This is a genomic window from Roseiarcus sp. (assembly GCF_049514155.1).
In the GTDB taxonomy this organism is placed as follows: domain Bacteria; phylum Pseudomonadota; class Alphaproteobacteria; order Rhizobiales; family Beijerinckiaceae; genus Roseiarcus.
Window position 1 is genome coordinate 1 of the sequence record NZ_JBEKVH010000024.1, and the last position, 57,671, is coordinate 57,671.

Sequence of the window (57,671 nt, forward strand, 5' to 3'; positions counted from 1 at the left end):
TTGCGCTTCGAACCCCACTGGAACGGATGGTCGTACATGCTCTCGGCCGCCAGCGAGTAGTGGCCGTAGCGCTCGACCTCGTCGCGCAGCGAGCGGATCATCTGGCTGTGGCAGAGGTAGCAACCCTCGCGCACGTAGATGTTGCGGCCGGCGAGCTCAAGCGGCGTGTAAGGCCGCATGCCGTCGACCTTCTCGATCGTGCTCTGCAGATAGAACAGAGGCACGATCTGGACGATGCCGCCGATCGCGACGACGATCAGGATCGCAATCGCCAGCAGGATCGGATTCTTCTCCAAGATTTGGTGCTTGGCGAAGAGGCCCGCGGTTTTGGGATTGTGGGTCCCGCTGCTCATCGTTCAGCTCCTCATTCGGCGGGCTGGAGGGAAGGTTGAGCGTCGGCCTGAGCGGCCTCGCCCGAGCGGATCGTCATCCAGACGTTGTAGATCATCAGCAGGTAGCCGGCGATGAACAGCACGCCGCCGAGCGCGCGGATGATGTAGAACGGATGCATCGCCGCCACGGTCTCGATGAACGAGTACTCGAGGTAGCCCTGCGGCGTGTACGAGCGCCACATCAGGCCTTGCAGGATGCCGGACACCCACATCGAGGTGATGTAGAGCACGATGCCGAGCGTTGAGATCCAGAAGTGCCAATTGACCAGGCGCAGCGAGTACAAGTCGCGCTTGCGCCACAACCACGGAACCATGCAGTACAGCGCGCCGAACGACACGTAGGCGACCCAGCCGAGCGCGCCGGAGTGGACGTGGCCGACCGTCCAATCGGTGTAGTGCGACAGCGAGTTGACCGTCTTGATCGACATCGCCGGGCCTTCGAAGGTCGACATGCCGTAGAAGGCGACCGACACGACCAGCATGCGCAGGACGGGATCGGTGCGCAGCTTGTCCCACGCGCCGGACAGCGTCAGCAGGCCGTTGATCATGCCGCCCCACGAGGGCATCCACAGCATGATCGAGAAGGTCATGCCGAGCGTCTGCGCCCAATCCGGAAGAGCCGTATAGTGCAGATGGTGCGGACCGGCCCAGATATAGAGGAAGATCAGCGCCCAGAAGTGGATGATCGACAGCCGATAGGAATAAATCGGCCGTTCGGCCCGCTTCGGCACGAAGTAGTACATGATGCCGAGGAAGCCGGCGGTGAGGAAGAAGCCAACCGCGTTATGGCCGTACCACCACTGGAACATCGCGTCCTGAACGCCGCCCCACAGGATGACCGACTTCGACGAGAACGGCGAGATCGGGATCGCCGCGTTGTTGCCGAGGTGCAGCATCGCGATCGTCAGGATGAAGGCGAGATAGAACCAGTTGGCGACATAGATGTGCGGCTCCTTGCGGCGCCACAGCGTGCCGAGGAAGACCAGAAGATAGGTGACCCAGACGATGGTCAGCCACAGGTCGACGTACCATTCCGGCTCGGCGTACTCCTTGCCGTCGGTGACGCCGAGCAGGTAGCCCGTCCCGGCGAGCACGATGAACATGTTGTAGCCGAGCGCGACGAACCACGGCGCGAGGTCGCCGGCGAGGCGGGCGCGGCTGGTGCGCTGCACGACGTAGAACGAGGTGGCGAGCAGCACGTTGCCGCCGAAGGCGAAGATCACCGCCGAAGTGTGCAGCGGCCGCAGGCGGCCGAAGTTGAACCAGGGCGCGATGTTCAGCCAGGGATAGGCGAGCTCAAAGGCGATGTAGATGCCCACCGCCATGCCCGCCACGCCCCAGAACAGCGCCGCGAGGGTGCAGAATTTGACCGGTCCGAAATTGTAGTTGGGCTTGCCGTCGATCTCGAGCGGCGTCTCCGCCGGCCGCGCCGAATAGCGCTGGAAGATGGCGAAGATGCCCGCCGCGGCGGCGACGACGCCAAGCGCCATATGGAACGCGTAAGCCGGTTCGATGGTCTTGGCGGCGGCATAAAGGCATGCCAGGGCCAGGACGGCCAACACAGCCGTCAGCCCGACTTCGCCGCCGCGCATCGACTTTCTCGTCGTGACCGCCTGCATGTGAAAACCCCCTGCACCTATTGGCGAATCCCCACCCGACACTGGGCGAAGGCCTTTCGCCCGTCTTGATTCAGGTCAAGCTCGCGGCCGGATTCCAGCGCCGCCGCTGGTCATGCGCTTTAGCTTCGGCGCATGCGTGCGTCTACCCCGACACACGGCGCACGAGCGTTGCGGCAGGCGCCTCACCCGCTCGCCCACATATGCAGAATTGCAGGGAAATCTGTGCGCGACGCCGATGTGACCGTCCGGCGCGCAAGGTCGCGCCTGTGACGGTGTGTCGCAGGGTTAAATGGCCGCGACGACTTTTGATCGACGGATTCCGGCGCGCGGGCCTGCGACGAATTGACGGCTTGACCCATGTCAACGGTCATCGGCGGCGCGCGCCTAACGTGTCGCGCAGCGAATGAGAAGAGCGCGCGGTCTTCGTCGTCGCGCGCGGCGCGGGGACCCCCAAGGAGCAGCCTGGCCATGGCGGCCATGGATACGACGATTGCCAAAGACTGTGCGATTCTCGGCTACCGCGACGTGCTGGTGTCGCAGGACGAGAGCGACGCGTCCGTGCACGCGCTGGTCTACGCCGACATGCTCTGCTCGGCCTTCGGCGGCCATCTGACCGGACTGATGTTCGGCCTGGTGCCGTTTTATCCGATGTCGGCGGCGAACGCCCGCGTGCCCGAAGCGTGGATCCACGCCCAGCGCCAGGCGAGCGAGGAAGCCGAGCAATCGGAGCGGCGAATCAAGGCGATCTACGGCAAGCTGGCGTCGCGCAACGAACTGAGGCGCGTCGACGCCTTCGAACAGGAGGCCGGGCAGATTTGCGCGCGCCACGCGCGCTGCGCCGACTTGACCGTGCTCGGCTGGTCGCGCGACGGCGGCACCGATCTCGAGCGGGCCGTCTTCGTCAGCTGCCTGTTCGAGTCCGGCCGGCCGTTGCTGGTCGTGCCTGCCGCCTACGCCTTCCGCGGCCTGCCGCAACGCGCCCTCGTCGCCTGGGACGGCAGCCGCGAATCGAGCCGCGCGCTGCACGAGGCGCTGCCGATCCTGCGCCAGACGCGGCTGACGCGTTTCGTCGCCGTCGACCCCGACGATTCGGCCGACAGCGGGTCGCTCGACCCGACCGCGGAAATCGCCCGTCACCTGAGCCGACACGAGATCGCCGTCGAGACGCGCCGCGCGCACAGCCGCGGCCGCGACGTCGCCACCGCGCTGGCCGAGGAAGCCGACCACTTCGGCGCTTCGCTGCTGGTGCTCGGCGGCTACGGCCACCTGCGCGCGACGGAGTGGATCCTCGGCGACACCACGCGCGGCGCCCTGGCGCTCGCGCGCACGCCGATGCTGTTCGCCAATTAAGGCGCGCACGAGGAGCGGCGTTCGGACTGCGCCCCTCATCGTGAGGAGCGCCGCTTCAGCGGCGCGTCTCGAACGACGAGGGGGGGGCAGGCTGACCCTGGTTTGAGTTGGCGAAGGCGGACCGGTGAGCGGAGCTAGCTGAAGCGTCCTTCGAGGCCCTCGCTAACGCGAGGGCGCCTCAGGATGAGGGCGGCGCGTCAAAGGTCGGCGGCGCGCCGTCAGCAGACGGATCGAGCGGCGCGGATCGGCGCGTCTCTGTCGGCGGACGCAAGCCGCTCCAGCAGATCGGGCCTGAGGATATCGACCCGGCGGGTCGTCGGCAGCGCCACGAGGCCCTGCGCCTTGAGATGGGTGAAAGTCCGGCTCACCGTCTCGATCGTCAGGCCGAGATAGTCGGCGATGTCCTGACGCTGCATGGCGAGTTCGACCGCAGCGGCGCGCCGTCCCCGCGCGCGGCCGCTCAGCATCCACAGGAACCACGCGAGTCGCTCCTCCGCCGAGCTGCGCCCGACCATGGTCATGTGGTCGACGGCGCGGGCGAGCGCGCGGGTGACGTTGTCGAATACGGCATTGTTGAACTGGGGGTCGCGGACCATCCGCGCGCGACAGACCTGGCGCGACAGCGCGGCAACCGTGCCGGCGTTGACCGCCTCGATCGTCAGGCCGTGGGTGTCGTCCGGCTCGAGGCCGCACATGTCGCCGGGCATGTAGAAGGCGAAGATCTGCCGGCGGCCGTCGCGGGTCACTTTCACCGCACGGAACACGCCGCGCACGACAAGGAAGTAATTGTCGGTCGGGTCGCCTTCGCCCACGACCTCCTGTCCGGGCGCGTAGCTGACGATCACCGCTTCGCTGTACGGGAAAAACGAGGTCGTCACATCAGTCAGATTGAGCACTTCCCCTGCCTGACGCAGGGCCTGAACTCTGGGACGGACTGCGACGTTCATTTTTTTTCTCCGCCTGTCTTGTATTTGCGGCCAGACGTTTGACCGAAATCAAGGCGCGGCGCCATTCTCCAGATGCCCTAACGGCGATCTATGCCGATCGGCATATTCCGTCCCAGGCCCTTGTCAATGTCCGGGCCGCCGCGCAGATATGGTCTTTCACGCGGACCGCCCGCCAGACGACCCCGCCGATGAACAAGCCTCAGCTGCCCTTCCATTGCCTCGGCATGGAGCGCACCACGCGCTTCCTGTGCGACGCCCAGATGCTCAACCTGATGGCCGACGGCCTTCCGGGGATTGTTGCGTATTACGACGTCGATCTGGTTTGCCGGTTCGTCAACGCCACCGTGGAGGCGTGGACCGGCGCCTCGCCTTCCGTCTTCCTCAACCGACCGCTCAGCGAGGCGGATCGCGATTTCGGCGCGGCCGCCAAGCCCGGAATCGAGCGCGCGCTCGCCGGCGACCACGCCGAATTCGAGGCCAAGGTCGATTTCGCCGGCGGCATGGTCAACGTCGTGCGCGGCTTCGCCTATCCCGACCAGGACCAGAACGGTCGCGTGCTCGGCTGCTTCGTGCTGCTGCTCGACATCACCCGCGAGCGCGCGTTCGAGGCGCAAATGCAGGCCGCACGCGACGAGGCGTTGGAGGCGATCCGCTCCAAGTCGCGCTTCCTCGCCGCGGCGAGCCACGACCTGCGCCAGCCGCTGCACGCGATGACCCTGTTCGTCAGCGCCTTGTCGCGCCGACTGAGCGGCGGCGAAAGCGGCGAGCTGGTCGGCAACCTCGACAACTCGCTGCGCTCGCTCAGGGCGATGATCGACACCCTGCTCGACATTTCCAAACTCGACGCCGGCCTGGTCAAGCCGTCGCTCGCGCCGCTGGCGCTGAGCGACTTGTTCGCCGCGCTCGAGCCGGGCTTCAGCGCGGTGGCGCGCGACCGCGGCCTCGCCTACCGCGTCGTTCCGACCGCCGCCATGGTCGTCGGCGACCGCACGCTGGTGGAGCTGGCGATGCGCAACCTCATCGCCAACGCGTTCAAGTTCACCCGCGGCGGCGGCGTGCTGGTCGGCTGCCGTCGCCGACGCGGCCGGATCGGCGTCGCGGTCGCCGACACCGGCGTCGGCGTCGCCTCCGACCGGCAAGCGCGCGTGTTTGAGGAGTTCCACCGCGACAAGACGACGCCCAACGGCCCCAACGAGGGCATCGGCCTCGGCCTGTCGATCGTCCAGCGCCTGGCGGCGCTGATGGGCGGCGCGGTCGAGCTGCGGTCACGGCCGGGCAAAGGCAGCGTCTTCACGCTGTGGCTGCGCGAGGCGGCCCAGGCGCCGCGCCCGGTGCGGCGCGCCGATGCGCCCGAGGGCTCGCTCGCCGGTCGCCGCATCCTCATTCTCGACGACGACGCCTTGAGCGCGGCGGCGATGAGGCAGGAATTCGCCGACTTCGGCGCGCTCGCCGCCGCCGCCGCGTCGATTCCCGCCGCGCGCGCCGCCATCGACGCCGGCAAGCCGGACGCGCTGATCGTCGATTACGACCTCAACGACTCGGCGACCGGACTGCAATTCGTCGAGACGCTGCGCGAACGCGGCGTCGCGCCGCCGGTGGTGATGATCAGCGGCTCGACCGACCCGGTCGCGGTCGCGGCGCTGCGCGGCTCCGGACTGCCCTGGCTGACCAAGCCGGTCGATCCGCGCGCGCTGCGCTCGACGCTGATCGACGCGCTCGGGCGCTGACGCGCGCTCGCGCAAAAAGCGTCGGCGGAGCAAAATTTTGCGGCCGCACTTTCAAATTATTCAAATGAAGAACCAGTTTCAAATTATTCAAATCAATACGATTTTTGTTGCTGCGAGTCGGCGCCGCCCATAATCAGGGCGACAGGACAGCGGGCCTTGACCCCGCCAGCCCGGAGACGCCAATGACCGCCCGACGCGCCTTTGCGCCAGCGATTTTGTTCGCCGTTTTTCTTTCCCTCCCCGCGCCATCGCAAGCCCAATCGAACCCGCCCTCGGCCTTTGCGCGCTCGGACGACGAACGCGCGCTGAGCGATCTGCAATTGCTCGGCAAGCGACTTTTCGAAGACGTGAATCTCTCCGAGCCGATGGGCCAGGCCTGCTCGTCGTGCCACGACCCCAAGCGCGCGTTCCAAGGCGATAACGGCTCGCCGATTCCCGCCGTCGCGCTCGGCAGCCGCCCCGGCCAGTTCGGCAATCGCAAGACGCCGACGATCATGTACATGGCCTACAGCCCGGCGTTCGGCTTCGCCAAGGACGAGGACGAAGGCGAGGACAAGCTCGAGGCGCGCGGCGGCCAGTTCTGGGACGGCCGCGCCGCCGACCTCGTCGAGCAACCGGCGGGCCCACTGATGAACCCGGCCGAGATGAACAACCCGTCCGCCGACGCGGTCGTCGAGAAAGTGAAGACCGCCGCCTACGCGCCGATGATGATTGCGGTTTACGGGCCGGACGTGTTCGCCGACCCGAAGGCCGCGTTTCAGCGGGTGTCGCAATCGCTGTTCGCCTACGAGGCGACCGAGCGCTTCGCGCCCTTCGCCTCCAAGTTCGACGATTACCTGCGCGGCAAGGCGCGGCTCACGCCGAGCGAGGCGCGCGGGCTGGCGCTGTTCGTCGATCCCAAGCGCGGCAATTGCCTCGCCTGCCACGCCGGCAAGACCGACTCGAAGGACCCGACCGACTGGCTGCTCACCGACTTCACCTATGACGCGCTCGGCGCGCCGCGCAACGCGGCGATTCCCGCCAACGCCGATCCGCTCACGTTCGATCTCGGCCTGTGCAAGCGGCCGGGCCTCGAGGCGATCCTGCCGAAGGAGGTTCCGCTCGCCTCGCTATGCGGCGCCTTCAAGGTCCCGACCCTGCGCAATATCGCGGTGCGGGCCCCCTATTTCCACAACGGCGCCATCGCCACGCTGCGCGACGCGGTCGCCTTCTACGCCACCCGCGACACCGACCCGAAGCGCTGGTACCCGGCGCTGAAGACCGGCGAAGCGGACAAGTTCAACGACCTGCCGAGCGCCTACAAGGCCAACGTCAACGTCGAGGAGGTCCCCTACGACCGCAAGCCCGGCCAGAAGCCGCGGCTCGACGACCGCGACGTCGACGCGCTCGTCGCCTTCCTCAATACGTTGACGGACAAGGGGATGCGCTGAAGAGCTGACGTCGATCGCGCAAAGCCGGCGCGGCCTTCTCCGCTGCGAGCGGCGCAAGGCGATCGCAGGCGGAGAGGGCCTCACCCTCGACCACGTTATCGCGCCGCGCCGGATGAATAAGACTTGGCCTCGAGCTGTTAGCTTGTGAGTTGGGCGAAGACGAATCTTCGCCGCAGCGCTCCGGCCGCGCCGGGGGCCAAATCGACGGGGTGATTCGATGACTCGGCCGCGGTGGAGACGCCCATGACCGCGCGAGGGGCGTTCGCGCCGGCAATCCTGTTTGGCGTCCTTCTTTCGCTCCCCGCGCTACCCCAGGATCGGGCGGCGCCTCCCGCGGCCTTCCACCGCTCCGACTACGAGCGCCCGCTGAGCGATCTCGAACTGCTCGGCAAACGTATTTTCGAGGATAGAAATCTTTCCGAGCCGAAGGGCGTCGCTTGCGAGTCTTGCCACGACCGCAAACGCGCCTACCAGGGCGACAATCGCTCGCCGATCCTGGGCGTCGCGATCGGCAGCCGCCCCGGCGCGTTCGGCAATCGCAAGCCGCCGACGATCATGTACTCGGCCTACAGTCCGCCGTTCGGCTTCTACAAGGACGCTGACGAACTGGGGGGCAGACTCAGGGCGCGCGGCGGCCAGTTCTGGGACGGCCGCGCCGTCGACCTCGTCGCGCAGCCGTCAGTCCCACTCACGAATCCGCTCGAGATGAACAATCCCTCCGCCGACGCGGTCGTCGAGAAGGTCAAGGCTGCAAGCTATGCGCCAATGATGACAGCGGTTTTCGGGCCGAAGGCGTTCGCCGACCCGAAGGCGGCTTTCCAGCGCATTGCGCAGGCGCTGTCCGCCTACGAGACCTCGGGGCTCCTGACGCCCTTCTCCTCCCGATTCGACGACACCCTGCGCGGCGCGGAGCGACTCACGCCGCTGGAGGCGCGCGGACTGGCGCTGTTCCTCGATCCCGAGCGCGGCAATTGCCTCGCCTGTCACGCCGTCAAGCCGGAGTCGAAGGATCCAGCCGACTGGCTGTTCACCGATTTCGGTTACGTCGCGCTGGGCGTCCCGCGCAACCCGGCGATTCCCGCCAACGCCGACCCGCAGAGCTTCGATCTCGGCCTGTGCAGGCGGCCTGGGCTCGACACGATCCTGCCCAAGGACGTGCCGCTGGCCTCGCTCTGCGGCGCGTTCAAGACGCCGACCCTGCGCAACGTCGCGGCGCGCGCGCCCTATTTCCACAATGGCGCCATCGCCACGCTACGCGACGCGGTCGCCTTCCACGCCACCCGCGACAGCGACCCGAAGCGCTGGCGCCCGACGCTGAAAAGCGGCGAAGCCGACGCGTTCAACGACCTGCCGAGCGCCTACAAGGCCAACGTCAACGTCGAGGCGGTCCCCTTCGACCGCAAGCCGGGTCAGCCGCCGCGGCTCGACGACGACGACATCGACGCGCTCGTCGCCTTCCTCAACACATTGACGGACAAAGGGATGTTCTGAAGGCCGGCGCGCCGGCTTCAGATGTCGAGCGCGCTCGCCTTCAGCACCGCCTCGGTGCGGTTGCGCACTTCGAGCACGCGGAAGATCGCGGCGAGATGGATCTTCACCGTGCCCTCGGAAATGTCGAGCGCGCGCGCGATCTCCTTGTTCGCCTGGCCTTTGCCGAGCAGACGGAGCACGTCGTACTGGCGCGGCGTCAGCATCGCCATGACGTTCGGGTCGACCGTCGACGACGGCTCGTCCGGGTCGACCGGTTCGGTCAGCAGCAGCGTCGGGGCGTAGATGCCGCCGCCCAACACCTGTTGGATCGCGGCGACCATCGCCTCCGGGTCGAGCGACTTGGGGATGTAGCCGATGGCGCCGGCGGCGAGCGCGTCGAGCACGTCCTGGCGCTGCTCCGAGCCGGACATGACCACGCAACGGAGCTGTGGATAGCCGTGGCGCAATTCGCGGATCGAGGCGGCGCCCTTCATCCCCGGCATCGCCAGATCGACGACGGCGAGGTCGACCGCGGAATCAGCCTCGAGCAGCGACTTCAACTCAGGCAGACTGCCGGCCTCGCGGACTTCGGCGGGGCCGCAGGCGTCCGTCAGCAGCAACCGCAAACCGGCGCGAAACAACGCATGGTCATCGGCGATGACGAACTGTCGGGACATGCCTTTCCATGGCAATTCGCGATCCGCTTTGCAAGCGCGCGGTCAGTCCCGGAGGTTGGGTCCCGCCGCGCGCCACGGAACGACGAACGCTTCGCCGTCGCGCTCGCCTCTCAGCGCCGTCACCCCATAGGTCTCGGCCAGCACCGCGTCGGTCAGCGCCGACGGCGGCCCGTCGGCGACCACCCGCCCCTCGGCGAGCACGATCAGCCGGTCGCAGAACCGCGTCGCCAGGGTGAGGTCGTGCAGCACGGCGACCACCCCCGCCCCCTTGCGCGCGGCGGCGCGCAGCAGCGCCATCGCCCTGAGTTGGTGCAATGGATCGAGCGCCGCGACCGGCTCGTCGGCGAGCAGCATCTCGGCTTCGACCGCCAGCGCGCGCGCAAGCAGCGCCCGCGCGCGCTCGCCGCCCGACAGCGAGCCGATCGGGCGATCGCGCAGTTCGACGACCTCGGCCGCCGCCAGCGCGGCTTCGACCGCGGCGCGGTCGGCGGCGGAAGGCGGCGAGAACGGTCGCCGATGCGGCAAGCGGCCGAGCGCGACGACATGGTCGACGCTCAGCGGCCAATGCGACAGGCCGCTCTGGGCGAGATAGGCGACGCGGCGCGCCAGCGCCGCCCGACCAAGCTCGCCCGCGCTCCGCCCGTCGTAGCGCGCTTCGCCGGAGTCCGTCCGTTGCAGGCCGGCGAGAACCCGCAGCAGCGTGGTCTTGCCCGCCCCGTTGGGGCCGATCAGGCCGACGAGTTCGCCCGAGACGAGGTCGCAGTCGAGCCCGGCGAGCGCGGCGCGCTCGCCAAAGCGGACGACGAGGCCGCGCGCTGCGATGCGCATCAGGCCTCCCTCCGCATGCGGTCGATCAGGCCGTAGAGCAGCGGCGCGCCGATCAGCGCCGTCGCCACGCCGAGCTTCAGCTCGGGATGGACGGGAATCAGCCGCACGGCGACGTCGGCCGCGAGCAGGACGATCGCGCCGCCGAGGCCGCTGACCAGCAGCAGCCGGCCGGGGCGATTGCCGACCAGCGGCCGCAGCAGATGCGGCGCGACCAGACCGACGAAGCCGATCGCGCCGGTGACGGCGACCGCGGCGCCGACCGCCAGCGCCGCGCCGGCGACGAGTTGGGCGCGCAGCCGGCCGAGGTCGAAGCCGAGGCTCGCCGCCGTATCCTCGCCGAGCGTCAGCGCGTCGAGCGCCGGCGCGCTCATCAGCAGCAGCGCCCAGCCGGCGACGGTCAGCGGCAGCGCCAGCCACAATTGCGGCAGGCTGCGGTCGGCGAGCGAGCCCATCAGCCAGAACATGATTTCGTAGGCGGCGTAGGGGTTGGGCGACAGGTTGAGCGCCAGCGCGGTCAGCGCGCCGGCGAAGCTGTTGACCGTCACGCCGGCGAGGATCAGCGTCATCGTTCCGGCGCCGCGGCCGACCAGCGCATAAAGCAGCAGCGCCGCGACAACCGCGCCGGCGACGCCGCCGAGCGGCATGGCGAGGGCGAAGGCGCCGGCGAGGCCGAAATAGAAGACGATCACCGCGCCAAGGGCCGCGCCGCCGGAGACGCCAATGACGCCGGGGTCGGCGAGCGGATTGCGCAACAGCCCCTGCAGCGCCGCACCGGCGAGGCCGAGGCTGAAGCCGACCATCGCGCCCAGCGCCGCGCGTGGCAGGCGGATCTGCTCGAGCACCACCGCCGCCGCGGTCGACCGGCCGGCGAAGACGTCGGCCAAGGCGGCGGGAACGTCGAGCCGCGCGTAGCCGATCATCAGCGAGGCCAACGCTGCGGCAAGCATCAACGCCGCGAGCGCGGCGACCAGCGGTCCGTAGCCGACTTCCGCGCTTGCCGCGCGCGCGCTCATTGCGTCGCCTCCCGGGCGCGCGCCGCCTTGGCGGCGGCGGCGAGCCGCTCCACGGCTTCGACGATCTCCGGGCCGCCGCAGGTCCACAAGCGGGACGGCAGCGACACGATCGTCATCCGCCGCGCCAGCGCGGCGATCGCCGGATGATCGAGCGCCGCGTCGGCGAGCGACGGCGCGCTCCAGCCGCGCAGCCAAATTGTCGAGACCGGCGCGGGTGAGAATCTCGTCAACCAGCGAGCCGGGCCCGACGGTGAAGCCGTTTGGCCGCAGCACCACCGCTTTCAGCCGCGGGCGGCTCGGGTCGAGCGCGACCCGCGCCAGCCGCGCGTCGATATCGGCGATCAGCGCCTCACCGCGCTGCGGTTCGCCGAGCGCGGCGGCGAGATCGCCGATCTGCCGGCGCACGCCGTCGAGCGTCTGCGGCGCGCCGACTTCGACGACTGGGGCGCCGACCTCTTTCAGCAGCGCGATCGAGGCCGGATCGGCGAACGGGCCGACCAGGACGAGATCAGGGTGGTAGGCGAGCGCCTCCTCGGCATGGCCGTCGTTGGCCGGCAAGGCCGCGGCCATGGCCGCCATGTTGGCGCTGCGTGAGTCCTGTGACAGCCAGGTCACCGACTTGACGACGCCGGGATCTGCAAGCCGCAGCGCCAGCTCGTCGGCGCACAGGTTGAGCGAGACGACGCGCTGCGGCTTGGCGAAGGCGGGCGAGGCGAGAAGAGCGACACAAAGCCAGACGACTGCGCACGCCCGCATTTGCTCGCCCTCACCAGCTATAGGAAATCCCCGCATAATAGGAGCGTCCCGCGACGCCGTAGTTGTACACTTCCTCGTAGCGCGCGTCGGTCAGGTTTTCGATCCGGCCGAACATCGTGAGATTGTCGTTGACCTTGTAATTGGCGAGAAAGTCGAGCTTGGCGTAGGGCGCGAGACTCACGTTCTGCGACGAAAAGTTCGTCGTGTTGAAGAATTCATCGAGACGCTGACCGACGAGCGACAGTCGCGGCTCGAGTTCGAGATTGGGGACGCCGTCGTAGATCAGCGACAGCGAGCCCTTGTTGCGCGGGACGCGGTAGAGTTGGAGTCCCGCGTCGAGATCGCCGCCGCCGACGGCGCCGAGATCGCGCGCGTCGGTATAGGTGTAGGTCGCCTTGGCGCGCAGAACGCCAGGCGACAGCGTCGCCTCCGCAGAGAGTTCGACGCCCTGCATCTCCGCGCGGCCGACGTTGTAGTAGCAGCCGAGAAATCCCGCGATCTGCGTCGGCGAGCAGGAGGAAACATTGCCGTAATCGATCAGGTCGCGAAACCTGGTGGTGAAGGCCGTCGCCGAGACCGTCAACTGGTCGCCGAGCAGCTTCTGGTCGACGCCGGCGTCGAAGCCGAGGCTCTGCTCGGGCGCGAGGTCCGAAGTCCCGTACACGCTGAAGCGCTGATAGAGCGTCGCCACCTTGGCGCCGGTCCCCGCGCTGGCCCTCAGCTTCGTGCCGGTCTCGTCGATATGGTAGGCGGCGGTGGCGCGCCAGGTCTCGAACGTCCGCCCGCCCTCGATCGCGTCGACCCGCCCGCCGAGCGTCAAGTCGAGGCGCTGGAACAGATCGATCCGATGCTCGGCGTAGATCGAATTGGTGACCTGCCGCGCGGCAATGGGCGTGAACGAGCCGTCGCCGGGATCGGGGCTTTGCGTCTCGTTCGCCGTTTCGGTTTCCGTCCGCGCGCCGAAGACCAAGGCGCCAAACGGGCCGACATTCAGATCGCCCTGATATTCCGCGCCTTCGCGGGTTCCGAGATAGGAATTGCGGCAGTTGAACAACGCGGGGAACGGGTAAGCGAAGTTCCCGTCGTAGCAGGCCTCCGTCTCCCAGACGTCATTTCTCGTGACGTTGCCGTAGGCGGTGATCTGGCTCTTCAGCATGCCGCCAAACGAGTCGATGTTGGCGCGCACGAACGCGTCGCCCAGCAGCACGCGCGAATGGTTGTAGGAACTGAAGACGTCGGCGGGGAGCAGCGCGCCGGGGTTGTCGAACCGCAGCGCGTTGCCGAAAGCGGAGAAGCCGAAGTCGATCGTCACATTGTCGGACGCGCGATAGGAGAAGCGTCCGCTCAATCCGCCCTTGTCGGTCGGATCGTCCACAGGCAGGCTTGGCAGCGGCGTCACGCCGTCGCCGATGACGATCGGCCGGTCGATGCGATAGCCGTAGCGGGGGAAGCCGTCGCTGTGCAGCGCGCTGACGCCGAGCGAATAGGTCCAGCGGTCGTCGCCGCCCGACATCGTCGCCCTGGTCGACAGCGTGCCGTAGCTGCCCGCCTCCAACGTCACCGTGCGGCGCGGCGTCTTGCCGCCCTTGCGGGTGATGATGTTGATGACGCCGCCCATCGCGTCCGAGCCGTAGAGCGCCGACTGCGGCCCGCGCAGGATCTCGATGCGCTCGATGTCGACCGCCGAAAGGTTGCCGAAATCGAGCGAGCCGTCGGTCGCGGTCGGATTGCCGACGCGCACGCCGTCGATCAGCACCAGGGTTTGGCCGGGGTTGGCGGCGCGCAGACGGACCTGCGTCACGCCGCCGACGCCGCCGGCTTCGTCGACGTCGAGGCCGGCGACGCCGCGCAACACGTCGGCGACGCCCTTGGTCCCGAGCTTCTCGACTTCGACGGCGCGGATGACGGTCACCGAGGCGCCGGTCTGGCCGATCGGCTCTTCGACGCGATCGGCGGTGACGATAATTTCAGGCAATGGATCGGCGTAAGCGGGGGCGAGCGTCATCGCGCCGGCAGAGGCGGCGAGGACGCAGGCGGCCCGCGCGGCGGACCGCGGAGCGGCTTTGAACATGGTTCCTCCGGCCGTCCCACCGACGGCGGTTTGGGTTGCACGGTCAAAGGCCGGTCTCCTGGCTCGCGGCTCCTCGCCCCTCTCCTCCTTCCCAGGACCCTTTGGGTCCCAGTGGATGACATGGAGAGCGGCTCGCCACTTACAGTTGCGGGGGCAGCCGCGGCATTGGCCCGCCTCACAAGGCGAACCGCACCGCGTTCCCGTTTGGCCCGGCTCGCGCCGGACCGCCGATGACGATGAAATCTGTAAGGGCTCTCGAGGAGGCGCGCAAGGCTGCGCGGCGCCGCGCCCTACGAACCGCCCGATTGCCCCCGGCCGCCGGACCTGCTTGATGCTCCGGATGCGTCTCGATCCCCCGCCTGCGGCGACAAAAATCGTCTTTCCCGCCGCGACGATCATCCCGCTGACCGCGGCGCTGTTCGCCGTTCTGCCGTTCTCGACCGACGTCTATCTGACGGCGATGGTCGATCTCGGCCGCGAATTCGGCGTCGCCGTCGCCGGCGTGCAACGCACCCTGATTTCCTTCACCCTCGGCTTCGGCCTCGCCCATCTCGGCGTCGGCCGCATCGCCGACCGCTTCGGCCGGCGACCGACGGCGCTTGCCGGTCTCGGGCTCTATGTCGCCGCCTCGGCGCTCGCGGTCGCGGCGCCGACGCTCGACGCGCTGGTCGCGGCGCGGTTCCTCCAGGGGCTCGCCGCGGCGAGCGGACCCATTCTTTGTCGCACAATCATCCGCGACGCCGCGCCGCCCGACCAGGCCGGGCGCTGGCTCGCCAAGAACGGCGCCTATCTTGGCCTTGCGCCGCTGACCGCGCCGTTGATCGGCGCGCTGCTCGCCGCGCTTGGCGGTTGGCGCGCCGCGCTCGCCTTCCTCGCCGTCTATGGCGCGGCGCTGCTGGTCGTGGTGTGGCTGCGCCTGCCGGAAACGCGCCCCGCCGCGCGCGGCGACGCGACGAACCTGTCGATCTTTCGCGCGCTCGCCGAGCTCCTGCGCCATCGCGCCTTCGTCGCCGTCGCCGCGGCGCTCGCCAGCGGCTACGGCATGCTGCTGACCTGGCTCAGCACCTCCGCCTTCCTGCTGATCGGCGAGCTCGGCCTGACCAAGCCGCAGGCCTCGGCGATCTATGCGCTCGGCTCCGGCGCCTATCTCGGCGGCTCGCTCCTCGGCCTGCGCCTGTCGCGCAGCCTGAGCGCGCTGACGATCCTGCGCATCGCCGGCCCGCTGCTGCTGCTCGGCGCAGCGGCGCCGGCTCTGGCGCTCGTCGAGGGCTTTCGCCATTGGGCGGTCATGCTCGTCTGCGTCGCCCCGTTCTATTGCGGCTGGGGCCTCGGCCAGCCGATGGCGATCGCCATCGCCATGCGCCCCTTCGCCCACATGGCCGGGCAGGCCTCGGCCTGGCTCGGCCTCATCCAGCAACTCGGCGGAATTCTCTTCTCGCTGATCGCGGCGGCGCTCGGCGGCGGCGTCGCGACGCCGTTGGTCATGGCCGCCGCCGCGCTCGCCTTCATCGCCAGCGCGGCGGCGATCCCACAGCCGCAAGCGGGGCGCATCGGCTGACCCGCGGCGAACGTCATGAATCGACCGGAGCCTCGCCCGAAAGACCGGTCCCGTCGCGGGCGCGCCACAATTGGCGAATAAGAGACTCGAAGCGCAATTCGACCGCTCGACGCCGCGTCGTTCGTTGGTGGAACGATCGACAGTTCGCAGCGGCGTAAGCTGCGCCAATGAGCGCCGCCGCGCTCGCCTTCGAGCCGCCGACAGCCGAAATCGGCGGGCGCGAGCCGGCAGACGCCAACGACGGGAGGAGGCCATGACGCAGCCAGACTTTGAGTCGGGCAAATTCAGCGCGAGCCGGAACGGCCGCAAAGTCGAGGCCGGCGTGGTCTGGAGCCGCCGCGAGGCGGACGAACATCGCGGCGCCGATGCGGTCGCCGAGGCCGTCGCCAACGCCCTGCACTGGGATCTCGCCTTGCCTCGCTATCGCGTCGTCGCCCATTGCGACGGCGGCTGGGTCACGCTCACCGGCGAAGTCGAGCGCGCCTACCAGCGCAGCGCGGCCGAAGCCGACGCGCTGCGCGTCGAGGGCGTGCGCGGCGTCACCAATGCGATCACCGTCTGCGCCGCGTCGGCGACGAGGGGCGTGGACCACTGAGGCTCGAGCCCGCGCAAGCGCGCGCCGCTCGACAAGCTGCCCCCGACTCTGCCACTAGTCGGCGATGGCCCGGCTGCGCACCTCTTATGTCTGCCAGAATTGCGGCGCGATCAGCCAGCGCTGGCAAGGTAAGTGCGACTCCTGCGGCGAGTGGAACACCATCATCGAAGAGGCGGCGGCGCTTGGCGTCGGCGGCGAAGTCGCGCGCCGCGGCGCGACCGGACGCCCCTTCCCGCTCGAGGACCTTTCGGGCGCCTCGCCGCCGCAGCCGCGCATCGTCACCGGCATCGGCGAACTCGACCGGGTCGCCGGCGGCGGCTTCGTCGCCGGTTCGGCGACCTTGATCGGCGGCGAGCCGGGCATCGGCAAGTCGACGTTGCTGATCCAGGCCTGCGCGGCGCTGGCGCGGCGCGGCGGCCGGGTCGTCTATGTCTCGGGCGAAGAATCGACCGAACAGGTGCGCCTGAGGGCGACGCGCCTCGGCCTCGCCCAGACGCCGGTGCAGCTCGCGGCTCAGACTCTGGTTGAGGATATCGTCGCAACGCTTGGTTCGGGCGACGCGCCGAGGTTCGTCATCATCGATTCCATCCAAACCATGTGGAGCGACGCGATCGAGTCCGCGCCCGGCACGGTGAGCCAGGTGCGCGGGACGGCGCAGGCGCTGATTCGCTTCGCCAAGACCAGCGGCGCGGCGGTGATTCTCGTCGGCCACGTCACCAAGGACGGCCAGATCGCCGGCCCGCGGGTGGTCGAGCACATGGTCGACGCGGTGCTGTCGTTCGAGGGCGAAGGCGCGCACGCGTTCCGGGTGCTGCGCGCGGCGAAGAACCGCTTCGGCCCGACCGACGAGATCGGCGTGTTCGAGATGACCGGCGCCGGGCTCGCCGAGGTCGCCAACCCGAGCGCGCTGTTCCTCGCCGGCCGCGACGGCGCCGCGCCCGGCGCGGCGGTGTTCGCCGGGGTCGAAGGCGCGCGGCCGGTGCTGGTCGAAATCCAGGCGCTGGTCGCGCCCTCGACGCTCGGCACGCCGCGGCGCGCCGTCGTCGGCTGGGATTCGAGCCGGCTGGCGATGGTGCTGGCGGTGCTCGAGGCGCACGCCGGCCTCAAGCTCGGCCAGCACGACGTCTATCTCAACGTCGCCGGCGGCCTGCGCATCGCCGAGCCCGCCGCCGACCTCGCCGCCGCGGCGGCGCTGGTTTCGTCGCTGATCGGCGTCAGCCTGCCGCACGACGCGGTCTATTTCGGCGAAATCGCGCTCTCGGGCGCGGTCAGGGCGGTCGGCCACAGCGCGCTGAGGCTCAAGGAGGCGGCGAAACTCGGCTTTTCCCGCGCCGTCGCGCCGCCGTCCCGTAACGACGCCGAGGGGGCGCGGCTGAAAACCGTCGTCGTCTCGTCGGTCGCCGGCCTGGTGGCGGAAATCGCCGCGGCCGGCGTCGCCGCCAAGACCGCGCGTGCAGGGTGACGAACGTGAGCCGCTTGGTTATAAGGCCGAGCGACGAAGCGGCGGGCGCCCGTCGCGGGACCCCGAATCTTCCCGTGCGGGTGCGAGGCTCGGCCCATGCCTTCCTATCTTGATCTCGGCGTCATCGGCGTCATCCTCGTCTCCGCCCTGCTGTCGCTGATGCGCGGGTTCACGCGCGAGGTGCTCGCCATCGCCTCGTGGGCCGCCGCGGCCGCCGCCGCCTATTATTTCTACCCGACCGTCATGCCCTATGCGACGCCCTACATCCACAAGGAGATCGTCGCCCAGGCGGTGTCGGCGGCGGCGGTGTTCTTCGTCACCCTGATCATCGTCTCGCTGTTCACGGTCAGGCTGTCGGACGCGATCCTCGACAGCAAGATCGGCGCGCTCGACCGCTCGCTCGGCTTCCTGTTCGGCGCGGCGCGCGGCTTCCTGCTGGCGGTCATCGCCTTCTCGATCTTCAACTGGCTGGTCGCCGAGAAGCAGCAGCCCGAGTGGGTGAGGACGGCCAAGACGCGGCCGGCGCTGACCGAAAGCGCCGACAAGATCATCGCCATGCTGCCGGAGGACGCCGCCAACACGATCGAGGGCTGGATCAAGGCGAAGAACGCCGCCGCCGCGCCGGCCGAGGAGCCGGCGGACGAGGCGACCGCTCCGCCTTCCGCCCCCGCGCCGACTTCGGCCGCGCCCGCCGCCCCGACGGCTTCCCCAACGACCAGCGGCGCCGACAAGCAAAAGCTGGATACGCTGATCAACAAGGGGGTGCCCATGCCCTCGCCGGCTGCGCCGGCGGTGGTTCCGACGCCCCGCAAGACCTGAGGTCCGATGCACGAAGAGACCGCCGCGTCCAACCGCCCCGCCCCCGACACGACCCTTCCGTCGCGGGCCGACGCTTCGCCTGCGCAAGAGGCGTTCGATCTCGACGGCGACAGGCTGCGCGAGGAATGCGGCGTCTTCGGCATCTTCGGTCATCCGGCCGCAGCGGCGATCACCGCGCTCGGCCTGCACGCTTTGCAGCACCGCGGCCAGGAGGCGGCCGGCATCGTCGCTTTCGACGGCGCGCGCTTCCACTCCGAGCGGCGTCTCGGCCTGGTCGGCGATCACTTCTCTAGCGCGGCGACGATCGAGCGCCTGCCCGGTTCGGCGGCGGTCGGCCACGTGCGCTATTCGACGACCGGCGCGACCATCTTGCGCAACGTCCAACCGCTGTTCGCCGAGCTGCACGCGGGCGGCCTGGCGGTCGCCCACAACGGCAATCTCACCAACGGCCTGACCCTGCGGCGCGAGCTGATCCGCGACGGCGCGATCTGCCAATCGACTTCCGACACCGAAGTCGTGCTGCTGCTGACGGCGCGGTCGCGGCGGACCCGCATCATCGAACGCTTCATCGACGCGCTCGGCCAGATCGAAGGCGCCTACGCGCTGGTCGCGTTGACCAACAAGAAGCTGATCGGCGCGCGCGATCCGCTCGGCATCCGCCCGCTGGTGCTCGGCGAACTCGACGGCTGCCCGATCCTGTGCTCGGAGACCTGCGCGCTCGACATCATCGGCGCTAAGTTCGTGCGCGACATCGAGAACGGCGAGGTGATCGTCATCGACTCGAGCGGCGTCAGGAGTCTCAAGCCGTTCCCGGCGCAGCCGATGCGGCCCTGCATCTTCGAATACATCTATTTCGCCCGTCCCGACTCGGTCGTCCACGGCCGATCGGTCTACGACGCGCGCAAGGCGATGGGCGCGCAACTGGCGAAAGAGGCGCCGGCCGACGTCGACGTCGTCGTGCCGGTGCCCGATTCCGGCGTGCCCGCGGCGCTCGGTTACGCCGCCGGCTGCGGCGTGCCGTTCGAGCTCGGCATCATCCGCAACCATTACGTCGGCCGCACCTTCATCCAGCCGACCCAGGCGATCCGCGAACTCGGGGTCCGCCTCAAGCACAACGCCAACCGCGCGGTCGTCGCCGGCAAGCGCATCGCGCTGATCGACGATTCGATCGTGCGCGGCACCACCAGCGTCAAGATCGTCCAGATGATGCGCGAAGCGGGCGCGCGCGAAGTCCACATGCGCATCTCCTCGCCGCCGATCACCCATCCCGACTTCTACGGCATCGACACGCCGGAGCGCGACAAGCTGCTCGCCGCGCGCATGGACCTCGAAGGCATGCGCCGCTTCATGGGGGCCGACAGCCTCGCCTTCCTGTCGATCGACGGCACCTACCGCGCGATGGGCTATTCCGGCCGCGACCCGCGCCGACCCCAGTTCACCGACCATTGCTTCACCGGCGACTACCCGACCCGGCTGACGGACCAGGAAGCCGAACCGGAGAAGCGGCAGATGTCGCTGCTCGCCGAAGCGAGCTGAACGCCGCGTCACGAACCTGTCATCCGACTTGGCGATAGATTCCCGGCGGCGCCGCCGCTCTGGGGAACACCGCACATGACCGCTATCGCCGACGCCTCCGGCGCCGCGGCGCAACCTGCGCCGACGCGCGTCAAACTCGATCAGCCGCTCGATATTCGGGCGGTGCTGATTTTTCTCGCCGTCATCGCCGGCGCGCTGTTCTTCATGGCCTATTCGATCTACTCTGACGTCACCGGCGCCGGCGGCGGCCCGACGACGATCGTGCCGTTCCTGCTGCTCGGCTTGGCGATGCTGATCGCCCTCGGCTTCGAATTCGTCAACGGCTTCCACGACACCGCCAACGCCGTGGCGACCGTCATCTACACCCACGCGCTGAGGCCGCAGATCGCGGTGGTCTGGTCGGGCTGCTTCAACCTGCTCGGCGTCTTGACCTCGACCGGCGCGGTGGCCTTCGGCATCGTATCGCTTCTTCCGGTCGAACTCATCCTGCAGGTCGGCTCCAGCGCCGGCTACGCGATGGTGTTCGCGCTGCTGATCTCGGCGATCGTGTGGAACCTCGGCACTTGGTGGCTCGGCCTGCCGGCCTCCAGCTCGCACACCCTGATCGGCTCGATCGTCGGCGTCGGCGTCGCCAATGCGATGCTGCGCGGCCAGGACGGCACCGCCGGAGTCGACTGGAGCCAGGTGACAAATATCGGCAACTCGCTGCTGCTCTCGCCGCTGTTCGGTTTCGTTTTCTCGGCGCTGCTGCTGCTGCTGGGCAAGGCGGTCATTCGCGTGCCGGCGCTTTATACGGCCCCGACCACGAACGCGCCGCCGCCGATTTGGATTCGCGGGCTGCTGATTCTGACCTGCACCCTGGTTTCGTTCTTCCACGGCTCCAACGATGGGCAAAAGGGCATGGGCCTGATCATGCTCATCCTGATCGGCGTCGCGCCGACCGCCTACGCGCTCAACCGCGCGTTGCCGGAAAGCCAGACGGCGGCGTTTGTCTCGGCTTCGGACGCCGCCTCCAAGATCGTCGCCGCTCACGGCGCCGGCTATGCGATTATCGGCGACCCGCGTCCTGCGGTCACCGACTACGTGCACGCCCACAAGATTTCCGAGGGCACCTATCCCTCGCTCGTGGTCCTGATGAAACAGATCTCCGACGAAGTGCAGCAGTACGGCACGCTCGCCAAGGCCCCGTTCGACAAGGTTCAGAACATGCGCAACGACATGTATCTGACCTCGGAAGCGGCGCGCATTCTCGCCAAGGACAAGGAAAGCGAGTTGAAGCCCGAGGAAGTCTCGACGCTCAACGCCTACAAGAAGCAGCTCGACCTCTCGACCAAGTTCATCCCGACCTGGGTCAAGGTCCTGGTCGCGATTGCGCTCGGCCTCGGCACGATGATCGGCTGGAAGCGCATCGTCATCACCGTCGGCGAGAAGATCGGCAAGACCCACTTGACCTACGGCCAGGGCGCGGCGGCCGAGATCATCGCCGCGGCGACGATCGGCGTGGCGGACGGCCTCGGCCTGCCCGTCTCGACGACGCACGTCCTGTCCTCCGGCGTCGCCGGAACGATGCTCGCCAACGGCTCGGGGATGCAATGGTCGACCCTGCGCAACATCGCGCTGGGCTGGGTGCTCACCCTGCCGGCGGCGATCATCATGTCGGGCCTGCTTTACGTCGTCTTCCGTCACTTCTTCTGAGCCGGGGCGCCGGCCTGCGCCAAGCGGCGCGAACACATGGGCGCCCACCTGGGCGCCCGTTTTCTTTGGAGACGCGCCCCGCCCCCAGTTGGAGGCGCGCCGTGCGCCTGATAAAAGCTGCGGCGCATGCGGTCGGCGTCCGAGTTCGGCCGCGGCGGCGGAGTTCTCATGGCCACGCTCGAAGACGTACTTGCGACCATCGACGCCAACCAGGGCGAGGCGCTCGACCGCCTGTTCGCCTTGCTGGCGATACCCTCGGTCTCGGCCGTGCCGGCCCATTTTGCCGATTGCGCGCGCGCCGCCGACTGGCTGACGCGGGAACTCGCCGAACTCGGCTTCGAGGCCGCCCGCCAAGACACCGCCGGCCGGCCGGTGGTGGTCGGCGCGGCCAAGGCGAAGACCCGCGACGCGCCGAGCGTGCTGTTCTACGGCCATTACGACGTCCAGCCGGCCGATCCCCTGGCCCTGTGGACCACCCCGCCGTTCGAACCGCGCCTCGCCGACGGACCGCGCGGTCAGCGGATCGTCGCGCGCGGCGCCTGCGACGACAAAGGCCAGTTGATGACCTTCCTCGAGGCCTGCCGCGCCTTCCGCGCCCATGGCGGCCTGCCGTGCAACGTGACGGTGCTGCTCGAGGGCGAGGAGGAGACCGGCTCGGTCTCCCTGCCCGCCTTCCTCGCCGCCAACGCCAAGGCGCTGAAGGCGGATCTGGCGCTGGTCTGCGACACCGAAATGTGGGACGCGCAAACGCCGGCGATCACCACCATGCTGCGCGGCCTCGCTTTCGAGCAGGTGACGATCCACGCCGCCAACCGCGACCTCCATTCCGGCCTTTACGGCGGGGCGGCGATCAATCCGATCCGCGTCTTGTCGCGCGTCCTCGCCGACCTCCACGATGCCAACGGCGCGGTCGCCCTGCCCGGCTTCTACGATGGGGTCGAGGAGCTGCCCGAGGAGGTCGCCGAGCAATGGCGCGCGCTCGACTTCGATGAGGAGAAATTTCTCGGCGAGGTCGGCCTGTCGGTCCCGGCCGGCGAGAAAGGCCGCACGACGCTGGAAATGATCTGGTCGCGCCCGACCTGCGACGTGAACGGCATATACGGCGGCTATGCCGGCGAAGGGGCGAAGACCGTCCTGCCCGCCCAGGCGACCGCCAAGGTTTCGTTCCGGCTGGTCGGCAAGCAGAACCCGGAGCGCATCGCTCAGAGCTTCCGCGCCTTCGTCAAGGCGCGGCTGCCCGCCGACGTCACCGCCGAATTCGTCTCCTATTCCGCCAACCCGGCGATCGCGCTTTCGACCCGCAGCGAGGCGGTGCGACGCGCCGGCCGCGCGTTGGAAGCCGAATGGGGCCGGCCGGCGATGCTGATCGGCTCCGGCGGCTCGATCCCGGTCGTCGGCGCGTTCAAGCGCGAACTCGGCATCGACAGCCTGCTGGTCGGCTTCGGCCTTGCCGACGACGCCGTCCATTCGCCCAACGAGAAATACGAACGCTCGTCGTTCCACCGCGGCGCGCGGTCGTGGGCGCGCATCCTCGCCGCTCTGGCGACGTGAGCGCGCGCGTCCCCGGCGTCGGCTGCGGCGCGGCGATCGTCCGCGACGGGCAAATCCTGCTGATCAAGCGACTGAAGCCGCCGGAAGCGGGTTGCTGGAGCCTGCCCGGCGGCAAGGTCGACTTCCTCGAGCCCATCGCCGACGCGGTCGTGCGCGAGATCCGCGAGGAGATCGGCGTCGCGATCGCGCTCGAGCGCCTGCTCGGCGTGGTCGAGATGGTCGGCCTCGACGACCAGCACTGGGTCTCGCCGATCTATCTCGCCACAATCGTCGCCGGCGAACCGTGCGTTTGCGAACCGACAAAACACGAAGATATTGCGTGGTTTTCGCTCGGCAAGCCGCCGGCGCCGCTCTCGGCGGCGGCCCGCGACGCCTTCGCCGCGCTCGCCGGCGGTTGACTGGCTGGCCGAAAACGCCTGCGGCCGTTCAAGCCAAGTCGAGGAAAGGCTTGCGCGGGGCGTTTCTCGTCTGGATAGTGCGCGGCGGAAGGCCGATCTCGGCGCCGTCCCGATCCCGACCCGCTCCGAACCGCGCGAGGCCCGAACCGAGCAATGATGCGGCAGTATGAACTGGTCGAACGCGTTCGCCGTTACAATCCCAACGCCGACGAAGACTTGCTTAACCGCGCTTACGTCTTCGCCATGAAGGCGCATGGGACGCAAAAGCGCGCGTCCGGCGACCCGTTCTTTTCGCATCCGCTCGAAGTGGCGGCGATTCTCACCGATCTCAAGTTCGACGACGCGACGATCGTCGCCGCGGTTCTGCACGACACGATCGAGGACACCGCCGCCACGCGCGAGGAGATCGACAAGGTCTTCGGCGCCGAGATCGGCGGACTGGTCGAGGGCCTGACCAAGCTCAACCGGCTCGACTTCGCCTCCAAGCACGCCCAGCAGGCGGAGAATTTCCGCAAGCTGCTGCTCGCCATCGCCGACGACGCGCGCGTGTTGCTGATCAAGCTCGCCGACCGGCTGCACAACATGCGCACGCTCGCCTTCATGCCGCAGGACAAGCGCGCGCGCATCGCCCAGGACACGCTCGACATCTACGCCCCGCTCGCCGGCCGAATGGGCATGCAGGGGATGCGCAGCGAGCTCGACGACCTCGCCTTCCGCTATCTGATGCCGGACGCCTACGATTTGATCATGGCGCGGCTCGAGGAGCTGAAGAAGAAGAACGGCGCGCTGATCGCCCGCACCGCCGACGAGCTCACCGACCAGTTCGCGCGCCGCGGCATCAAGGTCGAGGTCAAGGGCCGCCAGAAGCAGGCCTACTCGATCTGGCGCAAGATGGAGCGCAATTCGATCTCGTTCGAACAGCTCTCCGACATCTACGGCTTCCGCATCCTCGTCGACACGGTCGCCGACTGTTACGCGGCCGTCGGCGTCGCCCATACGACCTGGCCGGCGGTGCCCGGCCGCTTCAAGGACTACATCTCGACGCCGAAGCAGAACGATTACCGCTCGATCCACACCACCGTGATCGGCCCCGGCAGCCAGCGCGTCGAACTGCAGATCCGCACTTACGACATGCATGAGATCGCCGAATACGGCGTCGCCGCGCATGCGCTTTACAAGGACAGCAAGGGCCAGCCCGAGCCGGTCGACGCCGGCGAGAGCCGCGCCTACCGCGGCCTCAGGCAGACGATCGAGGCTTTGGCCACCGACGACTCGGAGCGGTTCCTCGAGCACACCAAGCTCGAGCTGTTCCAGGACCAGGTGTTCTGCTTCACTCCCAAGGGGCGGCTGATCGCGCTGCCGCGCGGCGCGATCGCGATCGATTTCGCCTATGCCGTGCACACCGACGTCGGCAATTCGGCGGTCGGGGCGAAGATCAACGGCCGCATCGCGCCGCTGATCTCGACCTTGCGCAACGGCGACGAAGTGCTGATCGTGCGCTCCGACAGCCGCGCGCCGCCGGCCGCCTGGGAAAGCCTGGTCGTCACCGGCCGCGCCCGCGCCGCGATCCGTCGCGCCACCCGCGAAGCGGCCAAAGCCCAATACGGCGGGCTCGGCCGGCAGATCGTCGAACGCGCCTTCGCCCGCGCCGGACGCAAATTCTCCGAAGCCAAACTGAAGGCGGCGCTGGGGCGCCTCGCGCGCGCTTCCATCGACGACGTCTTCATCAGCGTCGGCCGCGGCGAGCTTTATTCGTCGGACGTGGTGCGCGCGCTCTATCCCGACTTCCAGGAAGAGCGGAAGCCCGGCCCCGCGGTCGCGCCGGGCGAGAGCGGCTGGTTCGGCCTCGCCAAGGCCGCCAACCTCGTCTTCCGCGTGCCGGGCAAGGGCGAAAACGGCGAGCCGCTGCCGCTGCGCGGGGTCGACTGGGACGCGCCAGTGCGCTTCGCGCCCAAGGGCGGCGCGGTGCCCGGCGAGCGCATCGTCGGCATCCGCACGCCGGGCGAAGGCATCACCATCTATCCGATCCATTCGCCCGCCCTGGTCGCCTACGACGACAAGCCGGAATTGTGGCTCGACGTCCGCTGGGACCTCGACGCCGCCAACAAGGCGCTCTACCCGACCCAGTTGCAGGTGACGACCCTCAACGAGCCCGGCGCGCTCGGCGTCGTCGCCACGACGATCGGCGAGAACGGCGCCAATATCGACAACGTCGTGTTCAGTCCGTCGGGATCGGACTTCCGCGAAGTGCGCTTCGACCTGCAGGTGTTCGACATCCAGCACCTCAACACGATCGTCGCCCAGTTGCGCGACAAGCCCGTCGTCGCCAAGGTCCAGCGGTTGAGCGGCTGACAGAACTGCGGAGCCTTCCCCCATGCCGCTCTATTTCGCCTATGGCTCGAACATGGACGTCGTGGCGATGGCGCGCCGCTGTCCGCGCGCCAAGCCGCTCGGCCTCGCGCGCCTCGCGCGCCACCAGCTGGCGATCATGCGCGAAGGCTGGCTGACGGCCGTGCGCGATCCCAGAGGCGACGTCCACGGCGTGCTGTGGGACGTCGCCTTCGCCGACATGCGCGCGCTCGACCAATACGAGCAACTCGCCAGCGGGCTTTACGCGAAGGCGCTCCAGCCGGTAATCGGCGAGCGCGGCGCGCGGCAGGCGCTGATCTATTTCGGCGCCAACGCCGGCCCCGGCGTCGCCGCAGCCGATTACATCGTCGGCGTGCTGACGGCGGCGCGCCATTGGCGCCAGCCGGCGGCGACGATCGCCCGGCTCGAAGCCTTCGCCGCCGCGGCGGGCGTCGTCCGCTCCGCGGCGTCGGCGGACGGCGAGCCCGGCCCACGCGTGCGTCCACGCTTCGCCACGCCGTTCGACCGGGATTGAACGGGCCAAGCCCTGCAGGCGCGGTCGCCGGCCGCGCCTCAAGCGCGCGCGGCGGCGCCGCTGAAGCTCATCCCCGCGCAGCCGCGCATGTAGCCGTCGACGAACGGCGTCGGCGCGACCAGCGCGGCGAGTTCGGCCTGCGCTTCCGCCGCGGCGATCCTCCCGTCGAGCGCGGCGCGGAACAGGCTTGCGACCTTGACCATGTCGGTCGTCTGCGGCGACAGACGAAAATGGGTGACGCCGGCCGCCTGCAGCGGCGCGAGGTCGTCGAACGCCGCGGCGTAGCCGTGCGACAGGGTCTGGGTGCCGTTGACGACCAGCAGCGGCTTGCCGTCGAGTTGGTCGGCGGCGAGCCCGTCGGGATCGAGCTCGCAGACGAACTGGCAAGAGTCCTTGTGCAGCCCGTAGGCGCGCGCGTGGTAGCAGCGCATCGACAGCGACAGCCCCTGGCGGCCGAAGACCAGCGCCTCGGTCTCGACCGGGTTGTGGCGCGCCAGCGTCGCGATCGCCGCCGCCGACAGCTCGACCGGCAGGCCGATCCTGACAGCGCCGCGCGCGACCAGGAAATCGACCGTCGCCTCATTGAACGTGTTGATGAACGGCCCGCTGACGAACGGCGCGCCGGCGATGAGACTGATCGAGGCGACGTCGTTGGCCTCGATCATCGTCGTTTCGCCGCAGCGGGCGCGAATTTCGTCCATCTCGCGATCGGTCGTGACGAGCGCCAGCGTCGAAAGGACGACCTGTTTGCCCGCGGCGGCGAGCCGTTCGGCGATCATCGGCAGATCGTCGACAAAGAACGGCTCGCGCTTCGAGCAGACGACCTCGCCGAGGTAAACGCAGTCGACCGGCGCCTCGTCGGCGACGCGGAAATAGAAATCGCGCCGGCGCTCCAGCTTCCAGTTGAACAACAGCGGTCCGAGGGTCAAAGCGCTCATCGCCAACCCTTCTTGTAGGCGCTCAGCGTCACCTTGCCGCCCTCGGCGATCGCATGCAGGTCGCCGACCGCGCTCGAGGCCTCCTCGCCGCGCGCCAGGGCGTCGAGCGCGGCGCGGAAGTGGGCGACGACCTCGGCGACATAGGCGCGGCTGCGCTGGCGGCCCTCGATCTTGAGCGCCGTGACCCCCGCCGCCTTGAGTTCCGCGAGGATCGAGGCGGCGTTGAGGCCGACCGGCTCCTCGAACAGATAGGACGCCTCGCCTCGGGCGATCAGGCGGCTCTTGCACGGCGTCGGATAGGCGGCGTTTTCGGTTTTGGCGTAGCAGTTCGTCATCACCTCGCCGAGGCGCGACACCATCTTGCCGCCCTCCTCGCGATAGGAGACGAACTCGGCCGGCGCGCACACGCCGTCGCTGCTCGGCGAGCGGCCGGTGATGTAGGACGACAGATAGCAGCGCCCCTCGACCATGGTGCCGAGGCTGCCGAAGGCGAAGACTTCCGCCTCGATCTTCATCCGGGCGATCAACGCCGCCACTTCCTTCACCGCCAGCACGCGCGGCAGCACCACCCGGCTGACGCCGAAAGCTTCGCGATAGAAGTCGATCGACAGCGGGTTCGAAGCCGCCGCCTGCACCGACAGGTGGCGGCGCAGGCCGGGATGGCGGCGCGCCGCGTAGTCGAGCAAGCCGATGTCGGCAAGGATCACGGCGTCCGCCCCGGCGGCGGCGGCGGCGTCGAGCGCGCGTCGCCACGGCGAAAGATCGCCGGCGCGCGGAAAGGTGTTGATCGCCACCAGCACCCAACGGCCGCGCGCGTGGGCGTATTCGATCCCCTCGGCGAGCTCGCGGTCGTCGAAGTTGAGGCCGGGATAGTTGCGCGCGTTGGTGCAGTCGCGAAAGCCGCAATAGACGCTGTCGGCGCCCGCGTCGATCGCGGCGCGCAGGGCGGCCGGCGTGCCGGCCGGACAGACGAGTTCGAGATAATTGACCGCCCTCACGCCGCCGCGCCTTCTTTCCGGCGCTGATGCGCTTCGAGCTTGCTCAGCCGCGCCTTCAACGCTTCGATCTGCGCGCGCAATTCGGCCGCCTCCGCCTCGCCCATCCCTGCCCCCTCGCCGCTCGCCGCCGGCGGCGCCAGCGCCGCGCGCAACCGCGTCGCGCGGCGTTCCCAATTGACGATCGCGGCGCGCGCCATGCGTCTGAGCGGCCCGAACAGCGACGACGCCTCGTCGAGCACGCTGATCGTCTCGCGGTCGAGAATGTTGCGCAGCGTAACCACCGCCGCGGCGTCGCCGCTGACGGTCAGTTCGCGGGTGAAGAACAGCGCGTCGCCGTCGACGCGGGCCTCGAGCAACGCCATCATCGCCTCGAGCCCGCCCTTCAGCTCGGCGTCGGCCGCAACGTCGCCGGCGGCGTCGGCGACGCTGAGCGACGGCGCGCCGTCGCCGTATTGCAGCAGGAAGCGCCGCGGCGGGTCGGTCAGCTCGACGAGGATGCGGGTCTGCCGCTGCTCGGCCAGCATGGCGAACAGATGGGGATGATTGCGGCGCATCGCCGAAAGCAAGGCGGCGGCCCCGAGATCGAGCGCCGGCTTCGGCGCCGCGCCGATGAACGCGCGCGCCAGCAAGCTCGGAAACTCGTTATCCTGCATTGCGCCTCCGCGCGCCTGCGTCGTCTCGTCGCGCAGACGACAGAACGCGCTCGTTTTTCGCCGCATTGATTGATTTGCGTCAACGAGGGGCGAGACCCCTCTGGGCTATGCAATTTCGCAACGCTGGCCGCGCGCCGTCGCCGTAGCGGCGTCGGCTCGAGAAGAAAAGCAGCGCAATGGGGCATCAGGGTTTCGTAGGCCGCGAGGTTATCGGCGCTGGCGGCGCGCGCGAATGTTATCTGTCGGTTGACGTAGAGCCCGACCTCGCCTTCCTCGATCAACTCGAGGCGTTGCGCGTCGGCTACCTCGCCGCCAAGGCGGAGATGGGCCTGCAGCCGGGCAGCGCCATCTTCCGCCGCGTCTTCCTCAGCGACGCGATGAACCAGGCCGAGCGCGTACGCGTCAGCGAGCTGATGAGCGCGCCCGACGAGGGCCCGGTGGCGGTGTCGATCGTCCAGCAGCCGCCGGCGCACGGCGCGAAGCTTTCGCTGCTCGCCTACCACGTCGAGCGCGACGCGCCGGCGGTCAAACGCACCCTCGGCCATCATCACACACTCGTCGAGATGGGCGGACGGCGCCATCTGTGGAGCACCCGGATGTGCGCCGCCGCCGACGTCGGCCCCGCCTCGGCCGCCGACCAGACGCGCGAGGTGTTCCGCGACCTGATCGGCGCACTCGCCGCACAAGGCGGCACGCTGCGCGACGATTGCGTGCGGACCTGGCTCTACATCCGCGACGTCGACGTCTTCTACACGGACATGGTCAAGAGCCGCGCCGAGATCTTCAAGCGCGAAGGCTTGACCGGCGACACGCATTTCATCGCCTCGACCGGCATCGAGGGCGCCTGCGCCCACCACTACGACCTGGTGGCGATGGACGCCTATTCGGTGCTCGGACTCGCGCCGGGGCAGATGTCCTATCTCAACGACTTCGACCACCTCTGCGCGACCAAGGACTATGGCGTCACCTTCGAGCGGGCGACCCGCCTCGCTTACGGCGACCGCGCCCATATCTTCATGTCCGGCACCGCGAGCATCGACGGCGAGGGCTGGGTCGTCCACCCTGGCGACGTGCTGCGCCAACTCGACCGCGCGCTCGAGAACGTCGACGCGCTGCTCGTCGCCGGCGAGATGCAGCTCGCCGACTTGACCCATCTCATCGTCTATCTGCGCGACCGCGGCGACTATTGCCGGGTGCGCAACCGCCTCGGCGAGCGTTTCCCGTCCCTGCCGCTTCAGATCGTGCAGGGGCCGGTGTGCCGGCCGGAGTGGCTGATCGAAGTGGAGGGGATCGCGGCCAAAACGATCCAAAAGCCCGGCGTGCCCGCGTTCTGAGGCGAGAATCGGGATCCGTCCAAAGACCGGCGCAAGCCGCGACAGGGGCGGAACGAATGGAGGGTGTGATGCAGGACGACAACGCGCCGCTTAAGATCATCAATGAATCGGCGATCGCCGGCGCGGACTTGCGTCACGACCCCTACGACTATTGCTTCGTCGACGACGTGATGCCGCCGAGCCTGAAGGAGCCCGTGCTCAACGACGCGCCGGTCATTCCCGACCGCGGCAGCTACGGCTTGCCCGATCTCAAATATGGGTCGAATTTCGGCAAGGTGATCGACGAGCTTCTGAGCGTGCGCTTCCGCAGCCTGGTCGAGAAGAAATTCGACATCGACCTCAGCAAATGCCCGCCCTGCATCGTCATGATGGGCAACACCAGCGGCCACTACAACGAGGGCTATTCACACCCCGACTCGAAGCACAAGATCATCACCGTGCTGGTCGGCTTCAGCTGGGATTGGCCGTACGAGCGCGGCAAGCTGAGGGTGCTGCGCAGCGACAACCGCGACGACTTCGCCTTCGAATACGCCCCCGAATACGGCAAGATGCTGATGTTCCGCGTCTGCGATCACTCGTGGCACGGCTTCCTGCCGCAGAAGGGTAAGCGCGCGAGTCTGCAGCTCTGCTACGTCGACTCCGACTGGTACGTGAAGAAGGAATATTGGCGCCACAGCTGGAGCGCCTACGCGAAGTCGGTGCCGCTGCTGCGCAGGGCGATCGATTTGGCGCCGCGCCGCCTGTTCGCGCGCTGAGACATTGCGCCTTCGACGCGTCGTGTCGGCTTCGCGCCGGCGCGCGCCGCGCCGTTTATTGGAGAGTCCGCCATGATCTATCCGCCGCCGATCGACTCGGCCGCCGTCGCCGAGCATTTCAAACGCTCCCTCGCAGCAGCCAAGCGAGACGACTGGCCCTATCGCCATTGGAACCTGAAGGAGATCTATCCGGAAGCTCTGTGCACCGGCATCCTCGCGCTGCCGGTGGACCCGCCGCGGCTCGGCAAAACTGACGGCACGCGCGGCACCTACAACGCCGTGCGAACCTTCTTCACGCCGAAGATGCGCGCCGATTTCGCCGCCTGCGCGGCGCTGTGCGACGCCCTGCAACGTCCTGACGTCGCCAAGCTGATCGGCGAGACCTGCGAATTCGACGTCGAAGGCTCGTACCTGCGCATGGAGTACATCCAGGACATCGACGGCTCGTGGCTCGAGCCGCACCACGACATCCCGGAAAAGCTGTTCTCGATGGTGATTTATCTCTGCCTCGGGCCGGACGCGAAGGGTTGGGGCACCGACATCTACGATTCCAACCGGCGCCTGGTGGCGAGCGCGTCGGCCGAGTTCGACAGCGCGGTGATCTTCATTCCCGGCGAGAACACCTGGCACGGTTTCGAACCGCGCAAGATCGTCGGCGTGCGTCGGCTGATGGAGATCAACTACGTTCGGCCGAGTTGGCGCTCGCGCGAGCAACTCTCGTTCCCCGACCGCCCGATCAAGCTCTCCTGATCGCGCGGCCGTTGGCGATTTGGTTACGAAACCACGATTCATTTGGCGGCGCGCCCTCGAAAGGCGCGCCGTTAACGCTTCCGCCGGATTCGATTTAACCGGATATTGGCGCCTCTTCGGCAATTTGGCCGTCGAGCCGCCGCGTTCGATCGCGGCTTTAGGCCGCCGCCATGCTGAAGAACGCCCTCATCTTTGCGATCGCCGCGCTGACGATCGCCTTCGCCGCCCCGTCGTTGTTGGTCGGGCTCGGCGGCCGCGCCGCGCCGGGCGCCCCTTCCGCCGCCGTCGTCGCCCCGGCGCCAGCCGCCCTCGCTACCGTCGCCGCCGCCGAGCCCGCCCCGACCTATCGCGCGACCTCGATCGCCGCCGACGCAGGCGGCCAATACCGCGCCCGGGCGCTGATCGAGGGTCAGGGGGTCGACGTGATGATCGACACCGGCGCGACCGTCGTCGCGCTGACGTCGGAGACCGCGGCGCGCCTCGGCGTCGCGCTCGATCCCTCGCGGCCGCGCTGGAGGATGAACACCGCCAACGGCGTCGCGTTGGCCAGTCCGGTCACGCTGCGCTCGGTCAGCCTCGGCGCGATCTATATGAACGACGTGCAGGCGGTGGTGATGCCGCCCGGAGCGTCCTCGGTCAATCTGCTCGGCGCGAGCTTTCTCAAGCGGCTCGTCAGCGTCGAGCAGCGCGACGGCACGCTGGTGCTGCGCCAGTAGGCGTCGAGACCCTTTTGCTCGGCGCGGCGATCGGCTAGGCATGGGCGACGCCGATCCATCGAGAGCCGCCCTTGTTGCCGAAGCCGCTACCCAAGCTCGAGCCCAACACCTACGACTACGAAGCGCGGCCGATGGTCAAGCCGACCGGCTTCCGCGAATACGACGCGCGCTGGCTCTACGAGCGCGAGATCAACCTGATGGGCGTGCAGGCGCTCGGCCTCGGCCTCGCTACGCTGCTCGGCGATCTCGGCGTCGCCAAGGAGATCGTCGTCGGCCACGACTTCCGCTCCTATTCGGGTGCGATCAAGAGCGCGTTGATCGTCGGACTGATGGCGGGCGGCGCCAGGGTGCGCGACATCGGCCTCGCGATCACGCCGATGGCTTATTTCGCCCAGTTTGCGCTCGACGTTCCCGCCGTCGCGATGGTCACCGCCTCGCACAACGACAACGGCTGGACCGGCGTCAAGATGGGGGCCGCGCGGCCGGTCACGTTCGGACCGGAAGAGATGGGACGGCTGCGCGACATCGTGCTCGCCGGCGCGTTCCGCCCGAGCGGCGGCGGCGCCTATGAATTCATCGAGGACTTTCCCGCCCGCTACATCGCCGAGCTGACCGCCCGGCCGAAATGGAAGCGCAAGATGAAAGTCGTCGCGGCCTGCGGCAACGGCACCGCCGGCGCCTTCGCGCCGCGGCTGTTGTCGGCGCTCGGCGCCGAGGTCGTTCCGCTCGACTGCGAGCTCGACTTCACCTTTCCGCGCTACAACCCCAATCCCGAAGACTTGCACATGCTGCACGCGATGGCGGCGGCGGCGAGGGACAATCGCGCCGACGTCGCGCTCGGCTTCGACGGCGACGGCGACCGCTGCGGCGTGGTCGACAACGAGGGAAACGAAATCTTCGCCGACAAGATCGGCGTCATGCTGGCGCGCGACCTCGCCAAACTGCATCCGAACCCGACCTTCGTCGTCGACGTCAAATCGACCGGACTGTTCGCCAGCGATCCGGAGCTGAGGCGGCTCGGCGTCAAGGTCGACTATTGGAAGACCGGCCATTCCCACATCAAGCGGCGCGTGCGCGATCTTCGCGCGCTGGCCGGCTTCGAGAAGTCCGGCCATTTCTTCTTCAACGCGCCGATCGGGCGCGGCTACGACGACGGCTTCGTCACCGCCATCGCCATCCTCGACATGCTCGATCGCAACCCGGGCAAGTCGATGGCCGATCTCTATCGCGAGCTGCCGCGAACCTGGGGCTCGCCGACCATGTCGCCGCACTGCGCCGACGAGGCGAAATACGCCGTCGTCGACCGCGTCGTCGCGCGCTTCCAGGCGATGCGGGCGCGCGGCGAGACGCTCGCCCAGCAGGCGATCCGCGATATCGTCACGGTCAACGGCGCGCGCGTCGCCGTCGAGGACGGAACCTGGGGCCTGGTGCGCGCGTCGTCCAACAAGCCGGAGCTGGTGGTGGTGGTCGAAAGCCCGGCGTCGGAAGCGCGCATGCGGGCGATGTTCGCCGCGGTCGACGCCGTGCTGCGCGAGAACCCAGAGGTCGGCGCCTATAACCAGACGATCTGACCCGCAGCGACCGGTCGCGCCGATCCTGCCCGACGTCCTGGCGCCGGGCCTGAGGATCGTGTTCTGCGGCACTGCGGCCGGGACGGAATCGGCGCGGCGCCGTTGCTATTACGCGCATCCGCAGAACAAGTTCTGGCGCGCCTTGCACGAGGTCGGCCTGACCGACCGACGGCTCGACTGTTCCGAGTTCGCACTATTGCCGCAGTTCGGGATCGGCCTCACCGACATCGCCAAGACGGCGAGCGGCATGGACAAGGCGCTGCCGGTCGACGCGCTCGGGCGCGCCGCCTGCGCGGCGATGGAGGCGAAGATCCGCGCCTGCGCGCCGGCGATCCTCGCCTTCACCAGCCTGACCGCGGGACGTCGATATCTGCGCCGCGGCGCCGATTTCGGCGAGCAGCGGGAGACGATCGGCGCAACCCGCGTCTGGCTGCTGCCGTCGCCCTCGCCGGCGGCCAACTGGAATTGGGCGGCCAACGTCGCCTGGTGGCGGGCGCTGGCGGCGGCGACCGGCGCGCGCTGACGAGGCGGCTTACGCCGATCGACGCAACCGCTCCGGCGCGTCGCGGCGCAGCCGGCCCTCGACCGTCGCCGCAGGGCGTTCGTCGGCGTTCGGCGCGCGCGAAGCGATCTGATTGCGCCCCGCCCGCTTGGCGGCGTAGAGCGCCTCGTCGGCGCGTTGCAGCGCCGTCGAAACGGTGTCCCCGGCGACGAGCGGCGTATAGCCGATGCTGGCGGTGACGGCGATTTCGCCGTTGGGCGCCGCCACGCGCATCGCCGCAATCGCCGCCCTGGCGCTTTCGGCAGCGCGGCGCGCCGTCTCTTCGTCGGCCGCGGCGAGAAGCACGACGAATTCCTCGCCGCCGAGACGGCCGACGAAATCGACGTCGCCGCGCACCGATCGCGCGAGCGCCTCAGCCGCCGCTTGCAGCGCCTGATCTCCGGCCCGATGGCCATAGACGTCGTTGACGCGCTTGAAATGGTCGAGATCGACGATCAGCAGCGCCGGCGGCAAGGCGACGCCGTCGATGCGAGCGATCGCCCGCTCGGCGGCGGCGAGCAGAGCGCGCCGGTTGGAGAGGCCGGTCAGGTCGTCGGTCATGGCGAGACGTTCGATCGAGCGCTTGCCCTTGAGGATGCGGCGGATCGCGTCGACCACCAAAAAGGAGATGGCGAAGGCGATGACGGCGGCGATTTCCGCTGCGTTGCGCAACGCGCCGAAATCCACTGCGCTCTTGGCCGACCGCGTCACGCAGGCGGTCAGAAGCATCGCGCAAGCGACCGAAACGCCAGTGATGACGAGCGACGCGATCAGGACGTCGCGGCGGCTCCTGACATGAGCCAGTTTTCCGATCATCGGGAAACTCCAACCGCCCTTCATGGCGGCGTGGAGACCTTACGCAACGTCCGTAAACGACTCCTTCTTGCAACCTTAGAAAGCGAGGGGTGTGGATAACCTCGTTGCGGCGTTCCCGCGGCTGATCCGCGCCGTCGAAGCGATTCCAGGCGGCGCGGCTAAGGCGTCGACCGCTCGCCGGGTTCGGGCAACGACCGACGCAGTTCGATTTCGTCTTTGCGCACATAGAGATCGATCGGCCAGTCGGCGGCGCGGCTCGAGGTCGCGAGCGCGTAATCGGCGAGCGCGGCGGCGAGCGTCGGATCGGTCATCGCCCAGCGATGGAAGCGGGGATTCACCGTGTTGACGAGAATTCCGTCGGGGCGGTTTCGCCGGATATCCTCGGCGACGATGTCGCGATCGCGGGCGACGATCGGCGCCAGGCGCGCGGCAAGCGCGGAATCGCCCGGGTTCTCGTCGATCAGCCGGCGGGCGCCCGACGTCAGCAGCATCCCCTGGTTGCGCTGGACCCAGACGCCGTCGACTTGCCTGACCAGCGGAAAGCCGATGCCGAGCCCTTCGGCGACCGCCGCCAGCCGGGGATGGGGCCCAAGCGCGGCGACGGCGCGGACGAAGTCGCGATCGGGCGCGGTCGGCGGGGCGGTGAAGAACAGCCACAGCGCGCCGGCGAGCGCCGCCGCGGCGAGTTCGGCCAGCCGCGTCTCGCGTTCGGCCGCGACCATGCGGCGACCACAGACGGCGACGAGCGCGCCGCCGCCGATCAGCGTGACGGCGACCGCGCCGGCGAAGGGCGGCAGCGGCGTCAGCAAACCGACCAGCGCGGCGGCGACGCCCGCGGCGACGAGGACGGCGAGCCGCCCCGGCGTCGCGCCGCGTCGATCGAGAGCCGCGCCGAAAGCGAGCGCGATCAGCGCCAGCGCCGGATAGGCCTGATAAAGCCAGCCTTTGCCTTGGATGAAGAAGGTCGCCAGCGCGCCGAGCGCGGCCAGCGCCGGCGTCGCGACGAGCGGCGCGCGCAAGCGCGGCCCGGCGACCAGCGCGAGCGCCGCCGCCAGCGCCGCCCATGCGACGACCGCGGCGTTGACGATGAGGTCGCGCACCGTCTCGCGCACCGGCAGATAGGCGGCGGCGACCGCCGGCAGGATGTCGCCGACATAGGCGGGAAAACGCCAGGCGACGACGCCCGCATAGGCGAGCGCCGCGGCGGCGGCGAGTCCATATTCGCCCGCCCGCAGCGTCGCGCCGAGGCCGCGCCGCGCCGCGAGATAGGCGGCCGGGCCGACGAACAGCAGCCCATAGGGCGGTTTGACGGCGACGACCGCCGCCATGCACAGGCCGGCGACGACGGCCGCGCGCGGGCCAGGCGCCGCGCCCGCCGCGCGCGCCGCCGCAACCGCCAGCGCCGGCAGCGCCAGCAGCGCGACGAAAAAATCGCGCTCGTCGAAGGCGCGGCCCGGCAGCAGCGTCAAGGCGAACAGCGCCGCGCCGAGCGAGGCCGGGCCTAGCTCGCCGAGCAGCCCGGCGCGCCTGAGGATCGCCGCGGCGGCGGCGACCGCGGCGGCGCAGGCGGCGAAGCCCCAGGCCGCGACTACGAATTCGGCGTGCGCGCCCAGCGCCCGGGCCAGCGCGACCGGCGGCAGGTAGAGGAGGATCGCCGCCGGCGGGTTGGTCTCGATGAAATCGACATAAGGGGTTGCGCCGTCGAGCCATTTCTCGCTGATCGTGATCATCCACGAGACGTCGGCGATCGCGCCGAAGCGCGCCTGCGCGAAGATGGCTGCGGCGAGCGCGGCCAGCGCCAGGGCGAGCGGCGCGGCGGAGCGCGCAGAGGCCGCCGCGGCGACGGCGGCGCGCGCGACGATCCCCTCGGGAACGGGCGCGGCGGCGAGCGGACGGGCGAGGCGCATGGCGGACCGGCGGCGGGCGGAGACCCGCCAGCCTTAGGCGCCGAGGCTTAACAATCCGGCAAGAACCCGCTCCGCCGCTCAGCCGCCGCAGTCGGCGGCGAAGGCCTCGATGAGGGCGTCGAACGCCACCGGCGTCTCCCATTGCGGCGCATGGCCGGCGGCGTCGATCCTCTGCACCGCGCCCCGCCACAGGGTCGGCATGGTCAGCTTGGCCAAATAGGCGCCGTTGATCAGCTGCTCCTTAGCCCCGTGCAGGACCGCCAGCGGCTGTTCCAAGCCGGCGACGACCTGAACTTCGTCGCGCGAGACGCCCGGCGCCATCGAAGCGGCGACCTGCTCGCGCGCGCGGCCGTCGGCGCGCAGCGCGTCTTCGACGAAGAAGGCGGGAATGTCGGCGAAATCAGGGGCGAAGAACGCCTTGACGTAGGCTTCCGCCTGCTCGCGCGTCACGTCGGCCGAGAAGCCAGCCGCCATCGCAGGATTGGGCAGGAACGCTTCCGCCATCGCCGGCGGGAACCCGACCGGCGGCGCGCCGAAAATGGCGAAGCCGCGCGCTCGCGGCAGGTCTTTCGCCGCCTCGAGCACGATGTGGCCGCCAAGGCTCCAGCCGACGAACAAGGCCTGGTCGAGGCCGAAATTGCCGGCGATCGCCACCAGCGCCAGCGCGTGGCCGGGCAGCAGATAGGCGGCGGGATCGCTGGCGTTCTCCGACCGGCCGTGGCCGAGCAGGTCGATGGCGACGAGGCGGCGGCGGCGGCCCAGCGAGCCTTCGAGCTGGCGAGAGAACGCGCGGGCCGAGCTGGAATTGCCGTGCACCAACACGATCGGCGGACCGTCTCCGGCGGACTGGTGGACGGCAAGCGCTCCGTTGGGGGTGTGGTAAAGCGTCGTTTTTGTCATGGTCGTTCCCAATTCGCGATCCCGTCTCGTTTTTCAGCCTAGCAGCACCGCCGCCGCGCTGAAAGACGGACGTCGCCGCCCTTCCCTTTCGCCCGCCATTCGTGTATTGCGCCGCAAAATCGGAAGCGCGGCTTCGCGGGCGCGCGTTTCGTCGCACTCCCGTCACATCGGCCATCGAGGGAAGGCGCGGCCAGCCGCCGCCTCTTTCGATTCGCGCCGCGCCGAAAGCCTGGACTCGCATGAAACTGAGAAACATCGCCATCATCGCCCACGTCGACCACGGCAAGACGACGCTGGTCGACCGGCTGCTGCAGCAGTCGGGCGCCTTCCGCGAGAACCAGCGCGTCGCCGAGCGGGTGATGGATTCCAACGACCTCGAGCGCGAGCGCGGCATCACCATTCTCGCCAAGGCGACTTCGGTGGTGTGGAAGGACACGCGCGTCAACATCGTCGACACGCCAGGCCACGCCGATTTCGGCGGCGAGGTCGAGCGCATCCTGTCGATGGTCGACGGCGCGATCGTGCTCGTCGACGCCGCCGAAGGGCCGATGCCGCAGACCAAGTTCGTCGTCGGCAAGGCGCTGAAGATCGGCTTGAAGCCGATCGTCTGCGTCAACAAGGTCGACAAGTCCGACGCGCGGCCGAGCGAAGTCGTCAACGAGTGCTTCGACCTGTTCGCCGCGCTCGACGCGACCGACGAGCAGCTCGACTTCCCGATCATCTACGGCTCGGCCAAGCAGGGCTGGATGGCCAATGCGCCCGACGGCCCGAAGGAGAACATGGCGCCGCTGTTCGATCTGGTGCTCAAGCACGTCGAGCCGCCCAAGGTCGGCGCCGGCGCCTTCCGCATGCTCGGCACCCTGCTCGAAGCCAATCCCTATCTCGGCCGCATCATCACCGGCCGCATCTTCTCCGGCACGATCAAGACCAACGCGCCGGTCAAGGTGCTCGATCGGCTCGGCCATCTGGTCGAGAACGGCCGGGTGTCGAAGATCCTCGCCTTTCGCGGCATCGAGCATTCGCCGATCGACGAAGCCTCGGCGGGCGACATCGTCGCCATCGCCGGCCTGGAGAAGTTCAACGTCGCCGACACCCTTTGCAGCCCGGAGGAGGTCGAGCCGATTCTGGCCCAGCCGATCGACCCGCCGACCCTGTCGATGACCTTCTCGGTCAACGACAGCCCGCTCGCCGGGACCGAGGGCGACAAGGTGACGAGCCGCGTCATCCGCGACCGCCTGTACAAGGAGGCCGAGGGCAACGTCGCGCTGCGGGTCGAGCCGGCGCCCAACACCGACTCCTACGTCGTCTCGGGGCGCGGCGAGTTGCAGCTCGCCATCCTGATCGAGACCATGCGGCGCGAGGGCTTCGAGCTCGGCGTCTCGCGCCCCAAGGTGCTCACCACGCGCGACGAGACGACCGACGAACTGCTGGAGCCGATCGAGGAAGTCGTCATCGACGTCGACGAGGAGCACTCGGGCGTCGTGGTGCAGAAGATGAGCGAGCGCAAGGGCGAGATGATCGAGATGCGCCCCTCCGGCGGCGACCGGTTGCGGCTGGTGTTCCTCGCTCCGACGCGCGGCCTGATCGGCTATCTCGGCGAACTGCTCACCGACACCCGCGGCACCGCGATCATGAACCGCGTCTTCCACGACTGGGGCGCCTGGCGCGGCGACATCGCCGGGCGCCGCAACGGCGTGCTGATCTCCAACGACAAGGGCGAGGCGGTCGCCTATGCGATGTGGAACCTCGAAGACCGCGGGCCGATGATGATCGAGCCGGGCTGGAAGGTCTACCAGGGCATGATCGTCGGCCAGCACACGCGCGACAACGACCTCGAAGTCAACGTGATGAAGGGCAAGAAGCTCACCAACATCCGCACCCACTCGAAGGACGAAGCGGTGCGGCTGACGCCGCCGATCCAGATGACGCTGGAAAAGGCGATCGCCTACATCCAGGACGGCGAACTGGTCGAGGTGACGCCGAAGTCGATCCGCCTGCGCAAGGCCCTGCTCGACCCCAACGACCGCAAACGCGCCGAACGCGCCAAGAGCGCGACGGCGGCGGAAGGGGCGGCGTAGAAAGGCGCGACGGGCCGAAGCGCCAGCTGACGCTTTTCCGGCGAACTCGTCATTTCAACGGTTTGCGCGGCGGTTTTCTTCCGCGGCGTGACGTTGGACGGGCGTCCGCTGGCGATCGTTCGCAGACGATGCGCCTTTATACATAATTAGTGTGTTATATAATCGCGCCGCGCCCGCGCGCCATCGACGATCCGCAAGCTTGCTGAGCGCCGCGCATTCAAGGGCCGCGGCGAACAGGACGCGACGCCCGCCCGCCCGCTCTGCGAATAATTCGCCGCCATCCGCCCTCGCCTGTCGAAATCCCCTCCCCTCGTTCGACTCTTCCTGTGAGCCGGCCGCGAATGGGCTAGGACTGGCGGGGTCGGGCGCAACGTGACGAACAAACCGACACAGGGGAGAACCGCATCATGACGACCGATCTTTGGTATCTCGCGCTCACCGCCGGGCTCGCGGCGGCGCTGTGGATTCCCTACATCGCCTGCCAGGTGATGACGAACGGCTTGCTCGCGCCGGAAAACTACGTCGACCCGAAGCCGCGTCCGGTGCCGCTGTGGGGCCAGCGCGCGCACCGCGCCTACCTGAACGCGGTCGAGAGCTTCGCGCCGTTCGCGGCGCTGGTCATCGTCGCCAACCTCGCCGGCAAGGCCGACGCGATGACCGCCTTCTGGGCGGCGAGCTTCTTCTGGCTGCGGCTCGCGCACGCGATCGTCTATTGGCTGGCGATCCCGTTCATCCGGACGCTGGTCTTCACCTTGGGCTTCGTCGCGGTCGCCGGAATCTTCTGGGAAGTGGTCAAGTAATCCCGGAATGCCGGCGCCGCGCCATCGGTTCCTGTTTTCGCTTGCGGAGGCGCGGCCAGCGGCCGCGCCGAAGCCGCCGCGCTGGGTCTGGGCGCGGCCGCCGCCGTCGGCGGGATCTGAGCCTTCGCTCCCGCCGCCGCCCGCCGGCTGACATTTCACCGCAAAGTGATAGCGGAAACACCAGCAATTCTGGTAGGCCTGCGCCAAGGCGCGCCGCCTGACGAGTTCTTCTTTGCGATGACCGAGACGCCCCGACGATGATTGCGCTCGTTCGCATAGCGTTGACGCGCCCCTATACGTTCGTCGTGCTGGCGCTGCTGATCCTGATCATCGGCCCGCTGGCGGCGTTGCGGACGCCGACCGACATCTTCCCCGACATCCGCATTCCGGTGATCAGCGTCGTCTGGCAATATACCGGCCTGCCGCCCGATCAGATGGCGGGGCGCATCACGACGCCGTTCCAGCGCGCGCTGACGACCACCGTCAACGACATCGAGCATATCGAGGCCAATTCCTACAACGGCTTCGGCATCATCAAGATCTTCTTTCAGCCCAACGTCGACATCCGCACCGCCAACGCCCAGGTCACCGCGATCTCGCAGACCCTGATCAAAGCGATGCCGCCCGGCGCGACGCCGCCGCTGATCCTCAATTACAACGCCTCGACCGTGCCGATCGTGCTGGTGGCGCTGTCGGGCGAAGGCTTCACCGAACAGCGGCTGGCCGACATCGGCATCAACCAGGTGCGCACCCCGCTCGTCACCGTGCCGGGCGCGGCGATCCCCTACCCGTTCGGCGGCAAGCTGCGCCAGATCCAGATCGACCTCGATCCCGCCGCCTTGCAGGCCAGAGGCCTGTCGGGACAGGACGTCGCCAACGCGCTCGCCGCCCAGAACCTGATCACGCCGGCCGGCTCCGAGAAGATCGGCGCCTACGAATATGCGGTGCAGCTCAACGACGCGCCCTCGCAGCTCGACGAACTCGGCGACCTGCCGATCAAGACGGTCGACGGGGCGATGGTCTACGTGCGCGACGTCGCGCAGGTGCGCGACGGCAATGCGCCGCAGACCAACATCGTCCATGTCGACGGCAATCGTTCGGTGCTGTTGCAGGTGTTCAAGAACGGATCGGCCTCGACGCTGGCGATCATCGCCGGCGTCAAGCAGCGGCTGATCGATTTGAAGGACGCGTTGCCGTCGGGACTCAAGGTCGCCCTGCTCGGCGATCAATCCTTGTTCGTGCGCGGCGCGATCGCGTCGGTCGCGCGCGAGGGCGTCATCGCGGCGGCGCTGACCAGCCTGATGATCCTGCTGTTCCTCGGCTCCTGGCGTTCGACCCTGATCATCGCGACCTCGATCCCGCTGGCGGTGCTGGGCTCGATCATCGCGCTGTCGGCGATCGGCGAGACGCTGAACATCATGACGCTCGGCGGCCTGGCGCTGGCGGTCGGCATTCTGGTCGACGACGCGACGGTGACGATCGAGAACATCAACTGGCATCTCGAGCACGGCAAACAGGTCGAGCCGGCGATCATGGACGGCGCGCGCCAGATCGTGACGCCCGCCTTCGTGTCGCTGCTGTGCATCTGCATCGTCTTCGTGCCGATGTTCTTCCTCGACGGCGTCGCGCGCTTCCTGTTCGTGCCGATGGCGGAAGCGGTCATGTTCGCGATGATCTGCTCCTTCATCCTGTCGCGCACGCTGGTGCCGACGATGGCCAATCATCTGCTCAAGCCGCATCGGTCCCATTTGGAGGACGGCGCCCGCGCCGCCTCGCGCAACCCGCTGGTGCGGATCCAGCAAGCCTTCGAAGCCGGCTTCGAGCATATCCGCGAGGGCTACCGCGGCGCGCTCGAATTGGCGATGGCGCGCCGCGCGATCTTCATCGTCGGCTTTCTCGCTTTCGTCGCCGCCTCCTTCCTGCTGACGCCCTATCTCGGCCGGGATTTCTTTCCTTCCGTCGACACCGGCCAGATCCTCATGCACGCGCGGCTTCGCGTCGGCACGCGGGTCGAAGAGAGCGCCAAGCAATTCGCCGAGATCGAGAGCGTGATCCGCACGATCATTCCGCCGACGGAACTGGCGACGCTGGTCGACAACGTCGGCATGCCGGTCAGCGGCATCAATCTGACTTACAGCAACACCGGCGTCATCGGCACGCAGGACGGCGACGTTCAGATCAAGCTCGCCGAGGATCACCGCCCGACCGCCGACTACGTCCGCCAGTTGCGCGCGGAGCTGCCGCGCCGGTTCCCAGGCGTCACATTCGGATTTCTGCCGGCCGACATCATCAGCCAGATCCTCAATTTCGGCGCCCCGGCGCCGATCGACGTGCAAGTCTCGGGCGCGAATCTCGCCGCCGATTTCGATTACGCCAATCTTCTGCTCAAACGCATCCGCCATGTTCCCGGCGTCGCCGACGCGCGCATCCAGCAATCCCCCAGCGAGCCAACGCTCGACGTCGACGTCGATCGCACGCGCGCCCAGTATGTCGGGCTGACCGAGCGCGACGTCACCAACAGCCTGGTCGTCAACCTCGCCGGCAGCGGCCAGGTGTCGCCGACCTATTGGCTCGATCCCAAGACCGGCGTCTCCTATTCGATCGTCATGCAGACGCCGCAATACCGGCTCGACACTTTGAGCGATTTGGAGACGGTGCCGATCTCGGCCGCGGGCGGCGCGACGTCGCCGATTCTCGGCGGCCTCGCCAAGATCACCCGAACGACAGGCAATGCGGTCGTTTCCCAGTACAACATCCTGCCGATCGTGCAGATCTACGCGACGCCGCAGGGGCGCGATCTCGGCGCGGTCGCCGACGACGTCGCCAAGCTGCTGCGCGAAACCGCGGGAAACGTCCCCAAGGGCGGCGCGGTGGCGATGCTCGGACAGGTGCAGACGATGAACGGCGCCTTTTCCGGCCTGTTGTTCGGCCTGATCGGCGCGATCGTGCTGATCTATCTGCTGATCGTGGTGAATTTCCAGTCCTGGGCCGATCCGTTCGTGATCGTCTCGGCGCTGCCGGCGGGTCTGGCGGGGATCGTCTGGATGCTGTTCGTCAGCCACACCACCCTCTCCGTGCCGGCCTTGACCGGCGCGATCATGTGCATGGGCGTGGCGACCGCCAACAGCGTGCTGGTGATCAGTTTCGCGCGCGAACGCTACGCGGAGCACGGCGATCCCGTCGCCGCCGCGCTCGACGCCGGCTTCGTGCGCTTCCGGCCGGTGGTGATGACCGCCCTGGCGATGATCATCGGCATGGCGCCGATGGCGCTCGGGCTCGGCGAAGGCGGCGAGCAGAACGCGCCGCTGGGACGCGCGGTGGTCGGCGGCCTGATCTTCGCGACTGTCGCCACGTTGATTTTCGTTCCCGTCGTCTTCAGTCTGGCGCACAAGCGGGTTCCTGATCCGAAACCAGAGCCGTCGGAGTCCCCGGCCCATGTCTGATCCTGCCGCCCGAAGCGGTTTCAAGCGCAGGCTCGCCCTCGCCGGCGTCATCGCCGGCGCGGTCGCAATCGTTCTCGTCGTGACCGGCATCGTCGAACGCGACAACAGCAGCGCCAAACTGCAGGACTGGACCGAGGCCCAGGCGATCCCGACCGTGGCGATCGTCGCGCTGAACGCCAAGCCCGGCGTGGCGAGCCTGAACCTGCCCGGCCGACTGGAGGCCAATCTGCGCGCGCCGATCTATGCGCGGGTCAGCGGCTACGTGAAGAGTTGGAAGGTCGACATCGGCGACGCGGTCAAGGCGGGCCAAACGCTCGCCGAGATCGAGGCGCCGGACCTCGACCAGCAATTGCTGCAGGCGCGCGCCGACCTGACCAGCGCCGAAGCGAGCGCCAAACTGTCGGAGGTCACGCTGTCGCGCGGCCGCACGCTGCTGACGTCCGCCGCCGTTTCCCAGCAGGACGTCGATCAGCGCGCAGCCGACCTCGCCAACAAGCAGGCCGCGGTCAAGGCCGATCAGGCCAACGTCCAGCGCCTGGAGGCGCTGGCGGGCTACAAGACCGTCGCCGCGCCGTTCGACGGCATCGTCACCGAGCGCAACACCGACGTCGGCGCGCTGATCAGCGCCGGCTCGAGCGCCGGGCTGGCGATGTTCGTCATCTCCGACGTGCACAAGCTGCGCGTCGCCCGCCTATCCCGGCCGCGCTTTTCCCGCCGTCGTCGAAGCCTCGGCGCGCGCGGTCGACGTCGCCTCCGGTACGACCCACATGCAGTTGACGGTCGACAATTCCGACGGCGCGCTGATGCCAGGCGGCTCCGCCAATGTGCAGGTCGATCTCGCCGGCGGCGCCGGATCGTTTCGCATTCCGGTCAGCGCGCTGATCTTCGATCAGGCCGGGCTGCGCGTCGCCACCGTCGGCGCCGACGATCGCGTCTTGCTGAAAACCGTGACGATCGCGCGCGACCTCGGCAGCGAGATCGAGATCGGCTCAGGGTTGCAGGCCGACGACCGCGTCATCGCCGCGCCCCCGGACGGGATCGCCGAGGGCGATCAGGTGCGCATCGCTGACCCCGGCCAGAAACCGGTCGCCGCGGTCGCAGGATCGGTGAAGCCGACGAACGGCGACTGAGGGGGGCGCGGGGCGGCGAGAGCGGGTCGCCGCGAAGGGATACCGCGCTCGCAGACCATGAGGCGGTTTGGCGCCGCCGCCGTTCGCGTCAGGCGCCTACACCAGCCCCCAGCCCGCATCGATGACGAGATTGGCGCCGTTCATGCTCGCGTTGTCGAGCAGGAACAGCGTCGCGGCGACGCAGTCGGCGACCGTCACCAGCCGGCCGCCGGGAGTCTGGGCGCGCGTGCGTTCGAGAACGGCCGTATTGCCGGCCCAGGCGGCGCTGTCGGCGACGACGCCGGGATGGATCGCGTTGAAGCGGATCGACGGCAGCTCGTAGGCGAGATTGCGCACCATCGTCGTCACCGCGCCGTTGACCGCGGTGACGGTGGTCGAGCCCGGATAGGGCCGCTCGCGCGCCTGGCCGCCGAACAGCACCACCGACGCGTCCGCCGTCAGGCGCGGCAGCAGCGCGTGGATGACCTCGACATAGCCGACGAGCTTGATCGTCGCCAGGCGGATCGCCCGGGCGACGTCGTAGTCCTTGACGCTGTTGCGGTCGCGCTCGACGGCGGGAATGGCGAGATGGTCGACCGCCCCGACGCCAGCGAGTTTGCCGGCGATCGTGTGCGGCTCGGCGAGGTCGAACCCCAGGCCGATCGCGTCGCCGCCGATCTTGCGCGCGGCGGCCTCGGCCCGTCCCGCGTCGCGGCTGGTCAACACGATCCTTTCGCCGCGCGCCGCCAAGGCTTGCGCGACGGCGAAGCCGATGCCGCTCGAACCGCCGACAATGACGCTTGTTTTCCGCTCGCTCATGTCCCGTCCTTTCGTTGCGCCGCGATTTCGACGGATTGACCTTCCGCCGTCAAGGCCCCTGCCCGCCCCGCGTTTCGCGCTCCCCCTCCGGATCGGCTAGGATCGCGCGATGGAAACGCCCGCGCCCTCCGCCTCGTCTTCTCTCTATGCGCATGGCGGCGACCGCGTCGCCGCGGCGCTGGCGGCGCACGGCGTGCGCTTTCTCTTCACCCTTTGCGGCGGCCACATCGCGCCGATCCTGGTCGCCGCCAAGGCGCGCGGCGTCCGCGTCGTCGACGTACGCGACGAGGCGACCGCCGTTTTCGCCGCCGACGCCGTGGCGCGGCTGACCGGCAAGCCCGGCGTCGCGGCGGTCACCGCCGGCCCCGGCGTCACCAACGCGCTGACCGCGCTCGAGAACGCCAAGCTGGCGCAATCGCCGCTGCTGCTGATCGGCGGCGCCGCGCCGACCGCGCTGCAGGGCCGCGGCGCGCTGCAGGACATCGACCAGGGGCCGGTGGTCGCGCCGTTCGTCAAATGGGCGAAGCGCGTGCGGCGCGTGCGCGACCTCGCCCCGGCGATCGCCGAAGCGTTGGCGATCGCGCGTGAAGGCGTGCCCGGCCCGGTCTTTGTCGAATGCCCGGTCGATCTGCTCTACGACGAGAAGACCATCCGCCAATGGTATGGCGACGCGGCGGGCAAAGGGACTTCGATCGCCGATCGCCTGATGCGCCTCTATCTCGAGCGCCACGCCGCCCGCCTGTTCGCCAAGGCCGGCCAAGAGCCGCCGGCGCCGCCGCGCGCGGTTGTCGCGCCGTCGGCGAGTGAGGCGCAGCTCGAAGCGGCGGCGGCGCGGCTCGCCGCGGCCGATCGGCCGCTGATCGTCGTCGGCAGCCAGGCGCTGGTCGGCGCCGAGGACCCGACGCTTATCGCCGCGGCGCTGTCGCGGCTCGGCGCGCCGGTCTATCTTTCCGGCATGGCGCGCGGTCTGCTCGGCCGCAGCCACCCGCTGCAGCGGCTGCACCAGCGCCGCCAGGCCTTGCGCGAAGCCGATTGCGTGCTGCTCGCCGGCGCGCCCTGCGACTTCCGCCTCGATTACGGCCGCCATGTGCGCCGCTCGGCGGGTCTGATCGCCGCCAACCGCAGCGCGCGCGAGGCGCGGCTCAATCGCCGCCCCAGCGTCGCGGCGATCGGCGACGCCGGCGATTTCCTCGTCCGCCTCTCCGCGCGCGTCGAAGGCCTCGCCGACGCGCGTCCGGACTGGCTCGCCGCCTTAAGCGCGCGCGACGCGGCGCGCGAGCAGGAGATCGACGCGCGGGCGACGACGGCGGGCGAATTCGTCAACCCGATCGCGCTGTTGCGGGCGATCGATTCGGCGGCGGCCGACGACGCGGTCTTCGTCGCCGACGGCGGCGATTTCGTCGCCACGGCGTCCTACACGCTGCGCCCGCGCTGCGCCCGCGGCTGGCTCGATCCCGGGGTCTTCGGCACGCTCGGCGTCGGCGCCGGTTTTGCGCTCGCCGCCGCGCTCGAACGGCCGGGCGCGGAAACTTGGATCCTGTTCGGCGACGGCGCCTGCGGCTGGAGCCTGGCCGAATTCGACACCTTCGTCCGGCACAAGATCCCGGTCATCGCCGTCGTCGGCAACGACGCCGGCTGGACGCAGATCGCGCGCGAGCAGGTGAAGATGCTCGGCGACGACGTCGGCGTGACGCTCGCCCGCGCCGCCTATCACGAAGTTGCGGCGGCGTTCGGCGCCGAGGGAATCCTGGTCAGAAACGACGGCGAGATCGCCGACGGCCTCGCGCGCGCCCGCGCCGCCGCGCGCGCCGGCCGGCCGGCGCTGGTCAACGTTTGGCTCGACCGCTCCGACTTCCGCGACGGGTCGATTTCGATGTGAGCGCTTGGCCGCCCCAGGCGCGCCAGACATGATTCCGACACGATTGGGGCGCCAAAATTGCTGTGCTGCAGGCGGAAGAAATGTCGGGGTTCGCCGCCGGCGCGGCGGCGCGTCGTCCACTCGGATCTCGGAGAACAGCGTGTCGAACACCGAACGATCGCCCGCCAGGCATCGCCGCCCCTATAGCGTGGCCGAGATTTTCGCCGACGGCGTCGTCCACACCGCGGCGCTGATCGCCGGCGCGGCGGGGTTTGCGCTGCTGTTCGCCCTCGCGCCGGTGCAGGGCGGCGCGGCCGAATATGCGGCGCTGATCGTCTACGCCGTCTGCTTCTTCCTGATGTTCGGCTTCTCCTTCGCCTACAACATGGTTCCCGATTCGGCGGTCAAGCGCTGGCTGCGCCGCTGCGACCATTCCGGAATTTATCTGATGATCGCCGGCACCTATACCGCGCTGATGGCGCTGGTGCAGGCGCAATGGTGGACGGTCGCCCTGGTCGCCTTCGTCTGGTGCGGCGCGATCGTCGGCGTCGCCTCCAAGCTGTTCATGCCGACCCGGCTCGACCGCGGCGCAGTCGGCTTCTATCTGGCGCTGAGCTGGTCGGCGATCGTCGCGATCAAGCCGCTCGCCGCCACGCTGCCGGCGACCGCCCTGGCGCTGATCGTCGCCGGCGGGCTGATCTACTCGGCCGGGGTGCCTTTCTACGTCTGGCGCAGCCTGAAATTCCAGAACGCGATCTGGCATGCTTGCGTCGCCCTCGGCGCCGCCCTCCAGTTCGGCGGAGTCGTGGCGGCGATCGGCGCGCCATCTTGACGCCGTAGTCCCGCGGCGTCTTGATGACCGCCATGAATCGCCAAGCGTTTCTCCCTATCGTGGCCGCCTGCGGCCTGATTGCGGCGCCGGCTTTGGCGGCCGACCTGCCCAATCCGTCCTCTTCGCCGCTGCCCTCGCTCGCCGCCGATCCGATGACTCAGGCCCCCAATTGGTCGGGATTCTATGTCGGCGCCGGGATCGACGTGGTCTCTTTCAAGGGCGCCAAGGCGCAGGCCGGCGGCGACGTGTTCGGCGGCTACGACCACCGCTTCGACAACAACGTCATCCTCGGGGTGCGCTTCGCCACCGGCTACAGCCCGTGGGCCTTTGCCAGCGGCCCCTATCGGGGCTTCAGCTTCGGCGAGGCCGACGTCAAGCTCGGCTACGCGATGGGCCGGCTCACCCCCTATGTCGTCGCGGGCGCGGCGCTGGCGCGGCCGAGCTACGGCGCCGACTTCGGCGACCTCGGCCAGTCGGTCAACGGCCTGTTCGCCGGACCCGGCGCGGTGCAGGCGGTCGGGACGGCGGGCGTCGGCTTCGATTATGCGGTGACCAACAACCTCACGGTCGGGCTCGAAGCGCGGGTGAACAACGGCGGCCCGTTCGGGCCGTTTGGCCCCTTGCACTGACCGGCCTCCGCGCCGATGCGCCGTCTTGCCTCGCTCGCCGAGGCGCGTTACGTCATGGCGTCCCTTCTGAACGTCAGAGTCTCATGCCGTCCTTGAATCGCCGAACGTTGCTGGCCAGCGTCGTCGCCGTGTCCAGTGTGCGGTTGCTCGCTCCGGCCTTCGCCCAGCAGCCGCCGGCCTTCGGCATGGGCGACGTGGTCAAGCGCGCGCGCGATCTCGCCGCCGCGCCGTTCGACGCGACGATCCCGCCGCTGCCCGAAGGCATCGCCGGCCTCGACTACGACGCCTGGCGCGACATCCGCTTCAAGTCCGACAAGCCGCTGCTCGGCCAGCCGGGCGCGAGCTTCCGCCTCGAGCTGTTCCACCTCGGCCACCTCTATCGCCGGCCGGTGGTGGTCAACGTTCTGCGCGACGGCATCCCGGCGCCGATCCCCTACACGCCCGGGATGTTCGACTGGGGCCGCAACAAGCCGCCAGCCAATCTTCCCATCACGCTCGGCTTTGCCGGCTTCCGCCTCCACTACCCGCTCAACGCGCCCCTTGTGATGGACGAGGTCATCGCCTTCCTCGGCGCGAGCTACTTCCGCTTCCTCGGCCGCGGCCAGCGCTACGGCCTGTCGGCGCGCGGCCTCGGCATCGGCGCCGGCGCGCGCGCCGACGAGGAATTCCCGTTCTTCCGCGAGTTTTGGATCGAGACGCCCGACCCCACCGCCGACCGCATCGTCGTTCACGCCCTGCTCGACAGCGAGTCGGTCACCGGCGCGTTCCAATTCGAAATCGTGCCGTCGGTGGAGACGAGCGTCGACGTGACGACTTCCGCGACGAGCTGCACGATTCCGACGGCCTGCTCATCCACACCGGCGCCGGCGAGTACATTTGGCGGCCGCTGAGCAATCCGGCGGCGCCCGCCGTCTCGATCTTCGTCGACGACAACGTGCGCGGCTTCGGCCTGCTGCAGCGCGACCGCACCTTCGATCATTATCAGGACCTCGATCTCGCCTATCAATTGCGGCCGAGCTACTGGATCGAGCCGCACGAGGGTTGGCGCGACGGCGGCGTCGAACTGCTGGAGCTGCCGACCGACAACGAGAGCAACGACAACATCGTCGTCGGCTGGACGCCGAAGGAGAGCTTCGGCGCCGGGAACTCGATGTCTTACGGCTACCGCATCACCGCGCTGTTCAGCGATTCGCGGCTGACGCCAGGCGCGCGGGCGATCAACACCTTCCGCGCCATGCCGAAGGCGCTCGGCGCCGCCGACCCGCTGCCGCCCGGCGCGACGCGCTTCCTGATCGACTTCGCCGGCGGCGATCTCGGCTATTACCTCAGCGATCCGACGCTGGTTCAGGTGGTGGCGACGACCTCGGCCGGACGGGTGTTGCGCACGTTCCTGGCGACCAACGCCCACGTCAACGGCTTCCGCGCCGGAATCGACGTCGCCATCGACCCCGGACAGAGTTGCGACGTGCGCGTGTTCCTGCGCGCCGCCAACAAGGCGCTGACCGAGACCTGGACCTTCCCCTGGCGGCCGTGACGGCGGAGGCCCCTGCAGCGCCTGAGCGGCGCTGAAACGCGAGAGGTCGATCGGCGCGGCCGCCGCCGCCGCGAGACCGCCGTCACAGGATATTTACGATACGACTTAACGCGCCGGAAACGCTGCGCGGCGAAGGCGCAGCAAAAGAAGCGCGCGGCAATAAATCATCAAATGACGCATGGTAATCCGCGGGTCGGTCGGTGACGACCCGACGTGAGCGACGCGACGTCAGCCGCGCGGCGCATGCCGAAGCGAAGCGCAAGCTTTCGCCGAGCCGGCGCCTGAGCCCAAGCGCGCGCGGCCGGCGAGGCCGTGCGGCGGCTCACTTTGCCGACCCGCGCAAGACCGCGATTAAGAGGCGAACCATGTTCGCACAGGCGATGCATTTTGCGACGACGCCATTGCGCCTCGTCAATGCCGACGTCCCAAGCTGCGACTACGTCGACGCTCGCGCGCCGCGCGCCCAACGCGTGCGGCTGGTCGGGCGGTGGATTTGTGCGCCCGACGCGCCGAAGCTGAGTTGCATTTGGGAGGTCGCCAAGACCGGCGGCGCGAGCCGCCGTCCGCCGGATGGCTTGCGCGCAGCCTAAACGCGCGCGGCCCAAACGCACAGCCTGCCGTGGAGATGACTCATGAACGCCTTGTCCTACGCGTCGATTTCGCCAGCGGCGGCGGCGCCGCTTCGTGACCCGTTTGCGGCGCTGCTGGCTCGCCTCGCCCGATTCGCGATCAAACTCAGCGGTCGCGGACAGGCGTCGCCGAGAGCGCTGGCGCTGGCGCAGGCGGGCGCAGCGGCGTACGGCGCCGCCCTCGGGTTCGTCGTCACGCAAGACGCTGAAGAAGGCGCGACGGACGCCGCCGAGCCGTCGACGGCCGAGCTTCTCGCGCGCCTCGCGGCGCTGCGTGAGAACCTCCGCCGAGCCCGGCAGCACTACGGCATCGACGAGCGCGATCCCGCCGATCGCGGGGGAAGAGACTCTTCCGCCGACGAAGACCGGCGCTGAAGCCGCCGAGGCGATGGCCCGCACGCCGATCGCCGTCGCGCGCGATCCCAGCCAGAGCCGCTGCGCGCGCGTTTTTCTGGGCGCCGTCGACAAAACGCCGAGTCATCCGCAGAAGGCGCGCGTAAACAGTCGACGCCTCTCGCCGAAGCAACGCCCGGCGGCCGGGTTGAAGCGCGTGAAAACCCCTCGCCGAACTACCGGGCGAGGCTCGGCTTTCTCGCGTCCTGCGGCGCCAGCAGGCGCGCCACGCATGACTTCAGCGAATCGCGCCAGTGCGGCAGCGTCAGGCCGAAGGTCGCGGCGAGCCTGGAAGCGTCCAACCGCGAATTCGCCAGTCGATGGGCGGCTGTCGGATAGTCCGCCGTCGCGATTCGCTTGACCGGCGCCGGCGCGCGCCCGTGCGCGGCGGCCTCGGCGAAGATCGCCTCGGCGAATTCCGCCCAGCTCGCCTCGCCGCGGCCGGTGAGATGGAACAATCCGCGCAGCGCCGGCGACGGATCGGCGCGCAATCGCTCGGCGATCGCGAACAACGCTTCGGCGATGTCGAGCGCGGAGGTCGGATTGCCGCGCTGGTCGGCGACCACGCGCGCTTCGCCGCCCGCCTCGCTGACGCGCAGCATCGTCGTGACGAAATTCGCGCCGAACGGACTGTAGACCCAGGCCGTGCGCAGGATCGCGTGGTTCGCGTGGATGCTGGCGATCCGTCGCTCGCCGGCGAGTTTTGAGCGCCCGTAGGCGCCCATCGGCGCGGTCGCGTCGTCCTCGCGATAGGGCCGGTCGAGCGCGCCGTCGAACACGTAGTCGGTGGACAGATGCAGCAGCGGCGCGCGCAACTCGGCGGCGATCTCGGCGACGTAGCCCGCCCCCTCGCCGTTGACGCGCATCGCCGCCTCCGGCTCGCTTTCGGCCTTGTCGACCTCGGTGTAGGCCGCCGCGTTGACGATGACGTCGCAGCGCGCGGCGCGCAACGCCGCCAGGACCGCGTCGCGAACCGTGATGTCGAGCCGCGGCCGGCCGAGGGCGATGATCTCGACCCCGCGCGGCGCGCGCTCGATCATCGCGCTGACGACCTGCCCGTGAAGTCCGGTGACGGCGAGCCTCATGCGATCCCTCGAAACCGTCCGCTCGGCGGCTGCGAACGCGGCCGGCTTTTACAGCAGTTCGGTCCCGATGCGAAAACCGACCGCCGCGACATCCTGTCGCCAGCTCGCGACGAAAAGCTGCGGCGCGACAGCGAGCGGCCAAGGCCGACCTTGACCCCTACCCGTTGAGCGCCCGGTCGAGGTCGCGCCACAGGTCCTCGACGTCCTCGATTCCCGCCGACAGCCGGAGCAGATCGGGCGGGCACGGCGATTCCGGGCCCTCGTAGGAAGCGCGGTGTTCGATCAGCGATTCGACGCCGCCGAGCGAGGTCGCGCGCTTCCACAGGCGCACGCGCGCCGCCGCGGCGATCGCCGCGTCGCGGCCGCCGCGCACGCGGATCGACAGCATGCCGCCGAAGCCGCCCTGCATCTGTCGGGCGGCGATCGCGTGGCCGGGATGATCGGGCCGGCCGGGATAGAGGACCTCGGCGACGGCGGCGTGATTGGACAGGCGCTCGGCCAGCTCGAACGCGTTGGCCGCCGCGGCGCGCACGCGCAGATCGAGCGTGCGCAAGCCGCGGATCAGCAGGAACGCCTCGAACGGTCCGAGGATGAGGCCGTGCAGCTTGCGAATGTCGGCGACCCGCGCCGCCAGCCCGTCGCCGCGCGCGAAGCCGAGCGCCCCGGCGATCGCGTCGGAATGGCCGTTGAGATACTTGGTCGCCGAATGCATGACGACGTCGGCGCCGAGCTTGAGCGGCCGGGTGAAGATCGGCGTCGCGCAAGTCGAGTCGACCGCCAGCGCCGCCCCCGCCGCATGGGCGATCGAAGCCGCCGCGGCGATGTCGGTGACGCTCCACAGCGGATTGCTCGGCGTCTCCAGCCAGACGAGGCGCGTGGGTTTCTCGGCGACGCAGGCGGCGAGCGCGGCGGGATCTTCGGGGTCGGTGAACGCAACCTCGAGGCCGAAATTCGCCGATTCGTCCTTCAGCCAATGGCGCAAAGCCCAATACATCCGCCGCGGCGCAACGATTCGCGCGCCGGGACCCAAGCTCAGGAACAGCGCGATCGCCGCCGACATGCCCGAGCCGAACACAAACGTCGCCGCGGCGCCTTCGAGCGAGCCGATCAAGGCTTCGGCTTCGCGCGCCGTCTGATTGTCGGGCCGGCCGTAGATCGGCCGGCTCCAGTCGGCGTAGGCGGGATCGCGGATGAAGGTCGTCGTCACGTGCAGCGGCGGCACCAGGCCGCCCGTCGCCTCGTCGATGCGGCCGAGCGCCTGCGCGGCGCGCGTGCGCGCGCTCCAGTTCTGCGCGTCGCTCATAGCGCGAGCCCGCGCAGCAGCCGCGGCGCCTTGACGCCGTCGCCCGCCGCCTCGGCGGCGAGCAGCCGCTTCAGCGGCGACAGGCGATCGACGACCCTCAGGCCGAAATCGCGCGCGGCGCGCAGCGGCGTGAGATCGTTGGCGAACAGACGGTTCAGCGCGTCCATGCCGAGGCTCGAGGAGACGACGTCGAAGCGGCGCGCGCGCTGGTAGGTTTGCAGCGTCGTCGCGTCGCCGGGATCGAGGCCGAGCCGCATGCGCTCGACAATGACCTCGGCGAGCGCCGCGACGTCGCGCAGGCCGAGATTGAGCCCCTGCCCCGCCAGCGGATGGACGACATGGGCGGCGTCGGCGACCAGCGCGAGACGGTCGGCGACGAAGCGTCGGGCGAAGCGGAACGCGAACGGAATGGCTTCGACGCGCGAAGCGAGGCTCAGCGCGCCGAGCTTCAAGGTGAAGCGATATTCGAGCTCGCGCAGGAAATCCTCGGGCGCCAGCGCCGCGATCGCCCTGGCGTCGGCGTGGCGCTCGTTCCAGACGATGCTGGAGCGGCGGCCGCGCATCGGCAGGATGGCGAACGGGCCGCCGGGCAGGAAATGCTGTTCGGCGAGACCCTCGTGGTCGCGCTCATGGGCGATCGTCGCGACCATGCCGGTCTGGCCGGTGTCCCAGCCGACGGTCGGAACGTCGGCGAGCGCGCGCAGCCGCGAGCGCGCGCCGTCGGCGGCGACGACCAGTCGCGCCCTCAGCCGCCGGCCGTCGCCGAGTTCGAGCTCGGCCATGTCGCGTCCGGGCGCAAACGCGGTCACGGCGGCGGCGATCGTCTCGAGGCCGAGCGCCGCGGCGGCGGCGCGAAGCGCGGTCGCGACGTCGTCGTTGAACGCCATATGGGCGAGCGCTTCGTCGTCTTCGCCGCCGAAGCGCAATTGCTCGATCCTGACCGCATCGCGCGTGCGGCCGTCGTAGATCGCCATGCGGCGGATCGGCTGGGCGAGCGGCGCCAGCGCCGTCCAGGCGCCGACCTGCGCGATCAGGCGGCGCGGCCCTTCGGCGAGCGCCACCGTGCGCAAATGTCCGTCGCGCGCGTCGGGGCGCGGGTCGACGAGGGCGACGGCGATCCCCGCCCCCAACGCCTGTTTGACCGCCGCGGCGAAAGCGAGCCCCGCCGGCCCCGCGCCGGCGACGACGACGTCGAAGATGCGCGGAGAGGCGGCGGCGGGCATGGCCGCCATTGTGGGGCGGCCGGCGCAGCGAGGCAAGCGCCGGCGGTCGGCCGATGGGGCGCCGGCGCTGGCGACGCGCCGGCGGCCAAAATCTGATGCTTGGTTCTCGGCGCCGCGGATCGGCTGTGGGCGGCGCGCCGGCTTTGCGGCGCCCGAGGCGTTACGGCCGGGTTGCGCCCATGCCAGCCGGTTTCCGTTTGAGGCGGTTCTCGAAGGCGGACGGCATACCGGCCAGGTCTTCTCGGCGATCTTGGGCGGACAGCGGCCGTTGCGGTTTGAGGCGCGTTAGACGCCTGGAGCAAGGCGCGCCAAGGCCAAAGCGGGCGTTTCGCCCCCGCCTGTTGCTTTTCTGCAACAGTCTTTAAGAAGGTCGTTTTGAGGCGACAATCTTGCAATTTTGCAATTGAATTGCGGCGTGACTTGGATAGGGTCGGTCGCTGACGTTACGGTAAGCAAGTCCGTAACGGGGAGTTCCCGCTCGATCAAGACGGGAGCGGGCTGGAGGGCGTCGATATGAAATTCACCAAGAGCCTATTGCTCGGTTCGGCCGCCACTCTGGTGGTCGTCGCCGGCGCGCAGGCTGCCGATCTTCCGACCAAGAAGGGCGCGCCGGCCGCTGAATACGTCAAGGTCTGCAAGGTCGGCGACATCGCCGGCTTCATCATCCCGGGCTCCGACACCTGCCTGAAGATCAGCGGTTACGTCAACGCGCAGATCGCCATGGGCAACGTCAGCGACGAATATACGCTGGCGCCTCTGTCCGAGTTCGCCAAGGTGTACCTGCACCACTCTTCGCCGCACGTTACGTGGGGCGACCCGGCGATGACGCTGAAGAGCGCGGCGACGCAAGTCAACGACATCGGCTACTACACCCGCGGTCAGGTCAACTTCGACGCGGTGACCAACACCGCCATGGGCCCGCTGCTCGCTCACATCGAGCTGCAGGGCGACTCGGGCGACAGCCGCTTCGACGCGGGCTCGCCCGGCGCCGACGTGACGCTCAACGCCGGTTACGTGCAATGGGCGGGCATCACCGCCGGCAAGCACGGCTCGTTCTACGACTACCTCGCCGGCGGCGACACCTGGAAGGACTTCTTCTCGCCCGACCACAGCGGCACCCCGATCAACCTGCTGGCCTATACCGCGACCTTCGGCGGCGGCTTCTCGGCCACCGTGTCGTTGGAGCAGAACGAGAGCGTGTCCGGCTTCGCGGGAGCGGCAGACAACATCGGGTTCCCATTCGGCTCATCGAATTTCTTCATCCTTGGGACGGGCAACG

Annotated in this window: 46 protein-coding genes, 3 pseudogenes and 1 riboswitch (1 of these 50 running past the window's edge); of the genes and pseudogenes, 31 read left to right on the forward strand and 18 right to left on the reverse strand. The window is 69.1% G+C overall.

Features of this window, described 5'->3' with window-relative positions:
• Positions 1-353 (reverse strand): cbb3-type cytochrome c oxidase subunit II (locus ABSF49_RS05515; RefSeq protein ID WP_424111630.1); only part of this gene is annotated, 353 nt, incomplete at its 3' end.
• An 11-nt stretch (positions 354-364) separates the two neighbouring features.
• On the reverse strand, positions 365-2,011 hold the full coding sequence (gene ccoN, locus ABSF49_RS05520) for a cytochrome-c oxidase, cbb3-type subunit I (protein WP_424111631.1): 1,647 nt from the start codon (positions 2,009-2,011) through the stop codon (positions 365-367).
• A gap of 468 nt (positions 2,012-2,479) precedes the next feature.
• Here ccoN and ABSF49_RS05525 point away from each other — a divergent pair, with 468 nt between their 5' ends.
• Positions 2,480-3,361, forward strand: coding sequence for a universal stress protein (locus ABSF49_RS05525; RefSeq protein WP_424111632.1), 882 nt, complete (start codon positions 2,480-2,482; stop codon positions 3,359-3,361).
• A gap of 218 nt (positions 3,362-3,579) precedes the next feature.
• Here ABSF49_RS05525 and ABSF49_RS05530 read toward each other — a convergent pair whose 3' ends face one another.
• Complete coding sequence (locus tag ABSF49_RS05530; RefSeq protein WP_424111633.1) at positions 3,580-4,308, reverse strand: helix-turn-helix domain-containing protein; 729 nt, start codon at positions 4,306-4,308, stop codon at positions 3,580-3,582.
• A 188-nt stretch (positions 4,309-4,496) separates the two neighbouring features.
• On the opposite strand from ABSF49_RS05530, the gene ABSF49_RS05535 reads away from it, so the two are divergent.
• The 3 genes from ABSF49_RS05535 to ABSF49_RS05545 all read left to right on the forward strand — a co-directional run bounded on the left by ABSF49_RS05535 (position 4,497) and on the right by ABSF49_RS05545 (position 8,956).
• Complete coding sequence (locus tag ABSF49_RS05535) at positions 4,497-6,035, forward strand: ATP-binding response regulator (RefSeq protein WP_424111634.1); 1,539 nt, start codon at positions 4,497-4,499, stop codon at positions 6,033-6,035.
• A 182-nt stretch (positions 6,036-6,217) separates the two neighbouring features.
• The gene (locus ABSF49_RS05540) at positions 6,218-7,465 is read left to right on the forward strand and encodes a cytochrome-c peroxidase (RefSeq protein ID WP_424111635.1); all 1,248 of its coding nucleotides are present in this window, start codon (positions 6,218-6,220) and stop codon (positions 7,463-7,465) included.
• A 243-nt stretch (positions 7,466-7,708) separates the two neighbouring features.
• Positions 7,709-8,956: a cytochrome-c peroxidase gene (locus tag ABSF49_RS05545; RefSeq protein ID WP_424111636.1), complete on the forward strand. Its 1,248-nt coding sequence runs from the start codon at positions 7,709-7,711 to the stop codon at positions 8,954-8,956.
• A 17-nt stretch (positions 8,957-8,973) separates the two neighbouring features.
• Here the strand turns inward: ABSF49_RS05545 and ABSF49_RS05550 are convergent, their stop codons facing one another.
• The 5 genes and pseudogenes from ABSF49_RS05550 to ABSF49_RS05570 form a co-directional block, all read right to left on the reverse strand.
• On the reverse strand, positions 8,974-9,612 hold the full coding sequence (locus ABSF49_RS05550) for a response regulator (RefSeq protein WP_424111637.1): 639 nt from the start codon (positions 9,610-9,612) through the stop codon (positions 8,974-8,976).
• A 42-nt stretch (positions 9,613-9,654) separates the two neighbouring features.
• Positions 9,655-10,440, reverse strand: a complete 786-nt coding sequence (locus ABSF49_RS05555; RefSeq protein WP_424111638.1) for an ABC transporter ATP-binding protein — start codon at positions 10,438-10,440, stop codon at positions 9,655-9,657.
• The gene (locus ABSF49_RS05560) at positions 10,440-11,453 is read right to left on the reverse strand and encodes a FecCD family ABC transporter permease (protein ID WP_424111674.1); all 1,014 of its coding nucleotides are present in this window, start codon (positions 11,451-11,453) and stop codon (positions 10,440-10,442) included. Before ABSF49_RS05560 ends, ABSF49_RS05555 begins: the two co-directional genes overlap by 1 nt.
• 240 nt (positions 11,454-11,693) lie before the next feature.
• Positions 11,694-12,245 (reverse strand): annotated as a pseudogene (locus tag ABSF49_RS05565) (ABC transporter substrate-binding protein); the annotation flags it as partial.
• Positions 12,220-14,280, reverse strand: coding sequence for a TonB-dependent receptor plug domain-containing protein (locus ABSF49_RS05570; protein ID WP_424111639.1), 2,061 nt, complete (start codon positions 14,278-14,280; stop codon positions 12,220-12,222). The pseudogene ABSF49_RS05565 and the gene ABSF49_RS05570, both read right to left, overlap by 26 nt.
• 31 nt (positions 14,281-14,311) lie before the next feature.
• Positions 14,312-14,527: riboswitch (cobalamin riboswitch) on the reverse strand.
• 93 nt (positions 14,528-14,620) lie between these two features.
• On the opposite strand from ABSF49_RS05570, the gene ABSF49_RS05575 reads away from it, so the two are divergent.
• The 10 genes from ABSF49_RS05575 to ABSF49_RS05620 all read left to right on the forward strand — a co-directional run bounded on the left by ABSF49_RS05575 (position 14,621) and on the right by ABSF49_RS05620 (position 26,778).
• Positions 14,621-15,838 carry an MFS transporter gene (locus ABSF49_RS05575; RefSeq protein ID WP_424111640.1) on the forward strand — a complete coding sequence of 406 codons (1,218 nt, stop codon included), beginning with the start codon at positions 14,621-14,623 and terminating at the stop codon, positions 15,836-15,838.
• Between the two features lie 253 nt (positions 15,839-16,091).
• The gene (locus ABSF49_RS05580; RefSeq protein ID WP_424111641.1) at positions 16,092-16,433 is read left to right on the forward strand and encodes a BON domain-containing protein; all 342 of its coding nucleotides are present in this window, start codon (positions 16,092-16,094) and stop codon (positions 16,431-16,433) included.
• Between the two features lie 64 nt (positions 16,434-16,497).
• Complete coding sequence (gene radA, locus ABSF49_RS05585; RefSeq protein ID WP_424111642.1) at positions 16,498-17,895, forward strand: DNA repair protein RadA; 1,398 nt, start codon at positions 16,498-16,500, stop codon at positions 17,893-17,895.
• Between the two features lie 96 nt (positions 17,896-17,991).
• Positions 17,992-18,714 carry a CvpA family protein gene (locus ABSF49_RS05590; RefSeq protein WP_424111643.1) on the forward strand — a complete coding sequence of 241 codons (723 nt, stop codon included), beginning with the start codon at positions 17,992-17,994 and terminating at the stop codon, positions 18,712-18,714.
• A gap of 6 nt (positions 18,715-18,720) precedes the next feature.
• Positions 18,721-20,250: an amidophosphoribosyltransferase gene (gene purF / locus ABSF49_RS05595; RefSeq protein WP_424111644.1), complete on the forward strand. Its 1,530-nt coding sequence runs from the start codon at positions 18,721-18,723 to the stop codon at positions 20,248-20,250.
• Positions 20,251-20,325: 75 nt separating this feature from the next.
• Positions 20,326-21,945: an inorganic phosphate transporter gene (locus tag ABSF49_RS05600; RefSeq protein ID WP_424111645.1), complete on the forward strand. Its 1,620-nt coding sequence runs from the start codon at positions 20,326-20,328 to the stop codon at positions 21,943-21,945.
• Between the two features lie 168 nt (positions 21,946-22,113).
• Entirely contained in the window at positions 22,114-23,496 is a 1,383-nt protein-coding gene (locus tag ABSF49_RS05605; RefSeq protein ID WP_424111646.1) for a dipeptidase, read from the forward strand.
• A complete protein-coding gene (locus tag ABSF49_RS05610; protein WP_424111647.1) occupies positions 23,493-23,894 on the forward strand; it encodes an NUDIX domain-containing protein in 402 nt (133 codons plus the stop codon). Before ABSF49_RS05605 ends, ABSF49_RS05610 begins: the two co-directional genes overlap by 4 nt.
• A gap of 153 nt (positions 23,895-24,047) precedes the next feature.
• Positions 24,048-26,246, forward strand: a complete 2,199-nt coding sequence (locus ABSF49_RS05615) for a RelA/SpoT family protein (protein WP_424111648.1) — start codon at positions 24,048-24,050, stop codon at positions 26,244-26,246.
• A gap of 22 nt (positions 26,247-26,268) precedes the next feature.
• Complete coding sequence (locus tag ABSF49_RS05620; protein ID WP_424111649.1) at positions 26,269-26,778, forward strand: gamma-glutamylcyclotransferase family protein; 510 nt, start codon at positions 26,269-26,271, stop codon at positions 26,776-26,778.
• A gap of 38 nt (positions 26,779-26,816) precedes the next feature.
• Here the strand turns inward: ABSF49_RS05620 and ubiV are convergent, their stop codons facing one another.
• Genes ubiV through ubiT form a run of 3 tightly spaced genes read right to left on the reverse strand, consistent with a single transcriptional unit; the run spans position 26,817 to position 29,367 of the window.
• On the reverse strand, positions 26,817-27,716 hold the full coding sequence (gene ubiV, locus ABSF49_RS05625; protein ID WP_424111650.1) for a ubiquinone anaerobic biosynthesis protein UbiV: 900 nt from the start codon (positions 27,714-27,716) through the stop codon (positions 26,817-26,819).
• Positions 27,713-28,714, reverse strand: coding sequence for a ubiquinone anaerobic biosynthesis protein UbiU (ubiU, locus tag ABSF49_RS05630; protein ID WP_424111651.1), 1,002 nt, complete (start codon positions 28,712-28,714; stop codon positions 27,713-27,715). The genes ubiV and ubiU overlap by 4 nt, the downstream gene beginning before the upstream one ends.
• Entirely contained in the window at positions 28,711-29,367 is a 657-nt protein-coding gene (gene ubiT, locus ABSF49_RS05635; RefSeq protein WP_424111652.1) for a ubiquinone anaerobic biosynthesis accessory factor UbiT, read from the reverse strand. The genes ubiU and ubiT overlap by 4 nt, the downstream gene beginning before the upstream one ends.
• A 176-nt stretch (positions 29,368-29,543) precedes the next feature.
• On the opposite strand from ubiT, the gene ABSF49_RS05640 reads away from it, so the two are divergent.
• From ABSF49_RS05640 to ABSF49_RS05665, 6 genes are all read left to right on the forward strand, one after another.
• Complete coding sequence (locus tag ABSF49_RS05640) at positions 29,544-30,701, forward strand: Rid family hydrolase (protein WP_424111653.1); 1,158 nt, start codon at positions 29,544-29,546, stop codon at positions 30,699-30,701.
• A 68-nt stretch (positions 30,702-30,769) separates the two neighbouring features.
• Positions 30,770-31,456, forward strand: a complete 687-nt coding sequence (locus ABSF49_RS05645; protein ID WP_424111654.1) for a 2OG-Fe(II) oxygenase — start codon at positions 30,770-30,772, stop codon at positions 31,454-31,456.
• A gap of 72 nt (positions 31,457-31,528) precedes the next feature.
• The gene (locus tag ABSF49_RS05650; RefSeq protein WP_424111655.1) at positions 31,529-32,206 is read left to right on the forward strand and encodes a 2OG-Fe(II) oxygenase family protein; all 678 of its coding nucleotides are present in this window, start codon (positions 31,529-31,531) and stop codon (positions 32,204-32,206) included.
• 170 nt (positions 32,207-32,376) lie between these two features.
• Entirely contained in the window at positions 32,377-32,922 is a 546-nt protein-coding gene (locus ABSF49_RS05655) for a retropepsin-like aspartic protease family protein (RefSeq protein WP_424111656.1), read from the forward strand.
• A gap of 71 nt (positions 32,923-32,993) precedes the next feature.
• Positions 32,994-34,493, forward strand: coding sequence for a phosphomannomutase/phosphoglucomutase (locus ABSF49_RS05660; protein ID WP_424111657.1), 1,500 nt, complete (start codon positions 32,994-32,996; stop codon positions 34,491-34,493).
• Between the two features lie 37 nt (positions 34,494-34,530).
• On the forward strand, positions 34,531-35,016 hold the full coding sequence (locus tag ABSF49_RS05665) for a mismatch-specific DNA-glycosylase (protein WP_424111675.1): 486 nt from the start codon (positions 34,531-34,533) through the stop codon (positions 35,014-35,016).
• Between the two features lie 9 nt (positions 35,017-35,025).
• On the opposite strand, the gene ABSF49_RS05670 is transcribed toward ABSF49_RS05665, so the two are convergent.
• The 3 genes from ABSF49_RS05670 to ABSF49_RS05680 all read right to left on the reverse strand — a co-directional run bounded on the left by ABSF49_RS05670 (position 35,026) and on the right by ABSF49_RS05680 (position 38,657).
• Positions 35,026-35,850, reverse strand: a complete 825-nt coding sequence (locus tag ABSF49_RS05670) for a GGDEF domain-containing protein (protein WP_424111658.1) — start codon at positions 35,848-35,850, stop codon at positions 35,026-35,028.
• Positions 35,851-36,008: 158 nt separating this feature from the next.
• Entirely contained in the window at positions 36,009-37,757 is a 1,749-nt protein-coding gene (locus tag ABSF49_RS05675) for a hypothetical protein (protein WP_424111659.1), read from the reverse strand.
• A 78-nt stretch (positions 37,758-37,835) separates the two neighbouring features.
• A complete protein-coding gene (locus tag ABSF49_RS05680; protein WP_424111660.1) occupies positions 37,836-38,657 on the reverse strand; it encodes an alpha/beta fold hydrolase in 822 nt (273 codons plus the stop codon).
• 239 nt (positions 38,658-38,896) lie between these two features.
• Between ABSF49_RS05680 and typA the strand changes: the two genes are divergently transcribed.
• The 4 genes and pseudogenes from typA (at position 38,897) to ABSF49_RS05700 (ending at position 46,108) form a co-directional block, all read left to right on the forward strand.
• On the forward strand, positions 38,897-40,735 hold the full coding sequence (gene typA, locus ABSF49_RS05685; protein ID WP_424111661.1) for a translational GTPase TypA: 1,839 nt from the start codon (positions 38,897-38,899) through the stop codon (positions 40,733-40,735).
• 407 nt (positions 40,736-41,142) lie between these two features.
• Positions 41,143-41,535: an MAPEG family protein gene (locus ABSF49_RS05690; protein WP_424111662.1), complete on the forward strand. Its 393-nt coding sequence runs from the start codon at positions 41,143-41,145 to the stop codon at positions 41,533-41,535.
• Between the two features lie 257 nt (positions 41,536-41,792).
• Positions 41,793-44,978 (forward strand): efflux RND transporter permease subunit, encoded by a 3,186-nt coding sequence (locus tag ABSF49_RS05695; RefSeq protein ID WP_424111663.1) that lies wholly within the window; start codon positions 41,793-41,795, stop codon positions 44,976-44,978.
• Positions 44,971-46,108 (forward strand): annotated as a pseudogene (locus ABSF49_RS05700) (efflux RND transporter periplasmic adaptor subunit). Before ABSF49_RS05695 ends, ABSF49_RS05700 begins: the two are co-directional and overlap by 8 nt.
• 96 nt (positions 46,109-46,204) lie before the next feature.
• On the opposite strand, the gene ABSF49_RS05705 reads toward ABSF49_RS05700, so the two are convergent.
• Entirely contained in the window at positions 46,205-46,906 is a 702-nt protein-coding gene (locus ABSF49_RS05705) for an SDR family NAD(P)-dependent oxidoreductase (protein ID WP_424111664.1), read from the reverse strand.
• A 109-nt stretch (positions 46,907-47,015) separates the two neighbouring features.
• On the opposite strand from ABSF49_RS05705, the gene ABSF49_RS05710 reads away from it, so the two are divergent.
• The 6 genes and pseudogenes from ABSF49_RS05710 (at position 47,016) to ABSF49_RS05735 (ending at position 52,763) form a co-directional block, all read left to right on the forward strand.
• Entirely contained in the window at positions 47,016-48,785 is a 1,770-nt protein-coding gene (locus ABSF49_RS05710) for a thiamine pyrophosphate-binding protein (protein ID WP_424111665.1), read from the forward strand.
• A gap of 139 nt (positions 48,786-48,924) precedes the next feature.
• Positions 48,925-49,596 carry a PAQR family membrane homeostasis protein TrhA gene (gene trhA, locus ABSF49_RS05715; protein WP_424111666.1) on the forward strand — a complete coding sequence of 224 codons (672 nt, stop codon included), beginning with the start codon at positions 48,925-48,927 and terminating at the stop codon, positions 49,594-49,596.
• A gap of 23 nt (positions 49,597-49,619) precedes the next feature.
• The gene (locus tag ABSF49_RS05720; RefSeq protein ID WP_424111667.1) at positions 49,620-50,225 is read left to right on the forward strand and encodes an outer membrane protein; all 606 of its coding nucleotides are present in this window, start codon (positions 49,620-49,622) and stop codon (positions 50,223-50,225) included.
• A gap of 185 nt (positions 50,226-50,410) precedes the next feature.
• A pseudogene (locus tag ABSF49_RS05725) lies at positions 50,411-51,759 on the forward strand (OpgD/OpgG family glucan biosynthesis protein).
• A gap of 365 nt (positions 51,760-52,124) precedes the next feature.
• On the forward strand, positions 52,125-52,349 hold the full coding sequence (locus ABSF49_RS05730; protein ID WP_424111668.1) for a hypothetical protein: 225 nt from the start codon (positions 52,125-52,127) through the stop codon (positions 52,347-52,349).
• A gap of 42 nt (positions 52,350-52,391) precedes the next feature.
• A complete protein-coding gene (locus ABSF49_RS05735; protein ID WP_424111669.1) occupies positions 52,392-52,763 on the forward strand; it encodes a hypothetical protein in 372 nt (123 codons plus the stop codon).
• Between the two features lie 194 nt (positions 52,764-52,957).
• Here ABSF49_RS05735 and rfbD read toward each other — a convergent pair whose 3' ends face one another.
• The 3 genes from rfbD to ABSF49_RS05750 form a co-directional block, all read right to left on the reverse strand.
• Entirely contained in the window at positions 52,958-53,866 is a 909-nt protein-coding gene (gene rfbD / locus ABSF49_RS05740) for a dTDP-4-dehydrorhamnose reductase (RefSeq protein WP_424111670.1), read from the reverse strand.
• Between the two features lie 157 nt (positions 53,867-54,023).
• Complete coding sequence (locus tag ABSF49_RS05745; RefSeq protein ID WP_424111671.1) at positions 54,024-55,169, reverse strand: trans-sulfuration enzyme family protein; 1,146 nt, start codon at positions 55,167-55,169, stop codon at positions 54,024-54,026.
• Positions 55,166-56,392, reverse strand: coding sequence for an FAD-dependent monooxygenase (locus ABSF49_RS05750; protein WP_424111672.1), 1,227 nt, complete (start codon positions 56,390-56,392; stop codon positions 55,166-55,168). The genes ABSF49_RS05745 and ABSF49_RS05750 overlap by 4 nt, the downstream gene beginning before the upstream one ends.
• A gap of 513 nt (positions 56,393-56,905) precedes the next feature.
• On the opposite strand from ABSF49_RS05750, the gene ABSF49_RS05755 reads away from it, so the two are divergent.
• Positions 56,906-57,671: part of a porin coding region (locus tag ABSF49_RS05755; RefSeq protein WP_424111673.1), annotated on the forward strand (this coding region is incomplete at its 3' end). Its footprint extends 275 nt past the window's final position; the window shows 766 of its 1,041 annotated nt.

Coding starts and splice junctions, on each gene's coding strand:
- ccoN (WP_424111631.1), bottom strand. CDS start 2,011: ATGCAGGCGGTCACGACGAGAAAGTCGATGCGCGGCGGCGAAGTCGGG.
- ABSF49_RS05525 (WP_424111632.1), top strand. CDS start 2,480: ATGGCGGCCATGGATACGACGATTGCCAAAGACTGTGCGATTCTCGGC.
- ABSF49_RS05530 (WP_424111633.1), bottom strand. CDS start 4,308: ATGAACGTCGCAGTCCGTCCCAGAGTTCAGGCCCTGCGTCAGGCAGGG.
- ABSF49_RS05535 (WP_424111634.1), top strand. CDS start 4,497: ATGAACAAGCCTCAGCTGCCCTTCCATTGCCTCGGCATGGAGCGCACC.
- ABSF49_RS05540 (WP_424111635.1), top strand. CDS start 6,218: ATGACCGCCCGACGCGCCTTTGCGCCAGCGATTTTGTTCGCCGTTTTT.
- ABSF49_RS05545 (WP_424111636.1), top strand. CDS start 7,709: ATGACCGCGCGAGGGGCGTTCGCGCCGGCAATCCTGTTTGGCGTCCTT.
- ABSF49_RS05550 (WP_424111637.1), bottom strand. CDS start 9,612: ATGTCCCGACAGTTCGTCATCGCCGATGACCATGCGTTGTTTCGCGCC.
- ABSF49_RS05555 (WP_424111638.1), bottom strand. CDS start 10,440: ATGCGCATCGCAGCGCGCGGCCTCGTCGTCCGCTTTGGCGAGCGCGCC.
- ABSF49_RS05560 (WP_424111674.1), bottom strand. CDS start 11,453: ATGAGCGCGCGCGCGGCAAGCGCGGAAGTCGGCTACGGACCGCTGGTC.
- ABSF49_RS05570 (WP_424111639.1), bottom strand. CDS start 14,280: ATGTTCAAAGCCGCTCCGCGGTCCGCCGCGCGGGCCGCCTGCGTCCTC.
- ABSF49_RS05575 (WP_424111640.1), top strand. CDS start 14,621: ATGCGTCTCGATCCCCCGCCTGCGGCGACAAAAATCGTCTTTCCCGCC.
- ABSF49_RS05580 (WP_424111641.1), top strand. CDS start 16,092: ATGACGCAGCCAGACTTTGAGTCGGGCAAATTCAGCGCGAGCCGGAAC.
- radA (WP_424111642.1), top strand. CDS start 16,498: ATGGCCCGGCTGCGCACCTCTTATGTCTGCCAGAATTGCGGCGCGATC.
- ABSF49_RS05590 (WP_424111643.1), top strand. CDS start 17,992: ATGCCTTCCTATCTTGATCTCGGCGTCATCGGCGTCATCCTCGTCTCC.
- purF (WP_424111644.1), top strand. CDS start 18,721: ATGCACGAAGAGACCGCCGCGTCCAACCGCCCCGCCCCCGACACGACC.
- ABSF49_RS05600 (WP_424111645.1), top strand. CDS start 20,326: ATGACCGCTATCGCCGACGCCTCCGGCGCCGCGGCGCAACCTGCGCCG.
- ABSF49_RS05605 (WP_424111646.1), top strand. CDS start 22,114: ATGGCCACGCTCGAAGACGTACTTGCGACCATCGACGCCAACCAGGGC.
- ABSF49_RS05615 (WP_424111648.1), top strand. CDS start 24,048: ATGATGCGGCAGTATGAACTGGTCGAACGCGTTCGCCGTTACAATCCC.
- ABSF49_RS05620 (WP_424111649.1), top strand. CDS start 26,269: ATGCCGCTCTATTTCGCCTATGGCTCGAACATGGACGTCGTGGCGATG.
- ubiV (WP_424111650.1), bottom strand. CDS start 27,716: ATGAGCGCTTTGACCCTCGGACCGCTGTTGTTCAACTGGAAGCTGGAG.
- ubiT (WP_424111652.1), bottom strand. CDS start 29,367: ATGCAGGATAACGAGTTTCCGAGCTTGCTGGCGCGCGCGTTCATCGGC.
- ABSF49_RS05640 (WP_424111653.1), top strand. CDS start 29,544: ATGGGGCATCAGGGTTTCGTAGGCCGCGAGGTTATCGGCGCTGGCGGC.
- ABSF49_RS05645 (WP_424111654.1), top strand. CDS start 30,770: ATGCAGGACGACAACGCGCCGCTTAAGATCATCAATGAATCGGCGATC.
- ABSF49_RS05650 (WP_424111655.1), top strand. CDS start 31,529: ATGATCTATCCGCCGCCGATCGACTCGGCCGCCGTCGCCGAGCATTTC.
- ABSF49_RS05655 (WP_424111656.1), top strand. CDS start 32,377: ATGCTGAAGAACGCCCTCATCTTTGCGATCGCCGCGCTGACGATCGCC.
- ABSF49_RS05670 (WP_424111658.1), bottom strand. CDS start 35,850: ATGATCGGAAAACTGGCTCATGTCAGGAGCCGCCGCGACGTCCTGATC.
- ABSF49_RS05675 (WP_424111659.1), bottom strand. CDS start 37,757: ATGCGCCTCGCCCGTCCGCTCGCCGCCGCGCCCGTTCCCGAGGGGATC.
- ABSF49_RS05680 (WP_424111660.1), bottom strand. CDS start 38,657: ATGACAAAAACGACGCTTTACCACACCCCCAACGGAGCGCTTGCCGTC.
- typA (WP_424111661.1), top strand. CDS start 38,897: ATGAAACTGAGAAACATCGCCATCATCGCCCACGTCGACCACGGCAAG.
- ABSF49_RS05690 (WP_424111662.1), top strand. CDS start 41,143: ATGACGACCGATCTTTGGTATCTCGCGCTCACCGCCGGGCTCGCGGCG.
- ABSF49_RS05695 (WP_424111663.1), top strand. CDS start 41,793: ATGATTGCGCTCGTTCGCATAGCGTTGACGCGCCCCTATACGTTCGTC.
- ABSF49_RS05705 (WP_424111664.1), bottom strand. CDS start 46,906: ATGAGCGAGCGGAAAACAAGCGTCATTGTCGGCGGTTCGAGCGGCATC.
- ABSF49_RS05710 (WP_424111665.1), top strand. CDS start 47,016: ATGGAAACGCCCGCGCCCTCCGCCTCGTCTTCTCTCTATGCGCATGGC.
- ABSF49_RS05720 (WP_424111667.1), top strand. CDS start 49,620: ATGACCGCCATGAATCGCCAAGCGTTTCTCCCTATCGTGGCCGCCTGC.
- ABSF49_RS05730 (WP_424111668.1), top strand. CDS start 52,125: ATGTTCGCACAGGCGATGCATTTTGCGACGACGCCATTGCGCCTCGTC.
- ABSF49_RS05735 (WP_424111669.1), top strand. CDS start 52,392: ATGAACGCCTTGTCCTACGCGTCGATTTCGCCAGCGGCGGCGGCGCCG.
- rfbD (WP_424111670.1), bottom strand. CDS start 53,866: ATGAGGCTCGCCGTCACCGGACTTCACGGGCAGGTCGTCAGCGCGATG.
- ABSF49_RS05745 (WP_424111671.1), bottom strand. CDS start 55,169: ATGAGCGACGCGCAGAACTGGAGCGCGCGCACGCGCGCCGCGCAGGCG.
- ABSF49_RS05750 (WP_424111672.1), bottom strand. CDS start 56,392: ATGCCCGCCGCCGCCTCTCCGCGCATCTTCGACGTCGTCGTCGCCGGC.